General features: G+C 70.5%; 54 protein-coding genes (1 of these 54 cut by a window edge). 28 read left to right on the forward strand and 26 right to left on the reverse strand.

The window, feature by feature from the left end:
* Positions 1-172: 172 nt before the first annotated feature.
* The 5 genes from ACFFCN_RS04350 to clpS all read right to left on the reverse strand — a co-directional run bounded on the left by ACFFCN_RS04350 (position 173) and on the right by clpS (position 2,740).
* Positions 173-1,132 (reverse strand): PLP-dependent cysteine synthase family protein, encoded by a 960-nt coding sequence (locus ACFFCN_RS04350; protein ID WP_375489905.1) that lies wholly within the window; start codon positions 1,130-1,132, stop codon positions 173-175.
* 21 nt (positions 1,133-1,153) lie between these two features.
* On the reverse strand, positions 1,154-1,435 hold the full coding sequence (locus ACFFCN_RS04355) for a MoaD/ThiS family protein (protein ID WP_375489906.1): 282 nt from the start codon (positions 1,433-1,435) through the stop codon (positions 1,154-1,156).
* A gap of 103 nt (positions 1,436-1,538) precedes the next feature.
* On the reverse strand, positions 1,539-1,943 hold the full coding sequence (locus tag ACFFCN_RS04360; protein ID WP_375489907.1) for a Mov34/MPN/PAD-1 family protein: 405 nt from the start codon (positions 1,941-1,943) through the stop codon (positions 1,539-1,541).
* Positions 1,944-1,967: 24 nt separating this feature from the next.
* Positions 1,968-2,447: a DUF2017 family protein gene (locus ACFFCN_RS04365; RefSeq protein ID WP_375489908.1), complete on the reverse strand. Its 480-nt coding sequence runs from the start codon at positions 2,445-2,447 to the stop codon at positions 1,968-1,970.
* Positions 2,444-2,740: an ATP-dependent Clp protease adapter ClpS gene (gene clpS, locus ACFFCN_RS04370; protein WP_375489909.1), complete on the reverse strand. Its 297-nt coding sequence runs from the start codon at positions 2,738-2,740 to the stop codon at positions 2,444-2,446. Before clpS ends, ACFFCN_RS04365 begins: the two co-directional genes overlap by 4 nt.
* Positions 2,741-2,848: 108 nt before the next feature.
* Here clpS and ACFFCN_RS04375 point away from each other — a divergent pair, with 108 nt between their 5' ends.
* The 3 genes from ACFFCN_RS04375 to ACFFCN_RS04385 are packed head-to-tail and all read left to right on the forward strand — an operon-like array spanning position 2,849 to position 5,413.
* A complete protein-coding gene (locus ACFFCN_RS04375) occupies positions 2,849-4,153 on the forward strand; it encodes a nicotinate phosphoribosyltransferase (protein ID WP_375489910.1) in 1,305 nt (434 codons plus the stop codon).
* A 37-nt stretch (positions 4,154-4,190) separates the two neighbouring features.
* Positions 4,191-4,799, forward strand: coding sequence for a hypothetical protein (locus tag ACFFCN_RS04380; RefSeq protein WP_375489911.1), 609 nt, complete (start codon positions 4,191-4,193; stop codon positions 4,797-4,799).
* Positions 4,800-4,801: 2 nt separating this feature from the next.
* Positions 4,802-5,413 (forward strand): hypothetical protein, encoded by a 612-nt coding sequence (locus ACFFCN_RS04385; RefSeq protein WP_375489912.1) that lies wholly within the window; start codon positions 4,802-4,804, stop codon positions 5,411-5,413.
* On the opposite strand, the gene serB is transcribed toward ACFFCN_RS04385, so the two are convergent.
* Complete coding sequence (gene serB / locus ACFFCN_RS04390; RefSeq protein ID WP_375489913.1) at positions 5,389-6,588, reverse strand: phosphoserine phosphatase SerB; 1,200 nt, start codon at positions 6,586-6,588, stop codon at positions 5,389-5,391. The genes ACFFCN_RS04385 and serB overlap by 25 nt on opposite strands.
* Positions 6,589-6,636: 48 nt before the next feature.
* Positions 6,637-8,325: a cytochrome c oxidase subunit I gene (gene ctaD / locus ACFFCN_RS04395; RefSeq protein WP_375489976.1), complete on the reverse strand. Its 1,689-nt coding sequence runs from the start codon at positions 8,323-8,325 to the stop codon at positions 6,637-6,639.
* A 421-nt stretch (positions 8,326-8,746) separates the two neighbouring features.
* On the opposite strand from ctaD, the gene ACFFCN_RS04400 reads away from it, so the two are divergent.
* From ACFFCN_RS04400 to ACFFCN_RS04425, 6 genes are all read left to right on the forward strand, one after another.
* A complete protein-coding gene (locus tag ACFFCN_RS04400) occupies positions 8,747-12,157 on the forward strand; it encodes a fibronectin type III domain-containing protein (protein ID WP_375489914.1) in 3,411 nt (1,136 codons plus the stop codon).
* A gap of 57 nt (positions 12,158-12,214) precedes the next feature.
* On the forward strand, positions 12,215-13,195 hold the full coding sequence (locus ACFFCN_RS04405) for an AAA family ATPase (protein ID WP_375489915.1): 981 nt from the start codon (positions 12,215-12,217) through the stop codon (positions 13,193-13,195).
* Between the two features lie 13 nt (positions 13,196-13,208).
* Positions 13,209-14,342, forward strand: coding sequence for a DUF58 domain-containing protein (locus tag ACFFCN_RS04410; protein ID WP_375489916.1), 1,134 nt, complete (start codon positions 13,209-13,211; stop codon positions 14,340-14,342).
* Positions 14,339-16,708 carry a transglutaminase domain-containing protein gene (locus ACFFCN_RS04415; protein WP_375489917.1) on the forward strand — a complete coding sequence of 790 codons (2,370 nt, stop codon included), beginning with the start codon at positions 14,339-14,341 and terminating at the stop codon, positions 16,706-16,708. Before ACFFCN_RS04410 ends, ACFFCN_RS04415 begins: the two co-directional genes overlap by 4 nt.
* A gap of 4 nt (positions 16,709-16,712) precedes the next feature.
* Entirely contained in the window at positions 16,713-18,224 is a 1,512-nt protein-coding gene (locus ACFFCN_RS04420) for an ArnT family glycosyltransferase (RefSeq protein WP_375489918.1), read from the forward strand.
* 80 nt (positions 18,225-18,304) lie between these two features.
* Positions 18,305-18,679 (forward strand): hypothetical protein, encoded by a 375-nt coding sequence (locus ACFFCN_RS04425; protein WP_375489919.1) that lies wholly within the window; start codon positions 18,305-18,307, stop codon positions 18,677-18,679.
* Positions 18,680-18,794: 115 nt separating this feature from the next.
* Here the strand turns inward: ACFFCN_RS04425 and ACFFCN_RS04430 are convergent, their stop codons facing one another.
* Genes ACFFCN_RS04430 through ACFFCN_RS04440 form a run of 3 tightly spaced genes read right to left on the reverse strand, consistent with a single transcriptional unit; the run spans position 18,795 to position 22,034 of the window.
* Positions 18,795-20,264, reverse strand: a complete 1,470-nt coding sequence (locus tag ACFFCN_RS04430) for an MFS transporter (RefSeq protein ID WP_375489920.1) — start codon at positions 20,262-20,264, stop codon at positions 18,795-18,797.
* A 43-nt stretch (positions 20,265-20,307) separates the two neighbouring features.
* Positions 20,308-21,579: an MFS transporter gene (locus tag ACFFCN_RS04435; RefSeq protein WP_375489921.1), complete on the reverse strand. Its 1,272-nt coding sequence runs from the start codon at positions 21,577-21,579 to the stop codon at positions 20,308-20,310.
* Positions 21,576-22,034: a MarR family winged helix-turn-helix transcriptional regulator gene (locus ACFFCN_RS04440; RefSeq protein ID WP_375489922.1), complete on the reverse strand. Its 459-nt coding sequence runs from the start codon at positions 22,032-22,034 to the stop codon at positions 21,576-21,578. The genes ACFFCN_RS04435 and ACFFCN_RS04440 overlap by 4 nt, the downstream gene beginning before the upstream one ends.
* A gap of 121 nt (positions 22,035-22,155) precedes the next feature.
* Between ACFFCN_RS04440 and ACFFCN_RS04445 the strand changes: the two genes are divergently transcribed.
* Complete coding sequence (locus ACFFCN_RS04445; protein WP_375489923.1) at positions 22,156-24,360, forward strand: thiamine pyrophosphate-dependent enzyme; 2,205 nt, start codon at positions 22,156-22,158, stop codon at positions 24,358-24,360.
* Between the two features lie 80 nt (positions 24,361-24,440).
* Here ACFFCN_RS04445 and lat read toward each other — a convergent pair whose 3' ends face one another.
* The 3 genes from lat to ACFFCN_RS04460 form a co-directional block, all read right to left on the reverse strand.
* Positions 24,441-25,736 (reverse strand): L-lysine 6-transaminase, encoded by a 1,296-nt coding sequence (gene lat, locus ACFFCN_RS04450; protein WP_375489977.1) that lies wholly within the window; start codon positions 25,734-25,736, stop codon positions 24,441-24,443.
* Between the two features lie 37 nt (positions 25,737-25,773).
* Complete coding sequence (locus ACFFCN_RS04455; protein ID WP_375489978.1) at positions 25,774-26,280, reverse strand: Lrp/AsnC family transcriptional regulator; 507 nt, start codon at positions 26,278-26,280, stop codon at positions 25,774-25,776.
* Between the two features lie 75 nt (positions 26,281-26,355).
* On the reverse strand, positions 26,356-27,150 hold the full coding sequence (locus tag ACFFCN_RS04460; RefSeq protein ID WP_375489924.1) for a PP2C family protein-serine/threonine phosphatase: 795 nt from the start codon (positions 27,148-27,150) through the stop codon (positions 26,356-26,358).
* Positions 27,151-27,357: 207 nt separating this feature from the next.
* Between ACFFCN_RS04460 and ACFFCN_RS04465 the strand changes: the two genes are divergently transcribed.
* The 3 genes from ACFFCN_RS04465 to ACFFCN_RS04475 all read left to right on the forward strand — a co-directional run bounded on the left by ACFFCN_RS04465 (position 27,358) and on the right by ACFFCN_RS04475 (position 29,318).
* A complete protein-coding gene (locus tag ACFFCN_RS04465) occupies positions 27,358-27,804 on the forward strand; it encodes a universal stress protein (protein ID WP_375489925.1) in 447 nt (148 codons plus the stop codon).
* A gap of 42 nt (positions 27,805-27,846) precedes the next feature.
* A complete protein-coding gene (locus ACFFCN_RS04470) occupies positions 27,847-28,710 on the forward strand; it encodes a serine/threonine-protein kinase (RefSeq protein ID WP_375489926.1) in 864 nt (287 codons plus the stop codon).
* 83 nt (positions 28,711-28,793) lie between these two features.
* A complete protein-coding gene (locus ACFFCN_RS04475) occupies positions 28,794-29,318 on the forward strand; it encodes a cysteine dioxygenase family protein (protein ID WP_375489927.1) in 525 nt (174 codons plus the stop codon).
* A gap of 7 nt (positions 29,319-29,325) precedes the next feature.
* Here ACFFCN_RS04475 and ACFFCN_RS04480 read toward each other — a convergent pair whose 3' ends face one another.
* The 4 genes from ACFFCN_RS04480 to ACFFCN_RS04495 form a co-directional block, all read right to left on the reverse strand.
* Positions 29,326-29,619 (reverse strand): hypothetical protein, encoded by a 294-nt coding sequence (locus ACFFCN_RS04480; RefSeq protein ID WP_375489928.1) that lies wholly within the window; start codon positions 29,617-29,619, stop codon positions 29,326-29,328.
* Positions 29,620-29,628: 9 nt separating this feature from the next.
* Positions 29,629-31,269 (reverse strand): sodium:solute symporter family protein, encoded by a 1,641-nt coding sequence (locus ACFFCN_RS04485; RefSeq protein ID WP_375489929.1) that lies wholly within the window; start codon positions 31,267-31,269, stop codon positions 29,629-29,631.
* A 105-nt stretch (positions 31,270-31,374) separates the two neighbouring features.
* Positions 31,375-31,632, reverse strand: coding sequence for a hypothetical protein (locus tag ACFFCN_RS04490; protein WP_375489930.1), 258 nt, complete (start codon positions 31,630-31,632; stop codon positions 31,375-31,377).
* A 40-nt stretch (positions 31,633-31,672) separates the two neighbouring features.
* Positions 31,673-32,908, reverse strand: coding sequence for an acyl-CoA dehydrogenase family protein (locus ACFFCN_RS04495; protein WP_375489931.1), 1,236 nt, complete (start codon positions 32,906-32,908; stop codon positions 31,673-31,675).
* Positions 32,909-33,023: 115 nt separating this feature from the next.
* Between ACFFCN_RS04495 and ACFFCN_RS04500 the strand changes: the two genes are divergently transcribed.
* Both ACFFCN_RS04500 and ACFFCN_RS04505 read left to right on the forward strand, forming a co-directional pair.
* Positions 33,024-33,917 carry an NAD(P)H-binding protein gene (locus ACFFCN_RS04500; RefSeq protein ID WP_375489932.1) on the forward strand — a complete coding sequence of 298 codons (894 nt, stop codon included), beginning with the start codon at positions 33,024-33,026 and terminating at the stop codon, positions 33,915-33,917.
* A 12-nt stretch (positions 33,918-33,929) separates the two neighbouring features.
* Positions 33,930-34,649, forward strand: a complete 720-nt coding sequence (locus ACFFCN_RS04505; protein ID WP_375489933.1) for a lysostaphin resistance A-like protein — start codon at positions 33,930-33,932, stop codon at positions 34,647-34,649.
* Here the strand turns inward: ACFFCN_RS04505 and ACFFCN_RS04510 are convergent.
* Both ACFFCN_RS04510 and ACFFCN_RS04515 read right to left on the reverse strand, forming a co-directional pair.
* A complete protein-coding gene (locus ACFFCN_RS04510) occupies positions 34,636-35,877 on the reverse strand; it encodes an MFS transporter (RefSeq protein WP_375489934.1) in 1,242 nt (413 codons plus the stop codon). The two genes, ACFFCN_RS04505 and ACFFCN_RS04510, sit on opposite strands and share 14 nt — an antisense overlap.
* Positions 35,874-37,310 (reverse strand): MDR family MFS transporter, encoded by a 1,437-nt coding sequence (locus tag ACFFCN_RS04515; RefSeq protein ID WP_375489979.1) that lies wholly within the window; start codon positions 37,308-37,310, stop codon positions 35,874-35,876. Before ACFFCN_RS04515 ends, ACFFCN_RS04510 begins: the two co-directional genes overlap by 4 nt.
* 301 nt (positions 37,311-37,611) lie before the next feature.
* Here ACFFCN_RS04515 and ACFFCN_RS04520 point away from each other — a divergent pair, with 301 nt between their 5' ends.
* On the forward strand, positions 37,612-38,670 hold the full coding sequence (locus tag ACFFCN_RS04520; protein WP_375489935.1) for a fatty acid desaturase family protein: 1,059 nt from the start codon (positions 37,612-37,614) through the stop codon (positions 38,668-38,670).
* Between the two features lie 55 nt (positions 38,671-38,725).
* A complete protein-coding gene (locus ACFFCN_RS04525; protein WP_375489936.1) occupies positions 38,726-39,742 on the forward strand; it encodes an aldo/keto reductase family protein in 1,017 nt (338 codons plus the stop codon).
* 27 nt (positions 39,743-39,769) lie between these two features.
* On the opposite strand, the gene ACFFCN_RS04530 is transcribed toward ACFFCN_RS04525, so the two are convergent.
* Positions 39,770-39,952: a hypothetical protein gene (locus tag ACFFCN_RS04530; RefSeq protein ID WP_375489937.1), complete on the reverse strand. Its 183-nt coding sequence runs from the start codon at positions 39,950-39,952 to the stop codon at positions 39,770-39,772.
* Between the two features lie 89 nt (positions 39,953-40,041).
* Here ACFFCN_RS04530 and ACFFCN_RS04535 point away from each other — a divergent pair, with 89 nt between their 5' ends.
* The 3 genes from ACFFCN_RS04535 to ACFFCN_RS04545 are packed head-to-tail and all read left to right on the forward strand — an operon-like array spanning position 40,042 to position 43,066.
* Positions 40,042-41,031: an LLM class flavin-dependent oxidoreductase gene (locus ACFFCN_RS04535; RefSeq protein ID WP_375489938.1), complete on the forward strand. Its 990-nt coding sequence runs from the start codon at positions 40,042-40,044 to the stop codon at positions 41,029-41,031.
* The gene (locus ACFFCN_RS04540; RefSeq protein WP_375489939.1) at positions 41,028-42,602 is read left to right on the forward strand and encodes an APC family permease; all 1,575 of its coding nucleotides are present in this window, start codon (positions 41,028-41,030) and stop codon (positions 42,600-42,602) included. Before ACFFCN_RS04535 ends, ACFFCN_RS04540 begins: the two co-directional genes overlap by 4 nt.
* Positions 42,599-43,066: a nuclear transport factor 2 family protein gene (locus ACFFCN_RS04545; protein WP_375489940.1), complete on the forward strand. Its 468-nt coding sequence runs from the start codon at positions 42,599-42,601 to the stop codon at positions 43,064-43,066. The genes ACFFCN_RS04540 and ACFFCN_RS04545 overlap by 4 nt, the downstream gene beginning before the upstream one ends.
* Positions 43,067-43,305: 239 nt before the next feature.
* On the opposite strand, the gene ACFFCN_RS04550 is transcribed toward ACFFCN_RS04545, so the two are convergent.
* A complete protein-coding gene (locus ACFFCN_RS04550) occupies positions 43,306-44,079 on the reverse strand; it encodes an esterase/lipase family protein (RefSeq protein ID WP_375489941.1) in 774 nt (257 codons plus the stop codon).
* 148 nt (positions 44,080-44,227) lie between these two features.
* On the opposite strand from ACFFCN_RS04550, the gene ACFFCN_RS04555 reads away from it, so the two are divergent.
* The 6 genes from ACFFCN_RS04555 to ACFFCN_RS04580 all read left to right on the forward strand — a co-directional run bounded on the left by ACFFCN_RS04555 (position 44,228) and on the right by ACFFCN_RS04580 (position 50,650).
* Positions 44,228-45,343 carry a ScyD/ScyE family protein gene (locus ACFFCN_RS04555; RefSeq protein WP_375489942.1) on the forward strand — a complete coding sequence of 372 codons (1,116 nt, stop codon included), beginning with the start codon at positions 44,228-44,230 and terminating at the stop codon, positions 45,341-45,343.
* Positions 45,344-45,446: 103 nt separating this feature from the next.
* Positions 45,447-46,508 (forward strand): aldo/keto reductase, encoded by a 1,062-nt coding sequence (locus tag ACFFCN_RS04560; RefSeq protein ID WP_375489943.1) that lies wholly within the window; start codon positions 45,447-45,449, stop codon positions 46,506-46,508.
* Positions 46,509-46,556: 48 nt separating this feature from the next.
* On the forward strand, positions 46,557-47,033 hold the full coding sequence (locus ACFFCN_RS04565; protein WP_375489944.1) for a Fur family transcriptional regulator: 477 nt from the start codon (positions 46,557-46,559) through the stop codon (positions 47,031-47,033).
* Positions 47,034-47,104: 71 nt separating this feature from the next.
* Complete coding sequence (gene katG, locus ACFFCN_RS04570) at positions 47,105-49,303, forward strand: catalase/peroxidase HPI (protein WP_375489980.1); 2,199 nt, start codon at positions 47,105-47,107, stop codon at positions 49,301-49,303.
* Between the two features lie 91 nt (positions 49,304-49,394).
* Entirely contained in the window at positions 49,395-50,018 is a 624-nt protein-coding gene (locus tag ACFFCN_RS04575; protein ID WP_375489945.1) for a ClpP family protease, read from the forward strand.
* Positions 50,015-50,650: a ClpP family protease gene (locus ACFFCN_RS04580; RefSeq protein ID WP_375489946.1), complete on the forward strand. Its 636-nt coding sequence runs from the start codon at positions 50,015-50,017 to the stop codon at positions 50,648-50,650. The genes ACFFCN_RS04575 and ACFFCN_RS04580 overlap by 4 nt, the downstream gene beginning before the upstream one ends.
* Here the strand turns inward: ACFFCN_RS04580 and ACFFCN_RS04585 are convergent.
* Together ACFFCN_RS04585 and ACFFCN_RS04590 are read right to left on the reverse strand one after the other, a co-directional pair.
* Positions 50,618-50,935: a helix-turn-helix domain-containing protein gene (locus ACFFCN_RS04585; protein WP_375489947.1), complete on the reverse strand. Its 318-nt coding sequence runs from the start codon at positions 50,933-50,935 to the stop codon at positions 50,618-50,620. The genes ACFFCN_RS04580 and ACFFCN_RS04585 overlap by 33 nt on opposite strands.
* A 47-nt stretch (positions 50,936-50,982) precedes the next feature.
* Entirely contained in the window at positions 50,983-51,603 is a 621-nt protein-coding gene (locus ACFFCN_RS04590; protein WP_375489948.1) for a PadR family transcriptional regulator, read from the reverse strand.
* Between the two features lie 85 nt (positions 51,604-51,688).
* Between ACFFCN_RS04590 and ACFFCN_RS04595 the strand changes: the two genes are divergently transcribed.
* Both ACFFCN_RS04595 and ACFFCN_RS04600 read left to right on the forward strand, forming a co-directional pair.
* Positions 51,689-52,483, forward strand: a complete 795-nt coding sequence (locus ACFFCN_RS04595) for an alpha/beta fold hydrolase (protein WP_375489949.1) — start codon at positions 51,689-51,691, stop codon at positions 52,481-52,483.
* Positions 52,468-53,250 carry a PIG-L deacetylase family protein gene (locus ACFFCN_RS04600; RefSeq protein ID WP_375489950.1) on the forward strand — a complete coding sequence of 261 codons (783 nt, stop codon included), beginning with the start codon at positions 52,468-52,470 and terminating at the stop codon, positions 53,248-53,250. The genes ACFFCN_RS04595 and ACFFCN_RS04600 overlap by 16 nt, the downstream gene beginning before the upstream one ends.
* Positions 53,251-53,256: 6 nt before the next feature.
* Here the strand turns inward: ACFFCN_RS04600 and ACFFCN_RS04605 are convergent, their stop codons facing one another.
* The 3 genes in view from ACFFCN_RS04605 to ACFFCN_RS04615 are tightly spaced (at most 11 nt apart) and all read right to left on the reverse strand, a layout consistent with a single transcriptional unit that may run on beyond the window.
* Positions 53,257-54,216 (reverse strand): electron transfer flavoprotein subunit alpha/FixB family protein, encoded by a 960-nt coding sequence (locus ACFFCN_RS04605; protein ID WP_375489951.1) that lies wholly within the window; start codon positions 54,214-54,216, stop codon positions 53,257-53,259.
* Between the two features lie 11 nt (positions 54,217-54,227).
* Entirely contained in the window at positions 54,228-54,998 is a 771-nt protein-coding gene (locus ACFFCN_RS04610; protein ID WP_375489952.1) for an electron transfer flavoprotein subunit beta/FixA family protein, read from the reverse strand.
* A protein-coding gene (locus tag ACFFCN_RS04615) for an FAD-dependent oxidoreductase (protein WP_375489953.1) crosses the window boundary here: on the reverse strand, positions 54,995-56,119 show its final stretch. It continues 1,389 nt past the right edge of the window; 1,125 of the gene's 2,514 nt are visible here — the last part of the coding sequence; its start codon lies off the right edge, out of view; its stop codon occupies positions 54,995-54,997. Before ACFFCN_RS04615 ends, ACFFCN_RS04610 begins: the two co-directional genes overlap by 4 nt.

Below are 56,119 nucleotides of genomic sequence, written 5' to 3' on the forward strand. Positions count from 1 at the left end.
CTGCCGCGAGTGTGCCTGACCGGCCTGCCCGCCGTGCGCGTCACCACCCGGCCGGCCCTGTTCACCGCCCTGCGGCCGGGCTTCGCCCGCGCTCTCCGGAGCGAGGCGTTCGTGGCGACGACAAGGCGGCGGGCCCGGGGCCGGGCGGTTTGGGGGATCCCCGCCGGGGCGCTCAGGCCCAGAGCTGGCCCTCGAGCTGTTCAGCTGCCTGCTGCAGCGTGCCGGTGTAGGCGCCGGTCGACAGGTACTTCCAGCCGCCGTCGCACACGACGAACGCGATGTCGGCACGCTCGCCGTCCTCGATGCGTTCGGCGATGGACAGCGCGGCGTGCAGGATCGCGCCGGTGGAGATCCCGGCGAAGATCCCCTCGTTGTCGATCAGGTCGCGGGTGCGGCGCAGCGCGTCGTAGGACGTCACCGAGAACCGCCGGGTCAGCACCGAGTCGTCGTAGAGCTCCGGCACGAAGCCCTCGTCGATGTTGCGCAGCCCGTAGACGAGTTCGCCGTAGCGCGGCTCGGCAGCGACGATCTGCACGTCCGGCACCTTCTCGCGCAGGTAGCGCCCGGTGCCCATGAGCGTGCCGGTGGTGCCCAGGCCTGCGACGAAGTGCGTGATGGTCGGCAGATCGCGCAACAGCTCCGGTCCGGTGCCTTCGTAGTGCGCCTGCGCGTTGGCGGCGTTGCCGTACTGGTAGAGCATCACCCAGTCCGGATACTGCTGCGCCAACTCCTTGGCGGTGACGACGGCCTGGTTCGACCCGCCCGCCGCGGGTGAGGAGATGATGCGCGCCCCGAACATCTCGAGCAGCTGCCGCCGCTCGATCGAGGTGTTCTCCGGCATGACGCAGACGATGCCGTAGCCGTGCAGCTTGGCGACCATCGCCAGTGAGATGCCGGTGTTGCCCGACGTCGGCTCGAGGATCGTCATGCCCGGCTTGAGCCGGCCCTCGCGCTCGGCCGCACGGATCATGGCCAGCGCTGCGCGATCCTTGATCGAACCGGTCGGATTACGGTCCTCGAGCTTCGCCCACAGCCGGACGGGGTGCTCACCGTCCCAGCTCGGGGACAGATGCGGCAGGCCGACGAGCGGGGTGTCACCCAGCGCGTCGAGCAGCGAGTCGTAGCGAGCCATCAGCGAAGTGCGGTGTCGCCCTCAGCGACTGCCGCCGGCGACCGCAGGCAGGATCGTCACCTGGTCGCCGTCCTTGAGCTGCGTGTCCAGCGAGCCGGTGAACCGCACGTCCTCGTCGTTGACGTAGACGTTGACGAAGCGGTGCAGCGCGCCCTCATCGGTGATGAGCCGGCCCTTGAGCCCCTCGTGGCTGCCGTCGAGGTTGTCGATGACGGCGCCGAGCGTGTCACCGCTGGCCTCGACGGACTTCGCGCCGCCGGTGTAGGTGCGCAGGATGGTCGGGATCTTGACCTCGATCGCCATGCTGATGCGTGCTCCTGGATAGGTAGGTTCTTGCGTTACCGAGTGCAACGCACGGATGTCCGTTTATCGTCCCTCATCGGCCTGGGCGGCGTCATGTGCGGCTTCACACGAGCTCGACGGGCTCCTCGGTCACGACGCCGTCGACGATCCGGTAGGACCGGAATTCGGTGTCCTCGTCGGTGCGGGTGGACACCAGCACGTAGTGCGCGTTCGGTTCCTGGGCGAGGCTGATGTCGGTACGCGACGGGTACGCCTCGGTAGCCGTGTGTGAGTGATAGATCACCACGGGCTCTTCGTCGTTCGCCGACATCGCCTTGTACAGCTGCAGCAGGTCGGCGGAGTCGAACTCGTAGAACGTGGGCGAGCGTGCCGCGTTGAGCATCGGGACGAAACGCGTGGGCGTGTCGCTGTCCTCGGCACCGGCCACCACCCCGCACGCTTCGTCGGGGTGGTCGCGACGCGCGTGCGCCCAGATCTGGTCGTGGATGGCCCGGTCGATGCGCAACACGACGATCGAGCCTACCGACGGGGCTCAGCGCATCAGGGCGCGCACGACGAGATCCTGGACACCGGTCAGGTAGTCATAGATCGCGTAGGGGGCGACGGCGTCGTCGTCGGTCTCCTCCGGCCCGCTGACCGGCGGCGGCACGCCGTCCTCGGTGACGCCGAGACGGGTGCCGAGGACGAGCCGCAGGTCGTTGAGCACCTGCAGCCAGCTCCGGGCCACGTCCTCGTCGTCCAGCGGCACCGGCGGATCCTGCAACTGCGCACGGCATGCGGAGATTCGCTCGCGTCGACCGCTGCGCAGCGCCTCCTCGGTCAGCTCGCGGAACTGCCGCGACGCGTCCGGGTCGTCGGGCAGCGCAGCGGGGTACAGCCGCCGGCCGACCTCGGTGTCGGCGTCCTCGTCGGCGACGACCTCGTCGAGTTCGGTGAGCAGCACGCCCAGGAGCTCGACCTCGGCCGGCTCGAAGTGCAATTTGACCTTGCCGGGACGCCCGGACAGCTTCACTTCTGCTGCTCGAGCGTCGCCCAGAGCCCGTACTCGTGCATCGTGGCGACGTCGAGTTCCATCCGTTCCCGGGTGCCCGACGACACCACGGCCCTCCCCCGATGGTGCACGTCGAGCATCAACTTCTCGGCCTTGCCCTTCGAGTAGCCGAACACCGTCATGAACACGTGCGTGACGTAGGACATCAGGTTGACCGGGTCGTTCCACACCACGGTGATCCACGGCAGGTCCGGATCGGCCGACACCTGCGCGTCCGCTGCCTCCTCGCGCTGCGGAGCGAGTGTGTCGGGCATGGCTCCATGGTGGCACGGGCGACGCAGCCGATCGGCTCGAGCGACGGAGTCGGCTGGCGCGGACGACTGCCCCCTACCGCGCTAGGTTCGACCGGTGAGCGCGACGTCATGACCGGCACGACAGCACTGCTGACCGACCGCTACGAGCTGACGATGCTCGGCTCCGCGCTGCACGACGGAACCGCGCACCGCGACTGCGTGTTCGAGCTGTTCGCGCGCCGGCTGCCGGACGGCCGGCGCTACGGCGTGGTCGGCGGCACCGGGCGGCTGATCGAGGCGATCGCCGACTTCGCGTTCGACGCGGACGCGGTGGACGCGCTGCGTGCCGCGGGCGCGATCGACGACAACACCGCGGACTACCTCGCGGGCTACCGCTTCCGCGGCGACCTCGACGGATACGCCGAGGGTGAGCTGTACTTCCCGATGTCGCCCGTCCTGACCGTGCGCGGCACCTTCGCCGAGGCGGTGGTGCTCGAGACCCTCGCGTTGTCGATCTTCAATCACGACAGTGCGATCGCGTCCGCCGCGGCGCGCATGGTCACCGCGGCCGGTGGCCGGCCGCTGATCGAGATGGGCTCACGCCGCACCCACGAGCAGGCCGCGGTCGCCTCGGCGCGCGCTGCCTACCTCGCCGGCTTTGCGTTCACGTCGAACCTTGAGGCCGCGCGGCACTACGGGGTGCCGACCGCCGGCACGGCCGCACACTCGTTCACCCTGCTGCACGACGACGAGCGCGCCGCGTTCGCCGCACAGGTCGCGACGCTCGGGCCGGGCACCACCCTGCTGGTGGACACCTACGACATCGCACGCGGCATCGAGAACGCCGTCGACGTCGCGGGCCCGCAGCTGGGCGCGATCCGCATCGACTCCGGCGATCTCGGCCCGCTCGCGCGGCACGCCCGCGAACAGCTCGACGCCCGCGGCGCCACCTCGACCCGGATCGTGGTCAGCGGCGACCTGGACGAATTCGCGATCGCCGCGCTGGGCGCGGCACCCGTCGACTCCTACGGCGCGGGCACCGCCGTCGTCGTCGGCTCGGGTGCGCCCACCGCCGGCATGGTCTACAAGCTGGTCGAGGTCGACGGCCGGCCGGTGGCCAAGCGCTCGGAGCACAAGGAGAGCGTCGGCGCCCGCAAGACGGCACTGCGCGCGCACAAGCCGAGCGGCACGGCCATCGAGGAGATCGTGTCGGTGCGCCCGGACGTCGTCCCCGAGACCGGTCAGCGGCTGCTGCAGCGCCCGCTGGTGCGCCGCGGTGAGCCCGTGGACGGGCTGCCGACGCTCGCGCAGTCGCGAGACCACCTGCGCGAGGTCACCGTCACGCTGCCCTGGGACGGGCTGAAACTGTCCCGCGGCGAGCCGGCGATCCCGACCCGACTCGAGCGCGACGAAGCGCCGCACGCCACGGCATGAAATGTCGGATCGGGACCGGAAAAGCTATCGTCGCGCCATGACGCAGTGGAACTCGCCGCCCGGCGATCCCTACGGCCGACAGCCCGGATACGGACAACAGCCCGCTTACGGACAGCAGCCCGCTTACGGACAGCAGCCCGCTTACGAACCGGGTCACCCGCAGGGATACGGCCAGCCCGGCTACCCAGGCGGCTACGGGCGACCGGGCCCGTCGGAGAGCTTCGGCATCGCCGGTACGGTCATGGCGTTGCTGGGCGGCATCATCGTGATCGTCGCGTTGACCGGCCTGCAGTGGTTCGCCAACCCGTCCCGGTCCTTCGGCGATGTCGGTGACCAGCTCAGTAACAGCGACCAGGCGAACGGTTTCGCCAGCGCGTACTTCGGCTGGCTGGCCTGGCTGTTCCTGATCGTCGCCGTGGTCGCGGGCGTGCTGTCCAGCGTCCCGACACCTGCGCTGCGCGTGTTCCGCATCATCGGCACGGTGGTCGGGCTCGCAGCGGCCGGGCTCAGCTTCCTGGCGATACAGCTGTTCGACGGCAACTCCTACACGCATTACCTCAAGGACGCGCGGATCGGCTTCTACCTCGCCGTGCTCGGTTTTCTCGTCACCGGCATCGGCGCGGCCATCGGTCCGCGCCGCGTCTGACAGTGACCCAGGCCGAGGACCCGGTCGACGCACCGGCCGAGGACCACACCGCGCCGACCCCGCGGCCCGGGCCGTCCGGCGTCAACCTGATCGGTCTGCTGCTCACCGGCGTTGCCGCTGTACTGCTGCTGCTCGCCGTCACCAGTCTCGACTGGTTGTCCTCCGGCGGCCTGACGACCGAGGGCAAGAGCGATTCGACCTTCCGTGGGCTGCGTTCGCTGCTGCGTCTCGCCGAGGCCTCCGGGCAGGCCTATCCACGTTTCGTCGCGCATCAGTACTTCACGTGGGGGGCGTGGGTGCTGCTGGCCGTCGTCGTGGCGAGTGCTGCGCTGGGCAACGTGCTGGGCGCATCCGGCCGTGACGGCCGCCCGTTCGGGTTGATCGCGCTGGTGGTCGGCGTGGCAGGCGTGGCGCTCACCTTCGTCGCGATCGACCTGATCGGCGGCAAGGGCGGCGTGCAGGTACCGGCGTACAGCGACTACATCGACCACGTCGGGGCGGCGTTCTTCTGCGCCGTGGCCGGCTTCCTCGTCGCGGCATTCGCCGGCGCGGCCGCCGCGCGGCGTCCGCTGGCACGTGCAGCGCCGGCTCAGCCGGACGACGCGGCTTCCTGAACCTCGTCGCCGGAGATGCCCAGCACGAACAGCACGGTGTCCAGGTAAGGCAGGTTGACCGCCGCGTCCGCGGCCTTGCGCAGCGCCGGTTTCGCGTTGAACGCGACCCCGAGACCGGCCGCCTCGAGCATGTCGATGTCGTTGGCGCCGTCGCCGACCGCCACCGTCTGCGCCAGCGGTACGCCGAACTGCTCGGCGAAGCCGCGAAGGGCAGTGGCCTTTCCGGCACGGTCGAGCAGCGGGCCGACCAGCCGGCCGGTGACGACGCCGTCGACGATCTCCAGCTCGTTGGCCGCGGTGAACTCGAGGTCGAGCTCCTCGCGGAAGCGGTCGGTGACGAACGTGAACCCGCCGCTGACGACGCCGACGTGGTAGCCCATGCGACGTAACGTGTGCACGAACGTGCGCGCACCCGGCGTCAGCTCCAATGCGTCGCGCACGGCCACCAGGTCGTCGACGGACAGTCCGGCCAGCAGGCCCACCCGCGCACGTAACGACTGGCCGAAGTCCAACTCGCCGAGCATCGCCCGCCGGGTCAGGTCGGCGACCTCCTCGGCGACACCGGCGCGGGCGGCCAGCACGTCGATGGCTTCGTCGCGGATCAGCGTCGAATCGACGTCGAGTACGACGAGCCGCTTGGCGCGCCGGCGCAGGCCTGCGGGCTCGACCGCGATGTCGACACCGGTCTCGTCCGCGGCGCGCACGAGCGCGGCGCGCAGTTGCCTGGCGTCGGGCGCCCGCACGATGAGCTCGAGACTCGCGGCCGGCTCGGTCGACAGCTGGGACACCGAGTCGATGTTGGCCCCGACGTCGGCGATGTGCTGTGCGATATGGCTCAGCGCGCCGGGCCGCAATGGACGCCCGATGACCATCACGTGATTCTTGCTTGCCCGACCGGGCCGCTCGCCGATCTCGTCCGCTGCGGCATGCCGGTCGCCCAGAACGATTTCGCACTCCATGCCGAGCGCCGAAGCCGCCTGGTCCAGAGAGGCCCGCAGCGCACCAGGTTCTCCGCGCAGGTCCAGCAGCACGGCAAGGACGAGCCGTTCGCGGATCACGACCTGCTCGAGGTCACGGATCTCGACGTCGAAGGCCGCGAGGGCACTGAACAGCGACGCCGTAACGCCCGGCCGGTCCCGTCCGGTGATCGTGGCGAGCACGGAGGTCGGCTGCATCAGTTCCGTCGAACGGACGACACACAACCGCGCATCACGGCCATGCCCTCACGACGGGTCCGGGTCGCTGCTTCCCTGTCGGGCGCCGGCGGAGCTCATCGCATCCGACGCACCTGACGCATGCGGGTTGCGTCCGTAGTGCGCCTCCCGCTCCAGACGCTCGAGCAGGTGCGGGTAGTGCGCCTCGAACGCCGGGCGCTCGGAACGGATTCGCGGGATCGAGGTGAAGTTGTGCCGCGGCGGCGGGCTCGACGTCGCCCACTCCAGCGAGTTGCCGTAACCCCACGGGTCGTCGGCGACCACGATCTCGCCGAAGCGGTACGAGTGGTACATGTTCCACACGAACGGGATCAGCGACGCGCCGAGCACGAACGAGCCGATCGTCGACACCGTGTTGAGCGTCGTGAAGCCGTCGGTCGGCAGGTAGTCCGGGTAACGCCGGGGCATGCCCTCGGCGCCGAGCCAGTGCTGCACCAGGAACGTCAGGTGGAACCCGATGAAGGTCAGCCAGAAGTGGAACTTGCCGACCCGCTCGTTCATGTACCGGCCGGTGAACTTCGGGAACCAGAAGTACACGCCCGAGTACACCGCGAACACGATGGTGCCGAAGAGCACGTAGTGGAAGTGCGCGATGACGAAGTAGGAGTCGGCGACGTGGAAGTCGATGGGCGGGCTGGCCAGCAGGACGCCGGTCAGGCCGCCGAACAGGAAGGTCACCAGGAAGCCGATCGCGAAGATCATCGGCGTGTCGAAGCTGACCGCACCGCCCCACATCGAGCCGATCCAGTTGAAGAACTTGATGCCGGTCGGGACGGCGATCAGGAACGTCATGACGCTGAAGAACGGCAGCAGGACCGCGCCCGTGGTGAACATGTGGTGCGCCCACACCGTCAGCGACAACGCGGCGATGGACAGCGTCGCGAGCACCATGCCCTTGTAGCCGAACAGCGGCTTGCGGCTGAACACCGGAATGACCTCGGTGACGATGCCGAAGAACGGCAGCGCGACGATGTAGACCTCGGGATGGCCGAAGAACCAGAACAGGTGCTGCCAGAGGATCGCGCCGCCGTTGCCGGCGGTGAACACTTGCGCGTCCATATGTCTGTCCGCCCAGAGCACGAGCAGCGCGGCGGTCAGGATGGGGAACGCCAGCAGCACCAGCAGGCTGGTGACCAGGATGTTCCAGGTGAAGATCGGCATCCGGAACATCGTCATGCCGGGCGCCCGCAACGTGATCACCGTGGTGACCATGTTGACGCCACCGAGGATCGTGCCGAGGCCGGAGATCGCCAGGCCGAGGATCCACAGATCGGCGCCGGCGCCGGGCGAGTTGGTGGAGCTGGTCAGCGGCGAGTAGGCGTACCAGCCGAAGTCGGCAGCACCGTTGGGGGTGAAGAAGCCGGACGTCGCGGTAATGGCGCCGAACAGGTACAGCCAGTAGGAGAACGCGTTGAGCCGCGGGAACGCGACGTCCGGCGAACCGATCTGCAGCGGCAGCACCAAGTTGGCGAATGCGAACACGATCGGCGTCGCGAAGAACAGCAACATGATCGTGCCGTGCATGGTGAACAGCTGGTTGTACTGCTCCTGCGAGAGCAACTGCCGGCCGGGACGCGCGAGCTCGATGCGCATGAGCAGCGCCATGACGCCGCCGAGGGCGAAGAAGATCAACGACGTGATGAGGTACATCCGACCGATGATCTTGGGGTCGGTGGTGCGCAGCACCTGGCTGAACATCGAGCCCTTGGACGCGCTGCGCTCGGGGAACGGCCGCGCGACGATTGCGCTGGGGCGCTCGGCCCCCGGTGCGCTGGGTGGTGGCTCGGCGGTAGTTGTCACGCAGACCCCTTCGAACGATCTCGGGCATCGGTGCTCCGGAAGTTGGGGCACTACCCGTCGTGCGGGCCACCGGGAATCGGCGACACCCGAAGAATAGACGCTCGCTCATCCGACTCCGACAGGCGGAGCTCGACCCGGACAACGCGTGTGTGACTCAGGTGAATTTTCCCCTTTTAACCGATAGTCTCTTAACGGCGTGCCTACAGCCGGTCGGCACGCCCGCTGCGTTGCCTCCGCAGCACAGGGTTTCGACAGACCGGCGGTGGGGCGGTATGTGACGGTGCGTGGTCGGCAGGCTCAGCATGCCTTCCGACCCGACGTGCCCGCGGCGTCGACGACGCGGCCGGCACGCCGGCAGTCGGCGGCGCTGCTGACCCTGCTCGTCGTCGTCGCGGCAGCGATCAGCACCGCCGCCTACCTCGTCCAGCCCGATCGGGCGCGTTCGTTCACGCTGCTGCGCGGCTCGATGTTCCTCGGCGACGCGGTCGCGCCGGTCGGCGTCGATCTCGCCAGCGGCAAGCCCACCTTGCGCCTGGTGGGCGCGGAGAAGCAGGTGGGCGCCGCGGCATCCAGTGACGTCGCCGTCGTCCCGGTCAAGGGCGGCACGCTGCTGGTCGACTCGGCCACCGGGCAGTTCAACATGGTCGACAGCACCGGCTTCGTCATCAAGCACGACAACGGCGGCGTGCCGCTGCCTGCGCGCCGCGACGCCACGCGATCCACCGGCGTCGCCGCGGGCGCCGGCGCGTTCGTCGAACGGACCGGACCGGACGGCACCGATGTCTATCTCGTCGACCAGCTGACCGTGCAGGCCGCGACCAACCTGACCCGGGGCGTGGCGCCACGCGCCAGCACGCGAGTGACTGCGCCGGGCACGACCGCACCCGGCGGCGCCGTCGCCGCCGACGGCACGTTCTGGACGCTGCTCGGCACGGGCGATCGGCGCAGCGTGCACGAGTTCGACGTGTCCGCCACCGCCGCCCGCGGTGCAGCGCTGTCCGACTCGCGCCGCGGCGACGTCAGCGGCCCGGCCGCGGTCGGCGCCGCCGGCGCCTCCGGTGCGCCCACGGGCTCCACAGCGGGCAAGAAGTCGACCGGCGCCGCAGCGTTGACAGCTGACGCCGCCGTCGGCGTCGCCTCGGCCAACGGCATTCGCTACTTCGGCGCGCAGGCACCACGCGACGGCCGCGAGGTCCGGTACCCGCACCAGGCCGGGCTCGACACCGTGTTGGCAGCGACGTCGGCCAGCGCGCGACTGGTGTTCCTGCTGCACGGCGCCGCCGGATGGAGCGTCGTCTCGCTGAATCGCGACGGCACCGGGCTTCGCGGGCCCACCCCGCTCGCCGGTGTGCCGCACGACGCCGATCTCGCTACGCCGGCCGTCAGCGCCGGCGCGGCCTACACCGTCGACCGCGCGAGCGGTCGGCTCTACCGGATCGGACAGGCCGGCGACGCCGCGGCAGTGGCCGGCGCCCAGCGGTACCCGCTCGCGCGCGGTGACGGACGCATCGTCGAGTCCGCGGACTTCTCCGACGCCTACGTCACGGCGCACGGCCCGCGCGTCTTCGTCGACTCCCCCAGCCACGCCGACGCCGTCGCGCTGTTCACCGACGGCAGCCGCCGACCGTTGACGGTGCGCAAGAGCGCAGCCGTCGACGTCAGCGCTGCGGGCGGTGCACAAGCCCTGGCGCGGACCTCCGCGACCACCAAGGGCCGGCCGAAGGCGGGGCCGACGCAGCGCAACGCCGGGCAGGCCATCAACAACCGCGTCGACTGCCGCGCCGTCGACCAGAAGCCGCACATCCCGGTGATCACCCAGGCCGGGCCGGGCTCGCGCAGCGTGGCGCTCGCCTGGAACTACCCGCTGCTCGACAGTCAGGACTGCGCGCCGTCGACCTACGTCATCTCGGTCAAGCTGCTCAGCGGCGACGCGCCCGACCCGGGCGGCTCGACCACCGTGCAGGGCCAGCAGAGCACGAACGTCACCGGGCTGTACCCGCAGTCGCGCTACCAACTGACCGTCACTGCGTACCTGCACGGCCAGGGAACGACGTCCGCGCCCGTGCAGGTCACCACCGGCAAGGAGGGCCCGGCCGCGCCCACCGGCCTGCAGGTCTCCGCCGACGCGGGCGGCAACTGGCACATCGGCTTCAACGCGTGCGGTCCGGTGGCGAGCGGTTGCGTGCCGGCCGCGTCGTGGCGCATCGTCTCGAGCTTCTGCGACGCGCGCGGGCTGTCGGCTCCCCCCGCGCCGATCGTGGCTCCGGCGGACCCGACCTCGGCTGCTCAGCCGGCCGTCACCGTGCCGGGCAGCGACGCCCTGCTCGGGCGCGGCCTGCGCTTCCAGATCGAGGGCACCGGCGCTGCCGGTGAGATCGGCACGCCGTCGGCCCAGAGCGCGTGCGTCTACAGCTGGACACCACCGGTTACGTCCGACATCACCGTGTCGGCCAGCACGCCGGCACACACGGACACCAACGGCTCGACCGAGACCACGGCGACCGTCCACTTCGCCCGTGGTCAGACCCACGACCTCGGCGGTGAGGGCGCCACGATGACCTACCAGCTGGTGTCCGGCGGACAGGTCGTGTCGAGCCTCGGCCCGACGAGTTCGGCGTCCGTGACGCTGAACGGCGTGCAACCGGGACGCAGTTACCAGGTTCAGGTCAAGGTCAGCCCCCCGCGCCATCCTGAGGCCGCGGCAACCATCGGGCCGGTCGCAGTGGCACCGGCCATCGCTGACTGGCCGACCCCGACCGTCGACGCGTCGTTCGCCCGCGACTCCGCCACCTCGGGCACCGTGCGGGTGACGGTCGGCCTCAGCGGCAATACCCGCGGCGAGACGTTCGACCTCGTCGGCGGCGCCAGCCGACTCGACTGCGCGTCGGCAAGTTTCCCTCTCACCCGCAACGACTTCGCATCGGGCAGCACGCTGAGTTTCTCCGGCGTCTCGCTGCCGGACTTCTACACCAGCAACGGTTGCACCGTCACCGTGCAGCTCGCCCAGGACACCCGCACTGTCACCAGCCCTGCGCTGTTCGGCGCCGCGGACTCGGCCCAGGTGACGACAGGCCTGTTCGCCATCCCGGCGCCGGAGGCCACCACCACGTCGAGTGACTTCAGCGCTGCGTGGACCGCTGATCAGCCGGACCCGCAGATCACCGTCATCTACAACGGCAGCGACCGGGAGGGTGACATGAACGACTGGAACCTGCTGGCGCGCAACGACACATCCGGCGACTGCAACAGCACCCAGGACGCACCGAAGGCAGTGATCCACGTCAAGCCGAGCTGCGTCACGGCAGGCGGACACTTCAGCGTTCAGGTGTCGTACAACTACTTCGGCTCCACGCAAACGCTGACCCTGCCGGTCTCCGGGACGTCACCCGAACCCGTGAACCCTGCCAACGTGTCCTTCACCGCGGCCTGGGAGGACACCGCGCAGACCATCGATGTCACCTATGCGGGATCCCAGCCCCTTGCCGACCTGCAGCCAGTGCACTTCACCGAGACCGTCACGTCGAACACGCAGGTCGACCCGAACGTGGACTGCGCGGACGCCCAGACGAACCCCGCAGACGCCAGCCCGCATCCGATCCAGATCGCCGTGGACCTCAACGCCTGCCCCCCGACCGACTCCGACGGCAATCCCGCCCAGTACAAGGTCGAGATCACCTTCGAACGCGATGGTGCGAAGACCGCGCCGGTCGACGGCGTCCCACCGTCGTGAGCGACGCCGTGATCCCATTCACCGCAAGTCGACCCGAACACCGCTGAGGAGACTCCCGTGGCCAGCCCTGCCGAGGACTACGCCGCCCGCGGCACCCGCGTCGCCTACGACGTCGACCGCCTGTGCGCCAGCATCGGCAACGTCGTGCAGGGCAAGCCGGACGTCGTGCGCAACGTCGTCCTGTGCCTGCTCGCCGAGGGGCACCTGCTGCTCGAGGACGTGCCGGGTACCGGCAAGACGTCGCTGGCCCGCGCGCTGGCCTCGTCGATCGCGTTGTCATGGCACCGTATCCAGTTCACCCCGGACCTGCTGCCCTCGGACGTCACGGGCGTCTCGATCTACAACCAGTCCAGCCGCGAGTTCGAGTTCAAGAAGGGCCCGATCTTCGCGAACGTCGTGCTGGCCGACGAGATCAACCGCGCCTCGCCCAAGACGCAGTCCGCGCTGCTGGAGGTGATGGAGGAGGCGACGCTGTCGACGGACGGCCAGGTGTACGAGCTTGCCAAGCCGTTCATGGTCGTCGCCACGCAGAACCCGATCGACATGGAAGGCACCTACGTCCTGCCGGAGGCGCAGCTCGACCGCTTCCTGATGAAGCTGTCGGTCGGTTACCCGAGTGCGGAGTCCGAGGCCGAGATCCTGCGCGCGCAGAAGATGGGCCCGACGATCTCGCACCTGCAACCGGTGATGAGCGACGCGGACGTCGCCGCGATGATCGAGGAGGTGCGCAGCGTCGAGGTCGCGCCCGCGCTCGAGCAGTACATCGTCGCTATCGCCGCGCACACCCGCACGATGTCCGAGCTGCGCCTCGGCGTCTCCCCACGCGGCAGCCTGGGACTGCTGCGCGCGTCACGTGCCGCGGCCGCGGCCGAGGGGCGCACCTACGTCACGCCCGAGGACGTCCAGGACATGGCGCCGGTGACCCTGGCGCACCGGCTGATCCTGCAGCCCGATGCTCAACTGCAGGGCCGCACCGCGGACGAGATGATCAATCGCGCACTGCAGTCGGTGCCGGTGCCACGCTCGGTCCCGGCCTGACACCAGGCATGTCATGACGCCGTTCGGACTCGCCGCCCTGCTCGGCGGCGGTGGTTCGCTCACCCTCGGCCTGGTGTTCGACTGGCCGCCGTTCGACATCATCGGCATCGGTCTGCTCGCCGCCGTCGTGCTCGGCTTCGCCTCGGTGGCCCGGCCGTCACGGGTGACGATCGAGCGTGAGATCCAGCCGCCGCGGGTGCCGAAGGGCGAACCGGCGATCGCGCTGCTGACGTTCGTCAACCGCGGCCGCCGGCCGGTGCCGACGACCATCGCGACGCAACACTTCAGCGCGCAGCGCGTGCGCACCGTCATCCCCAGCCTGCGCGGGCGAGAAAGGGGCACGCGCGCCTACCGGCTGCCGACGACACGCCGCGGCGTCTACGACGTCGAGCCCGTGGAGATCGTGCGGCGCGACCCGTTCGAGTTGTTCCGGTTGATCCGCAAACAGGGCGACACGCAGCGCATCCAGGTCTATCCGCGGGTGCTCGACTTCGCCCGGCTGCCGACCGGGCAGTCGCGCTACATCGAGGGGCCGTCGTCGGACATGTCCCCGCAGGGCACGATCACCTTCCACCGGCTGCGCGAGTACGTGCCCGGTGACGACCTGCGCCTGGTGCACTGGCGTTCGTCCGCGCACGCCGGCCAGCTGCTGATCAAGCACAACGTGGACACCTCGCAGCCGTACACCGTGGTCATGTTCGACCTGCGGCCCGCGCGCTACACCGCCGAGTCGTTCGAGCAGGCCGTGGACGTCGTGGCGTCGGTGGTCGTCTCGGCCGGCCGCGACAAGGCTCCCGCCGAACTGCGCTGCACCGACGGCGCGATCATCGGCGGCCCGCAGGCCCACATCGTCACCCCGTTGATCGACTACCTCACCAGCGTCGAGGCCACTTCGGCCGGGTCGCTGCGGGAGCAGCTGCTGGCGCTGCGGCACGCGCACGGCGGCACCGAGCTCGTGGTCGTCACCGGCGTGCTCGACCACGCCGACCTGCCCGCGGTTGCCGCGCTGCGCCGCCGCTTCGACCGGCTGGTGGTCGTCACGATCGACCCCGCGGCAGAGCAGCTCCAGTTCCCGGGCGTGCGCATCGTCGCGGCCGCGGACGCGGATGCCGCGCGCGACGGCTGGAATCTGCAGGCACGCGAATGACCTTCGTGCGCCGCGTCCTGCCGCTGACGATCCTGCCGCTGGCCATGCTGGCAACCGGACTGGCCAGCGTGCCGTGGTTGCGCTCGTTCCCGTCCTCGGTCATCGCCGTCCCGCTGTTCGGCGCCGCCGCGTTGTCCGTGCTCCTTCCTGTGGTGAGCTACGGCATCGGTGTGCGCAGGCTGTGGCTGACGATGCTGATCGACGTCGCGTTGTTCGTCTTCTACGAGCTGACGGTCGTGCTGCGCGACCCCGGCGGCTTCAGCGATCTGTACGACGGCCTGGTGCACGGTCCGGCGCAGCTGCTCAGCTTCGCGCTGCCGCTGGTCAGCCCGCGCTCGCTGCTGGTCGCGCCGATCGCGCTGTGCTGGGCGAGTGGCGGCGTGCTCGGCGAGTGCGTCGCGCGCGGCTGGCGGACGGTGCTGCCCTACTTCGGCTTGCTGGTGGCGCTCGCCCTGTCCTATGCCGCGACCACGCGTGCCATCACCGCCGGCACGGTCAGCAGGCGCTCGGACACGCTGATCGCCGTCTCGTTGCTGCTCGTCCTCCTGCTGCTGCGCGCGGTGGGCGCGTGGATCGCGCAGGAAGCGTCGGCGACAGCAGGGTCCGCGGACAACCTGCTGCCGATCCGCAGCGTCGGCGTCGGGGTCGTGCTCGCCGTACTGGTCGCGGCGTTCGCCGGAGCGCTCGTGCGCGCGCCGGCCTTCTCGGGTCCACCGACCGGCGCCGCGCGGCAGCCGTCGATTAACCACGCGTCGTCGCTGACACCGCTCTCGTTCGTCGCCGGACTGCGTCCGTCCTCGCCGACCTCACGCGGCCGTGAGCTGTTCCGGATGACGACCGACCGCGCAAGCTCGAACTACGTCGCGCTGGCGAGCGTCGATCGTTACGACGGCGACGGCTGGTCCTTCCAGCGCACGTTCCGCCCGTCCGGCGGGGTCCTGCCCGCGGACACCGACACCGAGCTGAACCCGGGCGACGCGGACGTCGACCAGTCGTACCGCATCGACGCCGGACCGATGAGCGGCAGCGCCTGGGTGCCGTCGCTCTACCGCGCGCGCCGGGTCAGCGGTGTCGGCGTCGACGTCGACCCGGCGAGCGGCATGATCGTTCCCGATCAACCACTGCATGCCGGGCAGACCTACGGCGTGGAGTCGGCGAGCTCAGCGCTGCCGTTCGACGAACTCAAGGCATCGGCGACGGTCACCGACTATGCGCCGGCCAACCTGGCGCTCCCGCCGAACCCCACGCTGACGCAGGCGCTCGCGACCCTGGTGTCGTCGTTGGAAACGGAGACGGGCACGCACAGCGTGCCGGGAATCGCGTTCCTGCAGGCCGTTGCACGCGACTTCCGCACCCGCTCCGCGCTTGCCACGAACGTCCCCGCACCGACGCCGTCCCCGTCGCCCTTGCCGTCGCCCTCGCCAACGACGACGCAGGTCGGCGCACCGGCCGCGCAGGCCGCCGGCGGCACCGGTTTCGCCGACGTGCTCGCCTCCATCCGTCAGTTCCGCTCGGCGACACCCGAGCAGTTCGCGACCCTCATGTGCCTGGTGGCGCGCCAGATCAACATTCCTGCGCGGGTCGTCACCGGCTTCCGCGTCCCGCTCCCGCACAACGCCTCCGAGCTGCCCGCGGGCACCTACCGGGTCACCTCCGCGCAGGCGTGGACGTGGGTCGAGGTGCCCGTCGCGGGTCAGGGCTGGGTCGTGCTCGATCCGTCACCCACCACGCACGCCGCCCAACGCGCGCAGTCGTCGGCGGCAGCCGCGCCCAGCCCGACGGCCACGCCCACGCCGTCACGCAGTGCGCTGATCACGCACGGCGCCGACAACAGTGGTCATCGCGTGGCTCCGCCGAGCACGGTGCCGTACCGGACGCCGGTCCCGACGCACACCGTGGTGATCGTGGTCATCGTGGTGCTCGCGCTGCTCGTCCTGGCGCTGATCGCATTCCTGGCCCTGCGCAAGGGCGCACGACGACGTCGCCGCCGCGGCGCTGCCGACCCGCGGCGACGGTTGCTCGGCGCCTGGCAGGAGAGTCTCGACCTGCTCGAAGAAGCCGGCCTGCCCGACCTCACGCACGAGAACAGCCGGGAGATCACCCGCGCGGCGCAGGAACGCTTCGGCGGTGAGTCCGCGGCGCAGGTGCGCCTGCTCGGCAACGCCGCGAACCGCGCGATCTTCAATCCGTCGCACCCGGTCGCGGCCGAGGACGCCGACGCCGCCTGGCAGGCGCAGCAGGCGCTACGGCAAGCGGTGCACGACCGGCTCGACTGGCAGTCCCGGCTGCGCAGTGGCCTGCACTACCGGCGACGCCGGGCAACCGACAAACGTCGTAGACCGATCAGCACGCGCGCGCGACACTGAAGCGGTGTCGAACGCGACCGACGTCCGCACCGAACCCGCGTCGCGGGCCGGGCCGAACGCACGGTTGTCGCGATGGGTGTGGGTCTGCGCGGCGGTGCAGTTCGTCGCACTGATCGCCACGAGCACGCGCTACGGCTTCCACCGCGACGAGATGTACTTCATCCTCTGCGGGCAGCACCCGGCCTTCGGCTATCCGGATCAGCCGCCGCTGATTCCGCTGCTGTGTGCCGCGCTGCACCATCTCGCGCCGGGATCGCTGCTGCTGCTCCGGTTGCCGTCGGCGATCATGAGCGCCGCGACCACCGTCGTGGCAGCCGTCGTCGCTCGCGACTGCCGCGGCCGGGGGCCGGCCCAGGTGGTCGCCGCGATCGGCGCGGCCACCGCCGGCTTCGCGCTCGCGGTCGGCCACATCGTGTCGACGACGACGCCCGACCTGCTCAGCTCGACGCTCGTGTGCTGGCTGGTGATCCGCGCCGTGCTCCTGCGCAGCGGCCCGCCACTGCTGTGGGCCGGCATCGTCACCGGCGTCGGCTTCGAGGCGAAACCCCAGGTCGCGTTCGTGGCCATCGTCCTCGTGCTCGCCCTGCTGGTGGCCGGGCCGCGATGGCCGCTGCGCTCGCCGTGGCTGTGGGCCGGCGCGGCGAGCGCCGCCGTGCTGGCGTTGCCGTACGTCGTGTGGCAGGCCCAGCACGGCTGGCCGCAGCTGACCGTCGCCGGCGCGGTCAGCGGCACCGCCGAGGGCGGCCGGGCCGGGTTCGTACCGTTCCAGTTCGTCCTGGTCAGTCCGGTGTTCGCGCCGGTATGGATCGCGGGGCTGGTCGCGGCCTGGCGTGGCCGCTCGCACATCCTGCGCTTCGTGCCCGTCGCCTACGCGGTGCTCGCCGTGGCCTACCTGCTCAGCAACGGCAAGGCCTACTACCTGGCCAGTGTCTACCCCGCGCTGCTCGGCATCGGCGCGATCCCGGTCGCGGCGTGGCTGGCGCGTGGCCGCGGACGCATGCGGGTCGCCGCGGTCGCCGCAGTCGTGGCGGCGGTGGTCAGCGCGGTCATCGCGCTGCCACTTCTGCCCGCCGACGATCTGCAGGGCAGTGCCACGATGGCGCTCAACCCGGACCAGGGCGAGACGGTCGGCTGGCAACGCTTCGCGCACACCGTGTCGCGCGTCTGGCACGGGCTGCCCGCGGACCAACGTGCACACACGGTGATCTTCACCGGTAACTACGGCGAAGCGGGCGCCGTCGACCTGCTCGGCGCAAGACTCGGCCTGCCACGCGCCTACAGCGGGCACAACGCACTCGCTGCGTGGGGCGAGCCTCCGGCGAGCGCCACCCAGGTGGTCGTGCTGGGCTACACCGGCGCGCGGGACGCAGCCCCCGAGTTCGTCGGCTGTGTCCGGCGCGCCCGCATCGACGACGGGGTCGGTCTGGACAACGACGAGCAGGGTGGCCCCGTGCTCGTCTGCCGACCCAGCGCTGCGTGGCGAGTGTTGTGGCCGCGACTGCGGCACTACGACTGACCCGGGTGATGCGCATCCTGCGTGCCGGAACGCGTCAGGCTGTGCCCGCGCAGTGGCCGAGCCGTGCAAGGATGCTGCGCATGACGGCCGGAACCAAGCGTTCGCTGGCCCTCGCCGGGCTGCTTGCCGGTGCCGGAGCAACGCACTTCGTCTTCCCGGCGTTCTACGACGCGATGATCCCCGAATCGCTGCCCGGGCCGGCGCGCAGGTGGACACAGGGCTCGGGTGCGGTGGAGTTGCTCGTCGCCACGGCGGTCACGCTGCCGCGCACGCGCCGCACGGGTGGCCTGGGCGCCGCGCTGCTGTTCGCCGGGGTGCTGCCGGCCAACGTCAAGATGGCCCTGGACGCCCGGCACGCCCGCTCGACGCCGTACCGCGTCGGCACCTGGCTACGGCTGCCGTTGCAGCTGCCGCTCATCGCGTGGGCGTGGCAGGTACGACGCTCGGCCTGCTGACCGATCCGCGCCTGGCGGATCCCGCACTTGGCACTGCGCTGTCGCGCCGGTGAAGATCGTCTGACCGCTGCGGGCAGGTGCCAAGTGCCCTCGGGGACCCGCTCGGTGCGCTGCGTCAGCCGGCTACGGCGTGCTCTCGTATCTGCGGCTCGGGTTCGTCACCTGCGGCGATGAGATCGGCGGTGCGTCCGGCGCTACGCCGCCCCGCGCGGCCGGTCGTCGCCGCACCGAGCACCAGCACCGCGACGCCGCAGCCGACGAGGATCCACCACCCGGTGCGGCTCGCGGCGACGAACCCGCTGCTCAGCGAGCCGCCGAAAGCGCCGACGCCGCTGGCCAGCACCGACCCGACGACCGCCACGCCGAGCGCAGCACCGACCTGCCGGCTGGTCGAGGCGACCGCCGCGGCGACCCCGGCCTGCGCGCGCGGCATGCCGGACACCGCGGTGTTCGTGATCGGCGCGTTCACGATCCCGAAGCCCATGGCGAACACGGTGTACGTCGCGATCAACGCGAAGGTGGACTCGTGCGCCGAGGTCGGCACCAGCAGCAGGGCACCGATGGTCATCAACGCACCCGCGGCGATGAGCGGCAGCCGCGGCCCACGGCTCGCGACGACCCGGCCGGACAGCGGCGCGAAGACGATCGTCACCACGGCGAACGGCAGCAGGTGCAACCCGGCGGCGAGCGGCTCCAGGCGGCGCACGTCCTGCAGGTACAGCGTCGTCAGGAACAGGAATCCGGAGAACGACCCGAAGGCGCACACCGCGATCACCGTGGCGCCGCTGAACGGCACGCTGCGGAAGAAGCGCAGGTCGATCAGCGGGTCGGTGCGGCGTGGTTCGTACCGCAGCAACGCGACGAGCGCAGCGAGTGCGAGCACGAAGGCCGTGATGGTCTGCGCCGACACCCAACCCGCGCGCGGGGATTCGATGATGCCGAACGTCACGCCGGCCAGGACCACGATGACGAGTGCCTGCCCGATCGGGTCCGGCCGCCTGGCGCGCTGCGCCCGCGACTCGGGCACGAACAGTGCGGCGAGTACGAACGCAGCGACCCCGATCGGCACGTTGATCCAGAAGATCGACCGCCAGCCGACGGCATCGATGAGTGCGCCGCCGACCACCGGGCCGAGTCCGAGGCTCAGCCCGATGACACCGCCCCACACGCCGATCGCGCGGGCGCGCTCCTTCGGGTCGGTGAAGACGTTGGTGATGATCGACATCGCGACCGGGTTGAGCATCGAGCCGCCGACGGCCTGCATCGCGCGGAACGCGATCAGCCAGCCGAGGCTGGGGGCGATGCTGCACAGCAGCGAGCCGATCGAGAACACCGCGAGGCCGATCTGGAACAGCCGGCGGCGGCCGATCCGGTCCGCGGTCGAACCGGACAGCATCAGCAGGCTGGCCAGCACCACCGTGTAGGCATCGATCGTCCACTGCAGGTCGGGCAGCGACGCGTGCAGGTCGGTGCGGATGGTGTTGAGCCCGACGTTGACGATGGTGTTGTCCATGCCGACGATCAGCAGGCTCATGCAGCAGATCGCCAGGATGAGCAGCCGTCGGCGGTGAGTCAGGTCGGGCACTGCACCCACAGTAGTTAGTTAGCCGAACTATCGCTTTGTGATGTCAGTCCTCATTGCCGACGCCCGCGCCGACCCGCAGCTCGTCGACCCGCTCGGCCTCGTCCAGCTCGTTGCGTTCGGGTTGCTGCGTCTGGCCGCGGTCGGCGGCGTCGAGTGCACGGTGCACCGTCGAGAGCGCGACGGCGGCCGCCAGCACGGTGCCGGCGCCGAGCAGGAACGGCACCATGGCGTTGCCGTCCGGGCTCACCAGCTTGCTGGCGACGAACGGCGCGAGGCCGCCGCCGATGAACCGGACGAAGCCGTAGGTCGCGGACGCCACCGGTCGTTCGACCGGCGCGATGCTCATCACCGCGGTGGTCACCAGGGTGTTGTTCACCCCGATGAACGCCCCCGCGACGATGACGGCGGCGATGACGGTGGCCTTGGAGTCCCACCAGATCGCGATGACCGCGAGGTCGGCCGCCATCAGCACGAAGTTGCCGTACAGCGTGCGCGGCGTACCGAACCGGGCCTTGAGCCACGGCGCGCCCCACACGGCGAAGACGGCGACGAGCACACCCCACGCGCAGAAGACGAGGCCGAGCTGTTGCGGGCTGATCGGACGCATCAGGAACGGCGAGTAGCCGAGCAGCGTGAAGAAGCCCCAGTTGTAGAGCAGGCCGACGCCGCCCGTGGTGGCGAGTGCACGGTGCCGCAGCGCCTTGATCGGTTCGGTGATGCTCTCCCGACGCTTGGGCCGCGGTGTGCTCGGCAGCAGGATCAGCGTCGCGACCAGCGCGATCGCCATCAGCGCGGACACCCCGAAGAACGGTCCGCGGCGGCTGATCGAGCCGAGCTCGCCGCCGAGCAGCGGACCGAGCGCGATACCGACGCCGAGCGCGGTCTCGTAGAGGATGATCGCGCCGGCGAACCCACCGGTGGCCGAGCTGACGATGACTGCCAGCGAGGTGGCGATGAACAGGGCGTTGCCGAGTCCCCACCCGGCGCGGAAGCCGACGATGCCGTCGATGGTGTTCGACGACCCGGCCAATGCGGCGAAGATGACGATCAGCACCAGCCCGGCGATGAGCGTGCGTTTGGCGCCGATGCGGCTGGACACCCAGCCGGTGACGAGCATCGCGACAGCCGTGACGACGAGATAGCTGGTGAACAGCAGCTCGACCTGGCTGGGCGACGCGTGCAGCTTCGAGCTCAACGCGGGCAGGATCGGGTCGACGAGCCCGATCCCCATGAAGGAGATCACGCAGGCGAACGCGACCGCCCACACCGCCTTCGGTTGCCGGAACGGGTTGGCGGCATTCTCGCCGTGTGTCATCGGGCGTTCTTCCTTGTCGGGGATGTGTCGGGTTCGTCGACGGTGAGCAGCCGGTCCAAGGCGGGCGTTGCGGCGAGCAGGGCGCGCCGGTCGGCGTCGTCGAGCTGTTCGAGACGCTCGCGCAGCAACTCGGCGCGTGCGGCGTGCCGCTCGACGAGCAGCGCACGGCCGGCGTCGGTGAGGCGGACGAGCGTCGCGCGCCGGTCGGTCGGGTCCGCGGCGCGTTCGGCGTAGCCGGCCTCGGCCAGCCGGTTGACCAGCACCGTGACGCCGGGCTGGGTCATCGCCTCGCGTTCGGCGAGCTCGGACACGCGCAGCGGGCCCTCGGTGGCCAGCCGGTTGAGCGCGCTGGCCGTCGAGGCACTCACCGGCTGGGCGGCGTTGCGCCGTAGCCAGACGACCAGCCGCTCGAGCGCGGTGGCCAGTTCGCCGGCAGTCACCTCGGTCGTTTGCATAGCTCAATTATATAACGTGCTTATCTATATCCGCCACACAGCGGCGCCCGACCCCGGCCGCCCGAATGAGTGGCGGACCGGATGCCGACCGGCGACGACGCGCCGCAGACGGTGCGGCAAGATGCGCACGGTGAGCGCCGGCGAGCAGTCCCCGCACGATGCGCTCGACGATTCGGTGCGCGCGGGGCTGCGCGACATCCGGGCGACCGGCGACGATCCCGACACCGGCGGGGCACGATCGAACTCGCACCTGCACACGATCTTCGACGCGATGGCCGGCAGCCGGCTGCTCGACATCCACGCCCGCCGGCTGCGCGAGAGCGGCCGCGGCTTCTACACGATCGGTTCGGCGGGGCACGAGTCGAACGCCTTCGTCGCGGCCGCGCTGCGTCCGGGTGACCCCGCGCTGCTGCACTACCGCTCGGGCGCGTTCTTCCTCATGCGTGCGATGCAGGCGGGGCGCACGCTCGACGACGCGCTGCGAGCCGTGCTGCTCGGCATGCTCGCGAGCACCGCGGACCCGGCGTCCGGCGGCCGGCACAAGGTGTGGGGCGACGCCGCCCTGGCCGTCATGCCGCAGACGTCGACGATCGCGTCGCACCTGCCGCGCGCGCTCGGCGTGGCGCTGTCACTCGCGCGGGCGAAGCGACTGGGCGTGCCGAACCGCTGGCAGCCCGACGCCGTCACCGTGTGCAGCTTCGGCGACGCGAGCATCAATCACTCGACCGCGGTCGGTGCGCTGAACGCCGCCGGGTACGCAGCGGTGCAGGGGCTGCCGCTGCCGCTGCTGTTCGTCTGCGAGGACAACGGCATCGGCATCTCGGTACCGACGCCGGCGGGCTGGGTCGCGGCGGCGGCACAGCGACCGGGCATCAAGTACTTCGCCGCCGCGGGCGACGACCCGGACGGCGCCGCCGCACAGGCGCAGGCCGCGGCGGACTTCGCCCGCCGCCGGCGTCGCCCGGCTCTGCTGCACCTGACGACGGTGCGCTACCTCAGCCATGCCGGCAGCGACGTCGAGGCGGCGTACCGCGCGAGCACCGAGATCGGCGCCGACCGCGCCAAGGATCCGCTGCTGGCACTCGGGCGCCGCCTCGGCGATCCGCATCTGGCCGACCGGTACGCCGAGATCGATGCATGCATCGCGGCGATCGCCGATGACCTCGCCGACACTCCCACGCTGCGCGACGCGGCCGCGGTGATGGCACCCCTCGCGCCGCGCGCCGCAGCGCCGCTGAGCGCACCCGTCGCCGATGACGACCGACGGCGCGAGGTGTTCGGCGCAAAGCTGCCCGAGGACGCCGGGCCCATGACGCTCGCGCAGTCGATCAACGCCGCACTCACCGATTCACTCGCCGCCCGGCCGGAGATGCTGGTCTTCGGCGAGGACGTCGGCCGCAAGGGCGGTGTCTACGGCGTCACCCGAGGCCTGCAGCAGCGCTTCGGTGCCGCCCGGGTGTTCGACACCCTGCTCGACGAGCAGTCCATCCTGGGCTTCGGCCTCGGCCTCGGCGTGAGCGGCATGCTGCCGGTGCCGGAGATCCAGTACCTCGCCTACCTGCACAACGCCGAGGATCAACTGCGCGGTGAGGCGGCGAGCCTGCGGTTCTTCTCCGACGGCGCGTTCACCAATCCGCTCGTCCTGCGGGTGCAGGGGCTGGCGTACCAGAAGGGGTTCGGCGGCCACTTCCACAACGACAACGCCGTCGCCGTGCTGCGCGACATCCCCGGTCTCGTCGTCGCCGTGCCGTCCCGCCCGGAGGACGCCGCGCCGATGCTGCGCGGCTGCCTGACCGCCGCGCGGGCGACGGGCCAGGTGAGCGTGTTCCTGGAACCCATCGCGCTGTATCACGAGCGCGACCTGCACGAGCCGGGCGACCGCGGCTGGCTCGGCAGCTACTCCCCCGACGCCGTCGCACAGCTCGGGTCGGCGCGGCTGCACGACTGCGGCACCGACGGCACGGACCTGACGATCGTCACCTTCGGCAACGGCGTGCGGATGAGCCTGCGGGTGGCGCGCCGCCTCGCGGCAGAGGGGCGCGCGGTGCAGGTGCTGGACCTGCGCTGGATCGTCCCGCTCAACTTCGACGAGATCTTCCGTGCCGTGTCCGGCACGAACCGGGTGCTGGTGGCCGACGAGACGCGGCACAACGCCGGCGTCGGCGAAGGCGTGCTCGCGATGCTCATCGACGCCGGTTACCCCGGCCGGCGCCTCGCGCGAGTCGCGAGCCGGGACAGCTTCGTCCCGCTCGGTGACGCTGCCAACCTCGTCCTGCTCGGCGAGGACGAGATCGAGCGCGTCGCGCGCGCCCTCCTCGCCCGCTGAGTCACGTCTTCCCACCCGAGATGGTCGCGGATCCGGCGGAAATGACGACCATCTCGGGTGGGAAGACGCAACTGGTCAGGTCAGGTCAGGGCGGCCAGGACGCGGTCGAGCGCGGCGACGCCGCGGTCGATCTCGTCCTCGGTGACGGTCAGCGGCGGGCGCACGCGCAGTGCGCTGGCGCCGCAGCCGAGGACGAGCACATGCTCGTCGGCACGTAAGCGCGTGACGACGTCGTCACGCAGCTGCGCCGACGGCAGCGTGATGGCGCACATGAGCCCACGACCGCGGACCTCGGACACCACGGCGTGCTTCGCGGCGAGTGCCTCGAGCTGGCCCAGCAGGTGCTTGCCCAGCACGCCGGCGCGGGTGATCAGGTCGTCGGATTCGATGACCTCGAGGATGCGTCGCGAGCGCACCATGTCCGTGAGGTTGCCGCCCCAGGTGGAGTTGATGCGCGAGGACACCGCGAAGACGTTGTCCGGCACCTCGTCGACGCGGCCGCCGGCCATCACGCCGCAGACCTGCGCCTTCTTGCCGAAGGCCACGACGTCCGGAGTGACGCCGAGCTGCTGGTAGGCCCACGCCGTGCCGGTCATGCCGACGCCGGTCTGCACCTCGTCCATGACGAACAGCGCATTGAACTCGCGGCACAGCGCCTGCATGGCCTGCAGGAACTCCGGTCGGAAGTGGTTGTCGCCGCCCTCACCCTGGATCGGCTCGGCGACGAAGCAGGCGATGTCGTGCGGGTGCTGTTCGAAGGCGTGCCGCGCTGCAGCCAGGGCCGTCTGCTCCGCTGCTGCGACGTCAGCACTGCCGTTGATCGACGGCGACGGGATCCGTGGCCAGTCGAACTTCGGGAACCGCGCGACCTTGTTCGGGTCGGTGTTCGTCAGGCTCATCGTGTAGCCGCTGCGGCCGTGGAACGCCTTCTCCAGGTGCAGCACCTTCGTGCCGAGCGCGGGGTCGATGCCGTGCGCCTCGTTCCACCGGCTCTTCCAGTCGAACGCGACCTTGAGCGCGTTCTCCACGGCGAGCGCACCGCCGTCGACGAAGAACAGGTGCGGCAGCGCCGGATCGCCGAGCACGCGCGCGAACGTGTCGACGAAGCGCGCCATCGGCACCGTGTAGATGTCGGAGTTGCTCGGCTTGTTGATCGCCGCCTCGGCGAGTTCCGCGCGCGCGGCGTCGCTGGTGAGCGCCGGGTGGTTCATGCCGATCGCCGACGAGGCGAAGAAGGTGAACATGTCCAGGTACTGCGTGCCGTCGCGCGCGTCGACCAGCGTTGTGCCGGTCGACGCGGCGAGATCGAGCACCAGGTCGTAGCCGTCGGCCAGCATGTGCGCCGCGATCGTCGCGTGCACGTCGGCCGGGTCCAGCGAGGCGGGGGTCCGGATGTCCGTCATGGCGGCGATGCTATCGGACGTTCTCCGGTTCGATCACACGGTGACCGGAACTTTTTCCGTTCAAGGCGGGCAGGTCCGGAACAGCAGCGCGCCGCTCGAAGAATGTCTGCAGCACCACGGTCGTGCGGGTGGAGACGTTGGCGCGTTTGCGGATCTGCCGGATGAGCTCTTCCAATGCGCTGGGCGAGGCCACCCGCACGAACAACACGTAGGCGTCGTCGCCGGCGACCGAGTGGCACGCTTCGATCTCGGACAGCCCGGCGAGCTGCTCCGGCGCGTCGTCGGGCTGTGCGGGGTCGAGCGGAGTGATGGCGATCAACGCGGCCAGCGGCAGGCCGAGGGCCTCTGGCCGGACGAGGGCCGCGTACCCGTGAATGACGCCCTCGGCCTCGAGCCGGCGCACCCGGGCCTGCACCGCGGACACGGACAGGCCGGTCAGCTCGGCGAGGGTCTTGAGCGTGCTCCGGCCGTCGGTGAGCAGCGCAGCCGCGATGCGCCGGTCGATCGGGTCGGTCAGCGTGGTCACGCGCACACGCTATCGGCCGGATACGTCGGTCCGGCGTGAATTCACGGTCGCTGGGTGCTGCCGGCCTCAGCCGGCGCCGGTCGCCTGCACAGTCGTCTGCGCAGTGGCCGACACGGGCCCGCCGCGCGGCGCGACACTGTGCACGTCGGCGACGACGACGGTGATGTTGTCGTGGCCGCCGGCGGTCAGCGCGGTGTCCAGCAGCGCGTCGGCCGCGTCCTGCGCCAGGGTGTGGGCGCCGAGCACGGACGCGATCTCGTCGTCGTCGACCTCGCCGGACAACCCGTCGGAACACACGAGGAAGCGGGTCGCCGGCCCGGGGTCGAGCGTCCACACGTCGGGAGTTACGCCGGCCGCCCCGCCGAGGGCGCGGGTGATGACGTTGCGCCGCGGGTACAGCGCCGCGGCGACCTCGCTGAGCTTGCCGGCATCGCGCAGTTCCTGCACCTCGGAGTGGTCGACACTGACCTGGGCGAGCACGCCGTCACCGTAGGAGTACACCCGCGAGTCGCCGACGTTGAAGACCACGCATCGCTCCGAAGTGTCGTCGGTCTGCGCGTCGGCCAGCGCGACACCGCACAGCGTCGTGCCCATGCCGGCGTGGCCGAGGGTGTGTGCGCCGTCCTCGCGAATCAGCCGGTCCGCGTCCACGACGGCGGCGACCACGTCGTCGGGCTGCAACGGCCCGGCGGCGAGCTCGCGCATCCGCTCGACGGCGATCCGACTCGCCACCTCGCCGGCCGCGTGGCCGCCCATGCCGTCGGCAACGACCACCAGCCGGTCCGCGACGAACACGGAGTCCTCGTTGGTCTCGCGCACCCGGCCGCGGTGGGTCACCGCGGCAGACGTCATGGTCAACATGCGGCCCCCTTCGACGCGCTGGTGCGCTCCGCGAGCACGATCGCCGCCCAGAGTAGCCAAGTCGGGGCCGCGCCGGGCGGTATCCGGGCACGTGGCGACGGCCCCGACAGCGCCGTGCTGGTCCGCTGTCGGGGGTTGTTCGGCAAGCCTTCGCCCGTGGGACGGCTGCTGCACACGAAACGCGTGGCAGCGAGCACAATCACCGGCATGGTCGCAGGCTTCGAGATCGGCACCGATGGGCCCGGCCGCATCCTCGTCGGGGTGGACGGCACCGATTCCTCGCTGCGCGCCGGCTCCTACGCCTCCGGGATGGCGCGGCGGCAGGGCTCGCACCTGATCGTGCTGTACGTGTGTCCACCGGCCGGGCTGGCCGCGCAGTCGGCCGTCACCGCGGGCGCCGTCGTGCAGACGCAGCACGAGATCGCCGAGCAGTTACGCCAACTCGTGGAGCATCGGGCCGCCGACGCGCACGTCGACGCCGAGTTCGTGTTGCGCCACGGCAACCCGTACCGCGAGCTGCTCAAGGTGGCCGACGAGTACCGCGTCGACGCCGTGGTGGTCGGCTCCTCCACCCAGTCCGGGCGTCGGTTCGTCGGCTCGCTCGCCGGCCGGCTGGTCCGTGACGCGGTGTGGCCGATCACCGTCGTCCCGTGAACCCGCGACATGTGAAGGAAATGTGAAGTAGACTTGATCGTCATGGAGAGCGGTTCCGTCGTCGGGCCGGGTACGCCCGCGTTCGGCCCCGACTACGCCGACGTCGCGCTGTTGCGCGCCGGCAGCCGCTTCACGCTGTACTCGGCCCACGAGGTCGCTGCCGAGCGCGATGTCATCGTCAAGGTGCCGAACATCGCGAGCCCGGACTGGTTGCACGACGCCCTCGAGGTCGAGGCCACCATCCTCGACGCCATTGGCCGGCATCCCAATGTCATCACGCTGTACCACCGGCTGCGTGCCCACGACGGCCGACCCGCGCTGGTGCTGGAACGCTGCCCCGGGTCCCTGGACGATGTGGCCGAGGACAACCGGATGTCGTTGCGCGAGGCCGCGGCCGCCGGAATCAAGATCGCCGACGCTCTCGAGGCGCTGCACGCGTCCGGCTACGCGCACCGCGACGTGCGACCGGCGAACGTGCTGCTGACCGCCGCCGGTGAGCCGGTGCTCGCGGGTTTCGACGAGGCCGTGCCGCTGGACGGCGATGCCGGGTACGGCCCGTTGCACATCACGACAGCGCACACCGCGCCCGAGCTGCTCGAAGGTGCAGCACCGACGCCGGCGAGCGACGTGTACGGCCTCGCGTCGACCCTCTACGAGCTCATCGCCGGGCGAGCCGCGTTCCGCGAATACACCGGCGAGTCCGCGGCGACGATCATCGTGCGCGTGCTCAGCAATCCGGTGCGCCCGATCACCACGCCCGGCGTACCGCTGGACGTGTCGGACCTGCTCACGTGGGCGCTGACCGGTGACCCGGCGCGGCGGCCGCCGACGCCCGCGTGGATCGCCGAGGAACTCGGCCGGATCGAGCGTCGACAGGGTTGGCCGCGCACCCGGCACGCCACGTAGTTCCCGGTCGGCGACCGGAGAGATGCATCATCTTCTCTATCAAGTAGCTAGACAATGTGCGAATCGTCGTGCAGAGTGGCCACGTGCACCGCGCGACGACCCGGACCGATCTCTTCCTCGATCCTGGACAGCTCATCGAGCTGACGCGCTTCTACTGTGACGAGGTCGCCGCGGGGCAGTACCCGTACATCGACTACAGCGCCTCCAGCGCGGAACAGCGCTGGCACCAGCGCATCTACCGCGACCGCCGCATGGACGTCTGGCTGATCAGCTGGCTGCCCGAACAGGGCACCCAGCTGCACGACCACGGCGGATCGTCCGGCGCGTTCAGCGTGCTGTCCGGGACGCTGACCGAGTCGGTGGTCAGCGGTGGCGCCTGCCGCGAGCTGAGCCGGGCCGGCGGCGAGAGCGTCGGATTCGGCGCGCACTACGTGCACGACGTGCGGAACACCTCGGACGACCCGGCAGTCAGCGTGCACGCGTATTCGCCACCGCTGACCACGATGACGTACTACGACCTCACCGACGGCAAGCTCGAGACGATCGCGTCCCTGGCCACCGAGGATCCGGAGCCGGCGTTGACCGAGGGGCTGCGCCGGACGGGCTGATCGCGCGTCAGCTCGCCCGCGAACTCTGCGGGCCCTCCTCGACCAGCTCGTCGGGCTCCGGTGGCGCGAGCGGGCGCAGCCGCATCCAGCCCAGCATGAACAGGCCGACGACGAGCATGCCGATGCCGGTCCACACGTTCAGATGCATGCCGGACGACTTGGCCGGGTGCATCTGCACGAGGCCGGCGATCAGCACGATCACCCCGTACAGCGTCAACAGCCCGCCGACGATCAACCGGATGTCGAACAGCCGCGCGATCCGGCTGGCCTGCTCGGCGTCGACCTTGGTCGGTTCGCTCATCACAGCCTCCTAGGCGAAGATCACGTTGAGGACGGCGGCGGCGGCCAGCACGATGCCGCCGAGCAACACGGGACGGCGCCACCAGACCTCGTGGGTCTTCGCCCCCTTGGCCCGATGTCGCGAGTACACGATGTCGCCGAGAGTGCTGGGGTCCGGCCTCGGTGTCACCGCCGTCACCGCGAGCGTGACGACCACGTCGAAGCCGAAGGCGACCACGGCCTGCACGAACGTGGGGTAGATCGCCGACCCGCTCTCGAACACCTTCACCTGGAAGAGCACGAAGGTCACGGTGCCGGTGACGACGCCGGCGAGCAGTCCCCAGAAGCCGGCCCAGGCGGACGTCTTCTTCCAGAACATGCCGAGGATGAACGTGGCGAAGATCGGCGCGTTGAAGATGCTGAACAGGTTCTGCAGGTAGACCTGGATGTTGGTGAACTGGTCGGCGATGATCGCCGTGCCGACGGCGAGGACGATGCCGATCAGTGTCACGACCCGTCCGGCGCCGAGGTAGTACCGGTCGCTGCGGTTCTTGGCCAGGTACGGCTGCAGCAGGTCGTACGTGATCACGGTGTTCAGCGAACTGACGTTGGCCGCGACACCGGCCATAAACGACGCGAACAGTCCGGTGATGGCGATGCCGAGCACACCGGAGGGCAACAGATCACCCATGAGCTTCGGGATGGCGTCGTTGTACGTGAGCGAGCCCTTCCCGAAGTTCTTGTAGGTGGCTACCGCCACCAGCCCGGGGATGACCGTGACGGCGGGGATGAGCAGCTTGGGGTACGCGGCGATGATCGGCGTGCGCCGCTGCGCGGATTCGTCCTTGGCCGACAGCGCGCGTTGCACCTCGGCGAAGTTCGTCGTCCAGTACCCGAAGGAGAGGACGAAGCCGAGGCCGAGCACGATGCCGATGAAGTCGCCGCCGATCGGGTTGGCCGGATGTGACCCGATGCCGGTGCCACCCCACGCGTGCAGCGCGTTGTCGTTCCCGGCGAACGCCTTGATCACCTTGTGCCCGAGATCGGCGAATCCGCCGACATGCACGACGGCCGCGACGGTGAGTGGGATGAGCCCGGCGAGGATGACGAAGAACTGCAGCACCTCGCCGTAGATCGCACTGGACAGGCCACCGGCACCGATGTAGATGAGCACGAACGCCGCCGACACCAGGATGCCGACGTAGAGGTTCACCCCGAGCAGGCTCTGCAACACGATGGCGAGCGCGTACAGGTTGACGCCGGCGATCAGGACGGCCGAGAGGGCGAACACGATCGCGTTGAGCACGTGCGTCGAGTCGTTGTAGCGCACCCGCAGGAACTCAGGGACCGAGCGAACCTTCGACCGGTAGTAGAACGGCATCATCACGATGCCGAGGAACACCATGGCCGGCACCGCGCCGATCCAGTAGTAGTGCACGGTGGCGACACCGAACTGTGCGCCGTTGGCCGCCTGCCCGAGGATCTCGGTCGCGCCGAGGTTGGCGCTGACGAAGGCCAGGCCGGTGATCCACGCGGGCAGCGAGCGGCCTGCGAGCAGGAAGTCGGCGCTGGTGCCCACCGAGGCCCGGGCGGCGAACCCGATGCCCAGCACCGCCACGAAGTAGATGACGAGCAGCGTGATGTCCAGCGCGCTCGGATGCAGTCGAAGCACAGACGCACTCCAGTTCCAGGCGTCTCGTCGGCCCCTTGTTGGGCTGCGCGGTTTTCCGCCCGATCACACGTCCTACCGGATAAAGCCGGTAGATCAAAGCACCCGCTAGGAGTTGGCGGCGTCCGCGGCGTTGTAGCCGATCCAGCCGGCGTAGCCCAGCAGCGCGAGCACGCCGAGCTTGCGCGTCGGCGGCAGCACCATCGCCAGCCCGATACCGACCTCGCTGGCGCCGTCGCGCAACACCCACTTGTCGGTGTCCTTCGGGAAAGCGACCTTCGTGACGTCGGTGAACGCCTCGGGTGCTACGAAGTGGGCGGCGCCGACTCCGGCGACGAGGAGACCGAGCTTGCCGGTGAGTGACATGTGGCCAGCCTGCCCCGTTGTCCGATAACTGTCACAGCGGTCACGACAGCGGGCTCCGTGGCAGCAGCGAGTCGGAGATGATCTTCTGCTGGATCTGGCTGGTGCCCTCGAAGATGGTCGTCAGGCGCGCATCGCGCCAGTAACGCTCCACCTGGTGTTCGGTCGTGTAGCCGTTGCCGCCGTACAACTGCATGGCGTCGCCGGTGACCTCGACCGCCATCTCCGTGGCGACGAGCTTGGCCATGGCCGACTCGCGCTCGGCGGGCCGGCCGTGGTCGAGCAGATCGGCGACCTGCTGGTAGAACGCCCGCGCCTGATCGACGCGGGCCGCCATCGTCGCGAGCATGAAGCGCAGCGCCTGGAAGTCGCCGATCGGGTGACCGAACTGCGCACGCTCCTGCAGGTATCCGACGCTGTCCTCGACCGCCGCCCGGGCCAGGCCGACGGCGCGCGCGGCGGTGTGCACGCGGGCGATGTTCAACCAGCGCTGCGTGTCGCGGAAGGCTTCGGTCCCCCCGGTGTCGGCACCGCCGTTCGCGCGGCCGGCGCGGTTCGCGACCGGCACCCGCACGGCGTCGAAGGTCAGGTCCCAGGTGGAGAAGCCGTGGTAGCCGATCTTGTCGATGGTCGACCCGGTGAGCCCGGCCGGGAACGCATCGCGTTCCTTGTCGACGATGAGCGTCGCAAGCCCCGCTGAGCGCTTCTCCCCCGCTGCCGGCTCGGCGGTGCGGCACAGCAGCTGGATGAAGTCGGCGGCCTTCGCATTGCCGATCCAGCGCTTGTGCCCGGTGACGACGTAGTCGTCGCCGTCCCGCTCCGCCCAGGTGCTCACCGCGGCCAGATCCGAGCCGGCATCCGGTTCGGAGAAGCCGGCGGCCCCGATCCAGTCGCCGCGCGCGCTGCGCCGCAACAGCCGTGCTCGGCGCGCGTCGTCTGCGAGGTCGGTGCCCAGGCCCTGGCCCCGCGCGATGATGCTCGCGACGCTCATCCAGCCGCGCGCGAGTTCCTCGGCAACCATCGCGTACTCGAACACGCCACATCCGAGGCCGCCGAACTCGGTGTCGATCATGATGCCGAAGTAGCCCTGCCCGCCGAGCGCGTCGACCAGACTGCGCGGCATCTCGGCGCGGCGCGGGTCCAGCTCGTCCGCGACCGGCTTGACGACCTCCGCGGTGAAGGCCCGCGCACCGTCCTGCAGGGCCGTCCGCGCATCGGTGCGGTACGCCGGCGGCAACTCGGGCGCCGGGGCGGCCACGGGAGCGGTGTCGGTGCTCATGGCGCCAGCATCCCGCACGCGACGGCGGCCACTGCCCCGCGCCGGCGCCGCGGTGTGGCAGGTGCCTCATCCGGGCGTGAGTTCGTCGCTCGTGGGGTCGGGGTATGTCACACGCATGCCGCAGACCGTCCTCGTCACCGGTGCGTCCGGGTTCGTCGGCTCGCACCTGTGCACGGCGCTCGTGGCGGCCGGGCACGACGTGCGGGCCATGACCCGCCACCCCGACGACTACGACGGCGCCGGGAAAGCCGTGTACGGCGACGTCGACGACGAGCAGAGTCTGCGCGCGGCGATGGACGGCGTCACGGCTGCGTACTACTTCGTGCACGCGCTCGGGTCCGACGACTTCGAACAGCGCGATGCCGACTCCGCACGCCGGTTCGCCGCGGCCGCTGCGGACGCCGCCCTTCGGCAGATCGTCTATCTCGGCGGCCTCGGCAGCGATCAGGACGACCTGTCGGCGCATCTGCGCTCGCGCCGGCAGGTCGAGAAGCTGCTCGGCGAGACCGGTGTGCCGGTAACAGTGCTGCGCGCGGCCGTGGTCATCGGCGACGGCGGCATCTCCTGGGAGATCACCCGTCAGCTCGTCGAGCACCTGCCGGTGATGCTCACCCCGAAGTGGACCAAGACCAGGACGCAGCCGATCGCGCTGGCCGACGTGGTGCGCTACCTGGCGGGTGTGCTGGGCAACGAGAAGGCGATCGGGCGCACCTTCGAGGTCGGCGGTCCGGACGTGCTGGAGTACGCCGACATGATGCGCCGCGCAGCCATCGTGCAGGGCAAGAAACTGCGGATGATCGACGTGCCGCTGCTGAGCACCACGTTGTCCTCGCACTGGCTGGCGTTGGTCACCGACGTCGACCTCACCACGGCGCGTAATCTCGTCGATTCGATGTCCAACGAGGTCGTGGTGCGCGACAAGTCGATCCACGACGTCGTCTCGGGCGAGGACATCGGCTACGACGAGTCGGTACGCCGCGCGCTCGCCGACCGTGCTGCCAAGTCCTGAGGGGACGCCGTCATGACCACCGTGCGGGTGCCTGGCTGGGTCGGGCGTCTGCTCGGCCCAGCGCTGATCGACCAGGTGCCGCGCGACCACCACCAGCCCGACTCCCAGTTCCGCCGTCGGCGCATCGTCTCAGCGGTGACTCTCGTCGTCGGCGCGACCCTGCTCGGGCTCTCGCTGGCCACCGACCCCGGCAAGTTCGCGTTCTACCCGCTGACCGGGTCGGTGGCGGTCGTCTGGGTCCTCGGCGGGCTGCTCTCCGGACCGCTGCACCTGGGCCGCGCCCTGCGGCACGGCGAGCTGCGTCGGCCGTTGGCCACGCCGATCGTGCTGGGCCTCGCCGCCGGAGCCGTCTTTGTCGTCGGCGCGCTGGTCGTGCGCGAGATCGACCCGATCCGCTCGATCATCGCCCACGTGCTGGCACACGAGCAGCAGGGCAACTTCGCACTCGTCGCCGTGCTCACCCTGGCGAACGGCCTCGCCGAGGAGGTCTTCTTCCGCGGCGCACTGTTCGCCGCGATCGGGCGCAAGTACCCGGTCGCAATCTCGACGGTGATCTACACGCTGGTGACCGTCGCCACCGGCAACTTCATGCTCGTGTTCGCCGCGTTGCTCATGGGCACGTTGTTCGCGCTCCAGCGGCGGGCCTCCGGCGGCATCCTCGCCTCGATGATCACGCACGTCATCTGGTCGGTGGTCATGCTCCTGGCGCTGCCGCCGATCATCGGGGTGTGACGGCCTCCGGCGGCGCGTCCTCGGTGGCCGGTGCGTCGCTCGCCGGCGCGGTCGTCCGGCCGGTCACCCAGATGAGCAGGCCGACCAGCGGGTAGACGGAGCCGAAGACGCACACGCCCGCCCAGCCGAACGCGTCGTGCAGCAGGCCCGATACCGCGGAGCACACAGCGCCGCTCACGAACACCGTCGTCATGTAGACCGTGTTGAGCCGGGCCCGCGCGTCCGGCCGCAGCGCGTACATCACCTGCTGGCTCATCACCTGGTGGCACTGCACCGCGAGATCGAGCAGCACCGCGGCGACGGCCAGCAGCACCACGCTGTGCGAACCCAGCCCGGCCAGCGCGAGCGACGCCGCAGCCAGCACGAACGCGGCCCCACGCGCCGGGTGACCCCAGCCGCGGTCCGCGAGCCAACCGCCCAGCGGTGCGGCTGCAGCGCCGGCCGCGCCGACGAGTGCGAACACGCCGATCTGCGCCTGGCTGAAGCCGTGCTCGTCGACGAGCTCGTAGGCGATCGCCGTCCAGAACGCGGTGAAGGTGCCGAACATCGTCGCCTGGCACAGCGCGAGGCGGCGCAGGACGGGCTCCTCGCGCGCGAGCCGGGCCACCGTCGCGAGCAGTGAGCGGTAACCGTCCGGGTGGTCCGGGCGACGGGTGGGCAGCGCCCGCCACAGCACTGCGGCCAGCACCACCGTGAGTCCGGCGGAGACGAGGAAGATCGTGCGCCAACCCGCCACGTCGGCAACGAAGCTCGCGACGGTGCGGGCGAGCAGGATGCCGAGCAGCAGGCCGCTCATGACCCGGCCGACGTAGCGGCCCTGCTGGCCCTCCGGCGCGAGATGCGCGGCCAGCGGCACCAGGATCTGGGCCACCACCGACGTCAGGCCGACGAGCACGCAGAAGGCGAGGAAGACGCCGAAGTTCGGGGCCAGGCCGGCCACGACCAGCGACACCGCGGTCGCCGCGAGGATGCGCACGACGAGCACACGGTTCTCGGTGAGGTCGCCGATCGGCAGGACGAACAGCAGGCCGAGCGCGTACCCCACCTGGGTGACGGTGACGACGGTCGCCGCCGCGCCCTGCCCGACGTGCAGCGACGACGCGATGAGCCCGAGCAGCGGTTGCGCGTAGTAGAGGTTGGCCACGGTGATGCCGCACGCCGCGGCGAGCAGCGCGACGAGCGCGCCGTGCCCGCCCTGCGTGGCGTCACTCTCGGCAGCGTTGCTCACGCGGGCACCGTCCCGTCCGGCACCTTCTCCGCACCAGAAGCACCAGAAGCACCGGAAGCACCGGCAGCGCCGGCCGCCGGCTTCAGCGCGTTGCGCGGCATCAACGCCACCACCAGGCCCATCACCGCAGCCAGCACGACCGTCGCGATGAAGACGTGGTGCACAGCGGTGTCCAGGCGAGTGGGGTCGGCGTGCGCGGACTGCACCGCCGACGTCGCGCCGCCGAGCGTCGCGTTGGCCACGGCACCGAACACGGCGATGGCGAGTGCGCTGCCGAGGGAGCGCGCGAACATGTTCGCGCCGGTGACCACGCCGCGTTCCTGCCAGTCGACAGACGATTGCGCCGCGATCATCGTCGGCGCGGCCACCAGACCCATGCCCAGCCCGATGACGAAGCAGGTGGCCGCGGTCTGGACGACGCCCGAGTGCAGGCCGAGCGCGGTGAGCCCGATGCTGCCGGCGAGCGTCAACGCACTGCCGATGAATGCGCAGGAACGCACCCCGATCCGCAGATACAGCTTGCCCGCCTGGGATGCGGAGATCGGCCAGCCGATGGTCAATGTGGCCAGCGCGAAGCCGGCGACGAGCGGCCCGGTACCCACGACGTCCTGCACGTAGGTGGGCACGTAGGAGCTCAGTCCGATCAGCACCCCGCCGACGGCGAACGACGCCGCCGCCGTGGTGACGAGCAGCCGGCGGCGGAACACCCACAACGGCAGGATCGGCTCGGCGACGCGTGTCTCGACCGCGACGAACACCGCGAGCAGCACCAGCCCCACGACCGGCACCGCGACGCCGGGCACCGATGCCCACCGCCAGGCCTGGCCGCCCTCGAGCACGCCGAGGATGAGCAACGTCAGCCCCGACGTCAGCAGCGTCGCACCGCGGTAGTCGACCCGCGGCCGGCTGCGCTCGACCTTCTCGTGGAACCGCCGGCCGATCATCGCCGCGGCGAGCACGCAGAACGGGATGTTGACGAAGAAGATCCACCGCCACGAGACGTACTCGCTGAAGACACCGCCCAGCGTCGGTCCGATCACCGACGCGGCGCCCCAGACGCTGGCGAGGTAACCCTGGACCTTCGCGCGCTCCTGCACCGAGTACAGGTCACCGACGATCGTCAGGCTCATCGGCTGAATGGCGCCGGCGCCGATACCCTGCACCGCCCGGAAGACGATCAGCGCGGGCATGCTCCACGCGAGGCCGCAGGCGATCGACCCGGCGAAGAACGCGGCGATGCCGAACAGCATCACCGGCTTGCGGCCGAACAGGTCGGCGAGCTTGCCGTAGACCGGCACCGTGACGGCCTGCGCCAGCAGGTACACCGAGAACAGCCACGGGAACTGTGCGAAGCCGCCGATGCCGGAAACGATGGACGGCACGGCCGTGGCAATGATCGTCGCGTCGATGGCCACCAGCGAGACGGCGGTCATCAGGGCGAGCAGGATCGGGCCGCGCTCGGAGCGCAGCCCGACGTCGGAGCGGGTCACGGATCCAGTGTGGTCGACGGCGTCATCGTCGGGGGAACGCCCGCTCCCGGCCGGCGCATTCCGAGGAATCAGCTGAGTGCCGTCGGTCACCAGCCGCTTCGGCATGACATCGCGACCGCTTCCCGCCATACTCATGACGTCGAGGCCGTAACCGCACCGCACATAGAGTCGGTGCCGGTCTTGGTGCGTCGCCATTCTCAGGTGCCTCGACTGGCCCGGTCGGTGTATCAGACAGGGATCCCCCGTGACCGCTACCCCGGTCGCTGCGCTGCACGACGCCCGCGGCAGCGCCTTCGCGCCGCTCTCCCGCCAGGTTAAGGCGGCCGGGCTGCTCGAACGGCGGCGGGTGAACTACGCGATGCGCTTCACGGCGACCGTCGGCGGCTTCGCGGCGCTGTGGGCGGTGTTCGTGCTGGTCGGCGACTCGTGGTACCAGACGATCGTCGCGGCGGCGATGGGCATCGCGTTCACCCAGGTCGCGTTCCTCGGCCACGACGCCGGGCACCGGCAGATCGCCCGGACGCGGCGGGTGAACGACGCGCTCGGTCTCGTCGTCGGCGACCTGCTGATCGGGCTCTGTTACGGCTGGTGGGTCGACGAGCACAACCAGCACCACGCGCACCCGAACCATGAGGGTCAGGACCCGGACATCGGTGAGAGCGTCATCACCTTCACCGACGCCCAGTCCCGCGACCGGCGTGGCGCCGTCGAGAGCTTCATCGCCAGACATCAGGCACTGATGTTCTTCCCGCTGCTGACGCTGGAAGGGCTCAACCTGCACGTCGAGGCCATCACCTGGCTCAAGAACAACCGTGGCCGCCGACGCTGGCTGCTGGAGGTAGCGCTGCAGGCGGCGCACGTGGTGCTGCTCTTCGGCGCCCTGCTCCTCGTCCTCTCGCCGGTCAAGGCGCTGGTCTTCCTGGTGATCCAGCAGGCGGTGTGGGGCGTCTACATGGGGTGCTCGTTCGCGCCCAACCACAAGGGCATGCCGGTCATCCCCGAAGGACAGAAGCTGGACTTCCTGCGCGCGCAGGTGCTCACCACCCGCAACGTCCGCGGCGGGATCGTCACCGACTTCCTGCTCGGCGGCCTGAACTACCAGGTGGAGCACCACCTCTTCCCGAACATGCCGCGCGCGAACCTGCGCAAGGCGCAACCGCTCGTCAAGGCGCACTGCGCCGCGCTCGACGTGCTGTTCACCGAGACCAGCCTGATCGGCTCCTACGCCATGGCGTTGCGGCACCTGCATCAGGTCGGGGCGCCGCTGCGCGCGGCCCGGCGCGCCCGCCCCGCCGTCGCCTGACCCGGCTGCAGGAGCGGCCCGGTTCGCCACGCGCGACCACGGGCAGGCTGCGGGCATGGACTTTCGATACCTCGGCGATTCCGGCATGCAAGTCTCCGAGATCACCTACGGCAACTGGCTGACGCACGGCTCGCAGATCGAGAACGACGTCGCGACGAAGTGCGTGCGCGCCGCCCTGGACGCCGGCATCACCACCTTCGACACCGCCGACGTCTATGCGAACGGCAAGGCCGAGGAGGTGCTCGGCGACGCCCTGAAGGGCGAGCGGCGCGAATCGTTCGAGATCTTCACCAAGGTCTACGGGCCGGTCGGCCCGGACCCGAAGGGCAAGAACGACACCGGGCTGTCGCGCAAGCACATCATGGAGGCGATCAACGGTTCGCTGCGCCGGCTGCAGACCGACCACGTCGATCTGTACCAGGCGCACCGCTACGACAACTTCACGCCGCTCGAGGAGACGATGCAGGCGTTCGCCGACGTCGTGCACTCCGGCAAGGCCGCCTACATCGGCGTGAGCGAGTGGACGGTCGACCAGATCCGCGCGGCACACGACCTCGCCGACCAGTTGAACATCCGGCTCGTGTCGAACCAGCCGCAGTACTCGATGCTCTGGCGCAACATCGAGGGTGAGGTCGTGCCCGCGTGCCGCGAGCTCGGCATCAGCCAGGTCGTGTGGTCGCCGATCGCCCAGGGCGTGCTCAGCGGCAAGTACCAGCCGGGCCAGGACGCACCGGCCGGCTCGCGGGCCACGGACACCTCCGGCGGCGCGGACATGATCAAGCGCTGGATGCGCGACGACGTGCTGACCCGGGTGCAGGAGCTGCGCCCGATCGCCGACGACCTCGGGTTGTCGATGGCCGCCCTGGCCGTCGCCTGGGTGCTGCACAACGACAACGTGGCCACCGCGCTGATCGGCGCGTCACGGCCCGAGCAGATCGACGACAACGTCAAGGCCGCGGGCGTGCAACTGCCCGAGGACGCGCTGAAGAAGATCGACGAGGTCCTCGGCGACGTCGTCACCGCCGACCCGGGCAAGGTCGCCGAGTCGACGCCGAAGGAACGCTGGGTCTGACCCTCGGGTCGAGGTCGCAGCGACCGGTCAGTCGGGGGTCTGCATCGAGTCGTGTTTAGTGCCCTCGGGGTCCTCGGTACGCGCGTCGGAGTCCTCGAGAATGGCCTGCGCCTGCGCCTGCGGATCGTCGCTACCGCCCGCCGACCGCTCCTCGGGCAGTAACTCGGCGGCTCGTTCTTCGACGCGGTCGGGGTCCGGTTGCTCGCTCATGTGTTCAGCCTCCCCCACCGGGTCGGAATGCCGGCGGCCGGGCGCGCGGTTGCACCGACAGAGCAACTTGACGAAAGGACGTGTCCCTGATGCCGGCACCGCTGTCCATCCTCGATCTCGCGCCGGTGCGGCGCGGCGAGACCCCGGCGGACAGTTTCGCCAACAGCGTGGCGTTGGCGCGGCTCGCCGAGGACGCGGGCTATCGCCGGGTCTGGTACGCCGAGCACCACAACATGCCGCGTATCGCGTCGTCCGCGACCGCCGTACTGATCGCGCACGTCGCGGCGCACACCGACACCATCCGGCTCGGCGCGGGCGGGGTCATGCTGCCCAACCACTCGCCGTTGGTGATCGCCGAGCAGTTCGGCACGCTCGCGTCGCTAAACCCGGACCGTATCGATCTCGGCCTCGGCCGAGCACCCGGTTCGGACCGCACCACGATGTACGCCCTGCGCCGCGACCACACGTCCGCCGACCGCTTCCCCGACGACGTGCTCGAGCTGCAGGGTTATCTGCGGGGCGAATCGACGGTGCCCGGCGTCGACGCCTACCCCGGCCGCGGCACCGACGTGCCGCTGTACATCCTCGGCTCGTCCCTGTTCGGCGCGCAGCTCGCTGCCGTGCTCGGCCTGCCCTACGCGTTCGCGTCGCACTTCTCCCCGGACGCGCTCGAGGAGGCGGTGGCCACCTACCGCCGTGAGTTCCGTCCGTCGGTGCAGCTCGAGCGCCCGCACGTGATCGCCGGGGTGAACGTCATCGCGGCCGACACCGAGGCCGATGCACGCGAGCAGCTGCAGCACGCCAAACGGTCCAGGTTGCGCGCCCTCGCCCGCCCGGGGCTGTCGCTCACCGATGAGCAGGCCGATGAGGTGCTCGCCTCGCCGCAAGGTGCGCAGATCGAACACATGGTGCGCTACTCCGCGGCCGGCGAGCCGCGGCAGGTGCGCGACTACCTGGACGAGTTCGAGAAGCACGCCGACGCCGACGAGTTGATCGTCGCGCTGCAGTCACCGAACATCGAAGCGCGGCTGCGATCGGCACAGCTGCTGGCCGAGGTCAGCGCGCCCGTCGCGTCGTGACCACCGCGCAGGTCGCGCCACCCGAGCCGGCGGCGCAGGACGACCGGCTCCAGCGCCGCCTCGGCTTCGGCGGCCTGACGGCGATCGGCTTCTCGAACATCTTCGGCTCCGGCTGGCTGTTCGCCGCCCTGTACGCCGCGCAGACGGCGGGTCCGGCAGCACTGATCTCCTGGGTGCTCGCCGGGCTGCTGTGCGCGCTGATCGCGTTGGTCATGGTCGACCTCGGTGCTCGCCGCCCGGCCGGCGGCGGCACGGTGCGCTGGCCGCAGCAGAGCAACGGGCAGCTGGTGGCAAGCGTCATCGGTGTGTCGGTGCTGCTGACCGTCGGCGGTACGGCAGCCGAGATCACCGCCATCCTCGGTTACGCCGACCACTTCCTGCCGTGGCTGCAGCACGGCTCGAAGCTGTCCGCCGCGGGCGTCGCCGTGGCGGTCGGCCTCGCGCTCGTGCTGTCGGCGCTCAACTGGTTCGGCGTCAAGCTGTTCGCCGAGCTGAACAACGCGATCACCGTCGTCAAGATCGTCGTCCCGGTGCTCACCATCATCTTGTTGTTCGCGTCCGCGTTCCACCCGAGCCACGTCGTCGACCACGGCTTCGCGCCGTACGGCTACGGCGCCGTGCTCAGCGCGCTTGCGGCCGGCGGCATCGTCTACTCGGTCAACGGCTTCCAGGCGGCCGCGGACTTCTCCGGTGAGGCGCGCAACGCCAAGCGCGATGTGCCGCGGGCGATCCTCGCGTCGATCGGCATCGCGGTCGCCGGCTACCTGCTGCTGCAGCTGGCGTTCCTGTTCGCGGTGCCCGACTCGATGCTGGCCCACGGCTGGGCGCACGTGTCCTTCGATTCCCCGTTCGGCCAGCTGGCACTGATCCTCAACCTGCACTGGCTGTCGGTGCTGCTCTACTCCGACGCCGTCGTCTCCCCCGGCGGCTCGGCCTACGTCGGCGTCGCGATCGACACCCGGCACACCTACGCGCTGGGCGCGAACGGCGTGCTGCCGCGCTTCTTCCTGGCCGTCGAGCAGCGCTCGGGCATCCCGCGTCGCGCGCTCGCGCTGAACCTGCTCGTCATCCTCGTCTTTCTGCTGCCGTTCTCCGGTTGGCAGCAGATCGTCAGCGTCGTGGGCGACCTGTACCTGCTGACCTACGCAGCCGTGGCGATCTCGGCGGCGGTGCTCGCGCCGCCCGGCGACAACCGGCCGCTGCGCCGGCTGCCGCCGATGCGCGTACTCGCGCCCGTCAGCTTCGTCGCCGCCACCGAGTTCATCTTCTGGTCCGGCTGGCACGACCTGCGCATCGCCTTGTCGCTGACGCTGATCGGCCTGCCGCTCTACGTCGTCACGTGGCGCGGGATCGGACGTGCGCGGCTGGCCGCCGAGCTGCGCAAGGGCGCGTGGATCGTGGCGTACCTGGCCGTGCTGTTGCTGGTGTCCTTCCTCGGCAGCTTCGGCAACGGGCGTGATGTCATCGGCGCGCCGTGGGACACCGTCGTCGTGGCGCTGCTCGGCGCGGCGACGTATGCGGCCGGCCTCGCCGCGGGCCGTCGTCACCTGCGAGAAAGGGAGACCGCATGAGTGAAGCCCGACCGCCGTTGCCGCCGTTCGATCGCGATGCGGCGCTGGCCAAGGTGCAGGCCGCCGAGGACGCGTGGAACACCTGCGACCCGCAACGGGTGAGCCGCGCGTACACCGAGGACTCGGTCTGGCGTAACCGCGACCGGTTCCTGACCGGCCGCACCGAGATCGTCGCGTTCCTCACCGACAAGTGGGAGCACGAGCTCGACTACGTCCTGCGCAAGAGCCTGTGGGCCTTCACCGGCGACCGCATCGCCGTCCGCTTCCAGTACGAGTGCCACGACGCCGCCGGCCAGTGGTGGCGCAGCTACGGCAACGAGCTGTGGGAGTTCGCCGACGACGGCTTGATGAGCCGGCGCGAGGCCAGCATCAACGACGTGCGGATCGAGGAGTCCGAGCGGCGGCTGTTCGGCATCCGCCCGGACGACGAGCGCGCGGCGGCGCTGGAGCTGCCGCTGCGCTGAGCTGCAGGCCGGCGCGCGGAGTCGGGTGGCCGCAGGCTCTGCGGTCGCTCAGTCGTCGCGCTGGCAACACCGTCGAGGCGTGGTGGGGTCACCCGCGAAACGCCAACTATCCGTCGCCGAAGCGACGAAAATGTGCGGTTGACCGGAGGGCGGTTGCCATGCCCTCGCGACGCGCCAACACCGCTGCCCGCGGCGCGCCGTTGCCGCCCGGGCGATGCGCCGCGCGCCGCGCGAGCGCGCTAGGCCACCGCGTCGGACTGCGGGTACATCATCCGCAGCAGCGCCGGCGGCTCGAAAGGCGTGCGGCCCGGCTCGGGCTGCGCCAACCGATCCGCGACCACCCAGAACGTCGCCGGGTCCGCGCCGAAGCCGAGGTGTGCGCAGCGCACCTGCACGTTCTGGTGCAGCGCAGTTTGCGGTTCGACGCACGAGCGCCAGTGCACGATGCCGTCGCGCTTCGAGAACAGGGCCGTGGACGGCACGGAGATCGGCAACGCCGTCTGCGCCGACGGCTCGTTGCCCGTCACGTGCCGGTGCGCCTGACGCCGGAACGACCGACCCACCCTCGTCTGCACCGGGTCGACCAACGCGAACGGGCTGCCGAGGGTGATGACCTGGCGCACCGGTTCGGGACGCGCCCGTGCGAGCTCGCGCGCGAAGACCCCGCCCAGGCTCCAGCCGACGATCGACACCGGCCCGCCGGTGCGCTCGGCCAACAGGTCGACCAGCCGCGGCATGCCGTCGACGATGTCCGACGTCGGCCCGAAGTTGCGCCCGAGCCGCCAGCCCCACACCGTGTGGCCGAGGTTGTGCAGGAAACGACGCAACAACTGGGTGCTCGCGTCGGTCGCCATGAAGCCCGGCAGCACGAGCACTCCGTGCGGTTCGCCGCGCGGGGCCCGGCGCAGCCACGGCGCGGCCAACGGATACGCGCCGAGCTGCAGCACACCGCGCGACGGCTCACTGACGAAATGTCGCAAAGCAGGCGGTTGCGCCGCACTCGTCGCCGTCACGGTCACGACCCTAATTCACCCGCCGTAACGGCGTTACGTCCCGCACAAGACTGTCGACGGAATGCATCCGCAGCTTTACGTCGAGCGAGCGGGCGCGCGTGCATTCTCTGCGCAAACACCAGGCTGGACCGGCGTAGGGGGATCGGACATGGGTCGACAGAGGTTACGAATCGTCACCGGGATGGCGGCCTGCGCCGCCGCCGGAATCGGCGTGCTGGGCGCGCCGTCGGGCGCAGGCGCGCAACCTGCCGCAACAACCCCGCTGCATGTGATCAAGACGCTGTCGACGAGCTACATCGCGCCGTTGCAGTTCGCCGTCGCCGGCCCGTTCGTCGTGGTCGCCGACGCCGGGACCGGCACGTTGAACGTGATCGGCCGCGACAAGCCGGTGTTCAGCGGGCTGGGTACCCAGGGCTCGGCGGCGGCCTTCGACCCGCGGACGCTGAACGTCGGGTATTCGTCGACCAACGACGATCATTCGGCCACCAGCTTCAGCATCGTGTCGCCGCTGCACAAGCCGGTGGTCGCCGATCTCGCCCTGTTCGAGAAGACCCACAATCCGGACGGCAAGGTGCAGTACGGCGTCCCGCACCCGAGCAAGTGCGTCAGCGATGCTCTCGACAAGGCAGGCATCCCGGCCAACTACAACGGCCAGGTCGATTCGCACCCGTACGCCGCCACTGCGCTGGGGCACGGCGCCTGGGCCGTCGCCGACGCGGGTGGCAACGACATCGTGCGGGTCAGTCGGTACGGGCACCCGTCGACGCTCGCTGTCCTGCCGCGGCAGGCGCTGCACGTGACATCGGAGTTCGCAGCGCAGAACGGGCTGCCGAAGTGCACCGTCGGGATCACGTACTACTTCGAGTCCGTGCCGACCGACGTCGAGCGCGGCCCGAGCGGATGGTTGTACGTCAGCACGCTGCCGGGCGGCGAGGGCGTTGCGGGCAGCGTGTACCGCGTCAACCCGCACAACGGTCACGCCACCCGGATCGCCACCGGCTTCGCCGCAGCCACGAACATCGCGGTGACGCCTCGCGGCACGGTCTACGTCGCCTCGCTCGGCGACGGCACGATCCGCAAGGTCGAGCACGGCCGCAACGCGGTGGTCGCCAACCTGCCGGACGTCGTGGCGATCGAGTGGGCGAACAACCACCTGTACGCATCCACGGCCCCGGTCGTGGAGCAGGAGCAGGACGGCCCGAGCGGACCGTCCGGGCCCAGCGGACCGCCGCCGCACGGACGAATCGTCGTCCTCGGCCGCTGATCCGGCTCGCCCGCGGGCCGCGCGAGTTCGCGCGGCCTGCGGGCAGCGGGCCCCGTGACACAGCCGGTGCGTGTCCGCGCGTCGTTGCGGGCAGGCTGCCTGCATGGAATATCGACAGCTCGGCAACTCCGGCCTACGCGTGTCCGTCCTGACGATGGGCACGATGACCTTCGGCGGTTCCGGCAACTTCGCCGACGTCGGCAGTACTGACGTCGACACCGCGAAGCGCCAGTTCGGCCTGTGCCAGGACGCGGGCGTGAACGTGATCGACACGGCCGACGTTTACTCCGGCGGCACCGCCGAGGAGATCGTCGGCGAGGCGATCAAGGGTCACCGCGACGACTGGCTGCTCGCCAGCAAGGTGCGCTTCCCGATGGGCGACGGCCCGAACGACGCCGGGTTGTCGCGCCACCACATCATCAGCGGCGCCGAGGCGAGCCTGCGCCGGTTGCAGACCGACTACCTCGACCTCTACCAATTGCACGAGTGGGACGGCCAGACTCGGCTCGAGGAGACCCTCGGCGCGCTCGACACTTTGGTCCACCAGGGCAAGGTGCGCTACGTCGGCGTCAGCAACTACTCGGGCTGGCAGCTGATGAAGGCGCTCGGGATCGCCGAACGCGATCGGCTGCCGCGCTTCGTCAGCGAACAGATCTACTACTCGCTGCACGGTCGCGAGGCGGAGAACGAGCTGCTGCCCGCCGCGCTCGACCAAGGCCTCGGCGTGCTCGTGTGGAGCCCGCTCGCCGGCGGCCTCATGTCGGGCAAGTACACCCGCGGTGACAACGGTCAGGTGCAGGGACCGAAGGGCTCGCGGCACCTGTCGGACTGGAGCGAGCCGCCGATCGACTACCCGGACCGGCTCTTCGACACCGTCGACGTGCTCAACGACATCGCCAAGGCCCGCGAGGTGAGCGGCGCGCAGGTAGCCCTCGCCTGGCTGCTGACCCGCCCCGCCGTCTCTTCGTTGATCATCGGCGCGCGGACCGAGGAGCAGCTGTCGGACAACCTCGCCGCGGTCGATCTCGAGCTGAGCGTCGACGAGCTCACCCGCCTCGAGGAGGTCAGCCGGCCGCCGCTGCTCTACCCGTACTGGCACCAGTCGATCACCGCTGCCGACCGTCTCGGCGCACCCGACATGGCGCTGTACGAGCCGTATCTCTGACCCGGACGGCGGCGCGCACGGACCCTGCTCGTTTTGAGTCATTCCAGAATGTGCGAGACTGCCCGGGTGCGGACGGTCGAGGAACACGAGAGCCGACTGCGGGCCGCCGGCCTGCGGGTGACCCGCCCTCGCCTCGCGGTGCTGACGGCGGTGCACGAGCACCCGCACGCAGACACCGAAGCGCTGATCGCCGCGGTGCGCGGTGAGGTCGGCGCCGTGTCGCATCAGGCCGTCTACGACGTGCTACGCGCACTGACCGACACCGGCCTGGTGCGCCGGATCCAGCCCGCGAACTCGGTCGCACGCTACGAGGCCCGGGTCGGCGACAACCACCACCACGTCGTCTGCCGCACCTGCGGCGCCATCGCCGACGTCGACTGCGCCACCGGCGAAGCCCCCTGCCTCGAGGCGTCGGCCGACTCGTTCCCCACCGGCTTCGTCATCGACGAGGCGGAGGTCGTTTATTGGGGGCGCTGCCCCGCGTGCGCCGCGCACGACACCGCACCATCAGCCACCGCGTCCTGAACCAACCCCCCGGAAAGGATCGACCGACCGTGTCCGAGCAGCACAACGATCACAATGCCGTCGTCGGCGACATGCAGTCCGCCGGCAGCGAAGGGGAATGCCCCGTCGTCCACCGCCGCAACTATCCCGCCGAGGGCGGCGGCAACCGCGACTGGTGGCCCAAGTCGCTCAACCTGACGATCCTGCGCAAGCACCAGGCTGTCGCGAGTCCGATGGAGGACGACTTCGACTACGCGCAGGCGTTCCAGACCGTCGACCTCGACGAGCTGCGCGCCGACATCGAGCAGGTCATGACGACCTCGCAGCCGTGGTGGCCCGCCGACTTCGGCCACTACGGCCCGCTGTTCATCCGGATGGCGTGGCACAGCGCCGGCACCTATCGCACCGAGGACGGCCGCGGCGGCGCGGGCGCCGGCATGCAGCGCTTCGCGCCGCTGAACAGCTGGCCGGACAACGTCAGCCTGGACAAGGCCCGGCGACTGCTGTGGCCGGTCAAGCAGAAGTGGGGCCGGCGCGTCTCCTGGGCCGACCTGATGATCTTCACCGGCAACTGCGCGCTGGAGTCGATGGGCTTCACGACCTTCGGTTTCGCCGGCGGTCGCGCCGACGTGTTCGAGCCGGACGACGACGTCTACTGGGGCCCGGAGGACACCTGGCTCGGCGACTCGCGCTACACCGGCGATCGCGACCTGGAGAAGCCGCTCGCCGCGGTGCAGATGGGCCTGATCTACGTCAACCCCGAGGGTCCGAACGGCGAGGCCGACCCGATGGGCTCGGCGCGCGACATCCGCGAAACGTTCGGCCGGATGGCGATGAACGACGAGGAGACGGTCGCGCTGATCGCCGGCGGCCACACCTTCGGCAAGACGCACGGCGCGGCGCACCCCGACGACCACGTCGGCCCGGAGCCCGAGGGCGCGGGCCTGGAGGAGCAGGGCTTCGGCTGGCGCAACAGCTACGGCAGCGGGCACGGCCGGGACACCATCACCAGCGGCATCGAGGTCACCTGGACCGCGGAACCGACGAAGTGGACGAACCTCTACTTCGACAACCTGTTCGGCTACGAGTGGGAACTGACGCACAGCCCGGCCGGCGCGAACCAGTGGCAGCCCAAGGACGGCGCCGGCGCGAACACCGTGCCCGACCCGGAGGACGGTTCGCTGTCCCGGCCGCCGACGATGCTCACGAGTGACCTCGCGCTGCGCGTCGACCCGATCTACGAACCGATCTCGCGCCGATTCCACGAGCACCCCGACGAGTTCGCCGACGCCTTCGCGCGTGCCTGGTTCAAACTGACGCACCGCGACATGGGCCCGATTCAGCGCTACCTCGGCCCGCTCGTGCCGCAGGAGGAGCTGATCTGGCAGGACCGGATCCCCGCCGTCACGCACGAGCTGGTGTCCGCCGACGACGTGCGGGACCTCAAGGCGAAGATCCTCGACTCGGGGCTGACCGTGGCGCAGCTCGTGTCCGCGGCCTGGGCGTCGGCGTCGACGTTCCGCGGCAGCGACAAGCGCGGTGGCGCCAACGGCGCGCGGATCCGGCTCGAGCCGCAGAACGGCTGGGCGGTCAACGAGCCGGACGAGCTCGCGCAGGTGTTGCGCACGCTGCAGGGCGTCGTCGACGACTTCAACGCGGCGCAGTCCGGCGGCAAGCAGCTGTCGATCGCGGACGCGATCGTGCTCGGTGGAGCGGCCGGTGTCGAGAAGGCGGCACGCGACGCGGGCGTCGAGGTCGAGGTGCCCTTCAGCCCGGGCCGTGGCGACGCGACGGCGGAGCAGACGGACGTGACGTCGTTCGACTCGTTGGAGCCGGACGTCGACGGGTTCCGCAACTACCTGGGCAAGGGCCAGCGCCTGCCCGCGGAGTTTCTGCTCGTCGACCGCGCGAACCTGCTCGACCTGTCCGCACCGGAGATGACCGTGCTCGTCGGCGGGCTGCGCGTGCTCGGCGCGAACTACCAGAAGTCGAAGCTCGGCGTGTTCACCGACAAGCCCGGCACGTTGACGAACGACTTCTTCGTCAACCTGCTCAGCATGGACACGCAGTGGTCGGCCGACGACGAGGACTCGCAGACGTTCACCGCCCGCGACGCCTCCGGCACGACCAAGTGGACCGGCAGCCGCGTCGACCTGCTGTTCGGCTCGAACTCCGAGCTGCGCGCCGTCGCCGAGGTCTACGCCAGCGACGACGCCAAGGACAAGTTCGTGCACGACTTCGTCCGGGCGTGGAACAAGGTGATGAACGCCGACCGGTACGACCTCGTCTGAACCGTCACGCAAGATCAGCGCTGCTGTACGCAGCGCTGCCCACAGCAGCGTCGCCGCCCGGATCACCGTTCGCGCGGCGACGCTGTGTGGCATGAGCGACGACGACACCTCGAGGCCGGGCCATCGGCTCGACGAACAGATCTACGAGCAACTCTTCGAACGGCGCACACTGCTGCTCGGTGAGCCGCTCGAGCAGTGGAACAGCAACCGGTTGTGCACCGGGCTGGTCCTGCTCGCGGCGCAGGACCCGGTGACCGACATCCGGCTGCTGATCAACTCACCGGGCGGGTCGGTGCCGGGCATGCTCGCGATCCGCGACTGCATGCGCGCCATCCCGAACGACGTCGTGACGGTCAACGTCGGGATGGCCTACAGCGCCGCGCAGTTCCTGCTCAGCTCCGGCACCAAGGGCAAGCGGTACGCAGCCGCGCATTCGAAGGTGCTGCTGCACCAGGGGTCGGCCGGCTTCGGCGGGACGGCGATGGACATCGCGATCCAGGCCGACGATCTACGTCGCACTCGCGACACCGTGCTCGCGCTGATCGCCGAGGACACCGGTCAGGACGTCGCGACCGTCGAGCACGACTCGCAACGCGACCGCTGGTTCAGTGCCCACGAAGCACTCGCGTACGGCTTCGTCGACCACATCGTGCACGACGGCGACGACCTGCTGCCCCGGCCGCAACGCCGCGCCGGTCTGGGGGTGGGCTCGTGAGCTACCCGATCCCGTACGTCACCACCCGGACGAACACCGGCGAGCGCACCGTCGACGTGTACAGCAGGCTGCTCGCCGAGCGGGTCGTCTACCTCGGCACCGGCATCGACGACGGCGTGGCCAACACGGTCATCGCGCAGCTGATCCACCTCGAGGCGGAGAGCCCGGACGCGCCGATCAATCTGTACATCAACTCTGCGGGCGGCTCCGTCCCGGCCACGCTCGCGATCTATGACGCGATGCGCTACATCCGACCGCCGGTCGAGACGACGTGCGTCGGGCAGGCCGCCGCGACGGCTGCGGTGCTGCTCGCCGGCGGCGCACCCGGCAAGCGGCAGATCCTGCCGCACGGCCGGGTAGTGATCCATGCACCGGCCGCAGAAGGTCGCGGCGCGATCCCCGACCTCGTCCTCGAGGCCGCCGAGATCGAGCGGGTGCGCACCATGCTCGAGGAGCTGCTCGCCGAGCACACCGGCCGCTCGGCGGAGCAGGTGCGCGACGACACCGCGCGTGACCTCGTGCTCACCGCGCAGGGCGCGCTGGAGTACGGCGTGGTCGACGCGGTGCTCACCAGCCGCGCGGTCGACGGCGCGAGTGCGTCAGGCAGCGAGACAGACCGGCCCACGTACTGACGCGACGCGCGCCAACCGTGCGCCGGCGCGGCGGGTGAGATCGCCGACGCGCAGGCCCAGCGCACCGGACACCGCCGCCAGCACCTCCGACGACGCGTCCTTGCGGCCCCGCTCGAGTTCGGAGAGATACTGCGGCGCGACGCCGGCGCGGCTTGCGACATCGGCGATCCGCTCGTCGCGGTCGCGGCGTTCGGCACGCAGCTGCGCGCCCAACGCCGTGCGCCACAGCGGCTCCGGGCCGGTGTTCGGGGACGGTTCGCGCCGCAGCGGGATCACGTTGTCCATGCGTCGTGACGCTAGACCGATCGGGTCGACGCGAGTGCGGCGTTCGCTCACCGCGCAATGATCGGGCTCTCCCCTCGCGCCAGCCCGTCGAGCACACCGGCGACGTCCCAGGAGCCCGCATCGTCGGCCGCCGGCCACTGCGCCACCTGCAGCGCGGCCCAGTGCGCCCAGCGGCGTACCGCGTCCTCGAGCTCGAACTGCAGCGGCAACGCGAGCGCGCGCAGATGCAGCCGGCGCGGGAAGGGCGTGTCACCGGAGGCGAACCCGCGGATGGTCTCGACCCGCTGGGCCGCCTCGTCTTCGATGCGCCCGAGCGTCGTGATGAGCTGCTCCGTCGTCCCGGCGTCGGCGAAGAACACCTTCACCATGCCTTCGAACTCGTGCAGCCGTGGCGCCGGCGCGTCGTCGAGCCAGCTGCGTAACGCCTCGCGCCCGGCGTCGGTCACGCGGTAGACGGTGCGCGCACGCTGGCCGACATGCTCGCGGTCGGCCGTTGCCAGGCCCTCCTCGACCAGCCGCTTCGGTTCGTCGTAGAGCTTGCGCTCGGCGCGCGGCCAGAACCAGTTCAGGCTGCGCTGGACCTGTTTGGCGAGCTCGTACGTCGTCCAGTCGCGCACCGTCAGCAGGCCGAGGATCGCGTACGAGGTCGTGGTCCGGTCCTTCGCCATGCCGACACCTTGACATACTGCCCTGGGCAGTGTCTACTCATCCGCACTTACTGCACAGGGCAGTATCAACCGAGGGGAACCGATCATGACTTTCATTGCTGCCTCGCTCGAGTCGGGCTACGACGACACGGGCACCGGCGAACCCGCGCTGCTGTGCATTCCCGGCTGGTGCGGCGACCGGAGCGTCTTCGCCGGCCTCACTGCCGGGCTCGGCGCGAACCGCCGCACGCTCGCCATGGACCTGCCCGAACACGGCACGCGCCCCCGCACCGGCGCCGACTTGCGCACCGACGACGTCGTGCGCGACGCGCAGACCCTGCTCGACGCCGAGCAGATCGAGCGCGTCGTGCCGGTCGCGCTCTCGCACGCCGGTTGGGCCGCGATCGAGCTGCGCCGGCGCCTCGGCGCCGACCGCGTCCCCGGCATCGTGCTGCTCGACTGGATGGTGCTCGGCCCGCCGCCCGGCTTCGTCGATGCGCTCGCCGGCCTGCAGGACCCCACCGCGTGGGCCGACGTCCGGTCCGGGCTGTTCGCGATGTGGACGACCGGCCTCGACATCCCGGCGCTGGATCGTTACGTGGACGGGATGGGCGAGTACGGCGCGGCGTATTGGCATTGCGCCGGGCGCGAAATCTCCACGGCGTTCGCCGCCGAGGGCACCCCGCTCGCAGCGCTCGAGCGGCTCGACGAGCCGTGTCCGACGCTGCACCTCTACGCGCAGCCGGCCGACGACGCCGTGCTCGCCGCCCAGCAGGACTACGCCGCGGCCCACCCGTGGTTCCGTGCGCACCGACTTCCCGCGCGCAGCCACTTCCCGATGTTCGAGGTTCCCGGTGAGATGAACACCGTGATCGAGGACTTCGCATGCGGCCTGAGCTGACCGATCCGGGTGCGTCGCCACGACTGCTCGTCGTGGTGGCGCACCCGGACGACGAGACCTTCGGCTGCGGCTCGCTGCTGCTGCACGCGGCCGCCGTCGGGATGACGACCCGCGTCGTGTGCGCCACGCGCGGCGAAGCCGGCGAGGCGATCGACGGCACGCCGTCCGGCGAGCTCGCCTCCGTCCGCGAGGCCGAGACCCGGGCGGCGGCCGACGCGCTCGGCGTCGCGCAGGTCGACTTCCTGGACTTCGGCGATTCGGGAATGTCCGGCGAGGCCGCCGCCACCACGCTCGTCGGCGCGGATCTTGCGGCGGTCAGCGAGCAGGTGCGCCGTCACCTCGAGGGATTCCGGCCGAGCGTCGTCATCACCCTTGACGCGTCGGACGGCCACCGCGACCACGAGCGCATCCGCGACGCGACGCTCGCTGCGGTCGACGCCGCCGACTGGCACGTGCAGCGGGTGTATCTGCACTGCCTGCCGCAGGTGCTGATGCGCCGCTGGGTCGAGCACATGATCGCCAACGACCCGAGCTGGGAACATCTACGCGGCAACGTGCCGGGCACGCCGGAAGAACTGGTCACGACGATCATCGACACCTCGGCGTACCTGCCGGCGCGCGAGGCGGCGATGCGCCTGCACGCGTCGCAGCGCTCACCGTTCGAGGGGCTGCCCGATGATCTGCGGCGCGACTTCCTCACCTCGGAGCGGCTGCAACGGGTGCGGCCGCCGTGGCCGGGCGGTGATGTCGAGACGGCGTTGAGCTGAGCCGGGTCAGCCCTTGCGCTTGCGCAGCTCCTCGTTGATCGCCGGCACGATCTCGTGCAGATCGCCGATCACCGCGTAGTGCGCCTTGGTGACCATCGGCGCCTCGGCGTCGGTGTTCACCGCGAGGATGGTCTTGGCCGACTGGCAGCCGGCCCAGTGCTGGATCGCGCCGCTGATGCCGCAGGCGATGTAGACGTCCGGCGCGATCCGCGAGCCGGTCTGGCCGACCTGCTCGTGGTGCGGGCGCCAGCCGAGGCTGGTGACCACGCGCGAGACGCCGAGCGCGCCGTGCAGCAGCTCGCTCAGCTCGATGAGATCACCGAAGCCGTCGGCGCTGCCTGCGCCGCGCCCGGCCCCGACGACCACCCGCGCGCTGGTCAGCGCACCGGTATCGCTCTTCGCCTTCGCCTCGACGCGAGCGACCTTCGCGACGAGGTCGCGGTCGGAGAGCTTCGGCGCGTACGTCTGCACCTCGGTCTCGACGGGCGTCGCCGCGGCCACCGGATCGCAGGCGTGCCCGGCCACGGACAGCACGGCGACGCGATCGTCCAGCCGCATCTCCTCCTGCGCCGAACCCCCCACCACCTGGCGGGTGGCGACGAGCGGCTTCGGGGTGTCGACCTGCACGACGTTGGCGGCCATCGCGACGTCCAGGCGCGCTGCCACGTGCGCGAGCACCTCGTTGCCGCGCGGCGTTCCCGACGCGAGTACGACCGTCGCCGCCGACGACTCGACGACGTCCACGACGGCCGCGGACCACGCAGCCGCGGCGTACGACGTGAGGCGTTCGTCCACCGGATGGTGCGCCACGGCCACGCCCTGCTCGCCGAGCTGGGCCCGCACCGCGTCGGTGACCTCGTCGACCACGACGGCCTGCACGGGTTCGCCGGAGCGGGTGCCGAGGTCGCGAGCGAAGGTCAGCGCCTCGGCCGAGGTCTGCACGACACCGTCGGCGTCCGTCTCCACCACAACGATGATCAACTGAACACACCTGCCTCGATCAGCACGTCGACGACGGCCGGCGCGGCCTCGGCGCCGCGGCCCAGGATCTGCACCGTGCTCGGCTTGCGCGGTGGCAGCTTCAGCCGCACCCGGCTGGCGCCACGCGGTTCGGTGTCAAACGTGATCGTCTCCACCGGGGCCTTCTTGGCCTTCATCCGGCCGGGGATCGACGGGTAGCGCGGGCTCACGCCGCCCTCCATCACCGCGACGACCGCGGGCGTGGGCAGCTCGTAGATCTCGGTGCCGTCCGGGCCATCGCCCTTCGCAGTGACCGTGTCACCGTCGACGGACACGAGGGCGACGTTGCTGACCACCGGTCGCTCGAGCGCATACGCCAGCCGGGTCGGCACCTGGAAGTCGCCGGAGTCCGCGGCGTCGTTGCCGAGCAGGATGACGTCGTAGTGCGTGCCCGCCTCCTCGCGCGAGCGCACCACACCGGCGATCGCCCGTGCCACGTCGACCGGGCCGACCTTGTCCAGCTCGGTCTCGACGAGCACGCCGTCGCTCGCACCGACGGCAAGGGCCGCCCGCAGTTGCTCCACGGCCTCAGCGGGACCGACCGTCAGCACGGTCGCCTTGCCGCCGGTCGCCTCCGCGATCTGCGTCGCAAGCTCGACCGCGCACTCCTCGTGCGGGCTGACGGTGAAGCCGACATGTTTGGCGTCGACCGACTGCTCGTCGTCGGTCAGCAGCACCTCGCCGGAGACGTCCGGCACCCGTTTGATGCAGACGAGGACGTTGCTCATGACTTGATCCGGTCGTTGCTCGGGTCGAACAGCGAGGTGGCGTCGACGGAACCGACCGTCACCGGATAGCGCTGCTCCATGTAGGACACCGCCAGCTCGTTGCCGACGGTGGCGGCGTCCGGCGGCAGGTACGCCAGCAACACGTGCTTGCCCAACGACGGAGCGGAACCGGCCGTGGTGACGTACGGGTGGTGGCCGTGTCCGTCGGTCAGCTGCCCGCCGTCGCGGGTGACGATCGGCTCGCCGCCGAGCATGTAGCGCTTCTGTCCCGACGTCGAGGTGTGGTCGTCGACGGTCATCGTGCACAGCACCGTCTCGGGCGCGTTGTCGCGCTGTTTGAGGTAGGCCTCGCGGCCGATGAAGTCGGCCTCCTTGACCTTCGGGCGCGCCATCCCGGCCTCGACGATCGTGCGCTCGCTGTCGAGCTCGGCGCCGTATGCGCGGTAGCCCTTCTCGATACGCCCGGTGGTGCCGTAGACGCCGATGCCGACCGGCACCGCGCCGTGCGGCTCGCCGGCTTCGCGCACCAGCGACCACAGTTTCGCGCCCTGCTCCATCGGCACGTACAGCTCCCAGCCGAGCTCGCCGACGTAGGAGATCCGCGAGGCGAGCACGCCGAGGGACTCGATCTCGAGCTGCTTGCAGGTACCGAACGTGAACGCGTCGTTCGAGACGTCGGCCGTGGTCAGCTCGCCGAGGATGTCGCGTGCCCGCGGCCCCCACAGCCCGATCGTGGTGAACGCCGACGTCATGTCGACGACGTGCGCGTCGCCGCTGACGTGATCGCGGAACCACTTGCGGTCGACGTTGCCGTGCGCACCGCCGGTGACGACGCGGAAATGGTCGTCGGCCAGCCGCATGATCGTGAGGTCGGCGCGGTAACCGCCACGCGAGTCGATGATCGGCGTGTAGACGACGCGTCCGGGCGCGACATTCACCTGCGCCACCGCGATGCGCTGCACCGCCTCGCACGCGTCCCTGCCGAGGACGTCGAAGACGACGAAGGCCGAGAGGTCGACGTAACCGGCGCGCTCGCGCATCGCCAGGTGCTCGGCGTTGATGATCGGCGACCACCACCGCGAGTCCCACTCGTTCTCGCGCGGCATCAGCTTGTCGGCGTC

It is taken from the genome of uncultured Jatrophihabitans sp. (genome assembly GCF_964246335.1).
GTDB lineage: Bacteria > Actinomycetota > Actinomycetes > Mycobacteriales > Jatrophihabitantaceae > Jatrophihabitans.

What these genes read in the sequence shown, in the direction of transcription:
- ACFFCN_RS04350 (WP_375489905.1), bottom strand. Translation starts at nt 1,132, where the DNA reads ATGGCTCGCTACGACTCGCTGCTCGACGCGCTGGGTGACACCCCGCTC.
- ACFFCN_RS04355 (WP_375489906.1), bottom strand. Translation starts at nt 1,435, where the DNA reads ATGGCGATCGAGGTCAAGATCCCGACCATCCTGCGCACCTACACCGGC.
- clpS (WP_375489909.1), bottom strand. Translation starts at nt 2,740, where the DNA reads ATGCCCGACACACTCGCTCCGCAGCGCGAGGAGGCAGCGGACGCGCAG.
- ACFFCN_RS04375 (WP_375489910.1), top strand. Translation starts at nt 2,849, where the DNA reads ATGACCGGCACGACAGCACTGCTGACCGACCGCTACGAGCTGACGATG.
- ACFFCN_RS04380 (WP_375489911.1), top strand. Translation starts at nt 4,191, where the DNA reads ATGACGCAGTGGAACTCGCCGCCCGGCGATCCCTACGGCCGACAGCCC.
- serB (WP_375489913.1), bottom strand. Translation starts at nt 6,588, where the DNA reads ATGCAGCCGACCTCCGTGCTCGCCACGATCACCGGACGGGACCGGCCG.
- ctaD (WP_375489976.1), bottom strand. Translation starts at nt 8,325, where the DNA reads ATGTTCAGCCAGGTGCTGCGCACCACCGACCCCAAGATCATCGGTCGG.
- ACFFCN_RS04410 (WP_375489916.1), top strand. Translation starts at nt 13,209, where the DNA reads ATGACGCCGTTCGGACTCGCCGCCCTGCTCGGCGGCGGTGGTTCGCTC.
- ACFFCN_RS04415 (WP_375489917.1), top strand. Translation starts at nt 14,339, where the DNA reads ATGACCTTCGTGCGCCGCGTCCTGCCGCTGACGATCCTGCCGCTGGCC.
- ACFFCN_RS04425 (WP_375489919.1), top strand. Translation starts at nt 18,305, where the DNA reads ATGACGGCCGGAACCAAGCGTTCGCTGGCCCTCGCCGGGCTGCTTGCC.
- ACFFCN_RS04435 (WP_375489921.1), bottom strand. Translation starts at nt 21,579, where the DNA reads ATGACACACGGCGAGAATGCCGCCAACCCGTTCCGGCAACCGAAGGCG.
- ACFFCN_RS04440 (WP_375489922.1), bottom strand. Translation starts at nt 22,034, where the DNA reads ATGCAAACGACCGAGGTGACTGCCGGCGAACTGGCCACCGCGCTCGAG.
- ACFFCN_RS04445 (WP_375489923.1), top strand. Translation starts at nt 22,156, where the DNA reads ATGCGCACGGTGAGCGCCGGCGAGCAGTCCCCGCACGATGCGCTCGAC.
- ACFFCN_RS04460 (WP_375489924.1), bottom strand. Translation starts at nt 27,150, where the DNA reads ATGTTGACCATGACGTCTGCCGCGGTGACCCACCGCGGCCGGGTGCGC.
- ACFFCN_RS04465 (WP_375489925.1), top strand. Translation starts at nt 27,358, where the DNA reads ATGGTCGCAGGCTTCGAGATCGGCACCGATGGGCCCGGCCGCATCCTC.
- ACFFCN_RS04470 (WP_375489926.1), top strand. Translation starts at nt 27,847, where the DNA reads ATGGAGAGCGGTTCCGTCGTCGGGCCGGGTACGCCCGCGTTCGGCCCC.
- ACFFCN_RS04480 (WP_375489928.1), bottom strand. Translation starts at nt 29,619, where the DNA reads ATGAGCGAACCGACCAAGGTCGACGCCGAGCAGGCCAGCCGGATCGCG.
- ACFFCN_RS04490 (WP_375489930.1), bottom strand. Translation starts at nt 31,632, where the DNA reads ATGTCACTCACCGGCAAGCTCGGTCTCCTCGTCGCCGGAGTCGGCGCC.
- ACFFCN_RS04495 (WP_375489931.1), bottom strand. Translation starts at nt 32,908, where the DNA reads ATGAGCACCGACACCGCTCCCGTGGCCGCCCCGGCGCCCGAGTTGCCG.
- ACFFCN_RS04500 (WP_375489932.1), top strand. Translation starts at nt 33,024, where the DNA reads ATGCCGCAGACCGTCCTCGTCACCGGTGCGTCCGGGTTCGTCGGCTCG.
- ACFFCN_RS04505 (WP_375489933.1), top strand. Translation starts at nt 33,930, where the DNA reads ATGACCACCGTGCGGGTGCCTGGCTGGGTCGGGCGTCTGCTCGGCCCA.
- ACFFCN_RS04515 (WP_375489979.1), bottom strand. Translation starts at nt 37,310, where the DNA reads ATGACCGCCGTCTCGCTGGTGGCCATCGACGCGACGATCATTGCCACG.
- ACFFCN_RS04525 (WP_375489936.1), top strand. Translation starts at nt 38,726, where the DNA reads ATGGACTTTCGATACCTCGGCGATTCCGGCATGCAAGTCTCCGAGATC.
- ACFFCN_RS04530 (WP_375489937.1), bottom strand. Translation starts at nt 39,952, where the DNA reads ATGAGCGAGCAACCGGACCCCGACCGCGTCGAAGAACGAGCCGCCGAG.
- ACFFCN_RS04535 (WP_375489938.1), top strand. Translation starts at nt 40,042, where the DNA reads ATGCCGGCACCGCTGTCCATCCTCGATCTCGCGCCGGTGCGGCGCGGC.
- ACFFCN_RS04545 (WP_375489940.1), top strand. Translation starts at nt 42,599, where the DNA reads ATGAGTGAAGCCCGACCGCCGTTGCCGCCGTTCGATCGCGATGCGGCG.
- ACFFCN_RS04555 (WP_375489942.1), top strand. Translation starts at nt 44,228, where the DNA reads ATGGGTCGACAGAGGTTACGAATCGTCACCGGGATGGCGGCCTGCGCC.
- ACFFCN_RS04560 (WP_375489943.1), top strand. Translation starts at nt 45,447, where the DNA reads ATGGAATATCGACAGCTCGGCAACTCCGGCCTACGCGTGTCCGTCCTG.
- ACFFCN_RS04565 (WP_375489944.1), top strand. Translation starts at nt 46,557, where the DNA reads ATGTGCGAGACTGCCCGGGTGCGGACGGTCGAGGAACACGAGAGCCGA.
- katG (WP_375489980.1), top strand. Translation starts at nt 47,105, where the DNA reads ATGCAGTCCGCCGGCAGCGAAGGGGAATGCCCCGTCGTCCACCGCCGC.
- ACFFCN_RS04575 (WP_375489945.1), top strand. Translation starts at nt 49,395, where the DNA reads ATGAGCGACGACGACACCTCGAGGCCGGGCCATCGGCTCGACGAACAG.
- ACFFCN_RS04585 (WP_375489947.1), bottom strand. Translation starts at nt 50,935, where the DNA reads ATGGACAACGTGATCCCGCTGCGGCGCGAACCGTCCCCGAACACCGGC.
- ACFFCN_RS04590 (WP_375489948.1), bottom strand. Translation starts at nt 51,603, where the DNA reads ATGGCGAAGGACCGGACCACGACCTCGTACGCGATCCTCGGCCTGCTG.
- ACFFCN_RS04595 (WP_375489949.1), top strand. Translation starts at nt 51,689, where the DNA reads ATGACTTTCATTGCTGCCTCGCTCGAGTCGGGCTACGACGACACGGGC.
- ACFFCN_RS04600 (WP_375489950.1), top strand. Translation starts at nt 52,468, where the DNA reads ATGCGGCCTGAGCTGACCGATCCGGGTGCGTCGCCACGACTGCTCGTC.
- ACFFCN_RS04610 (WP_375489952.1), bottom strand. Translation starts at nt 54,998, where the DNA reads ATGAGCAACGTCCTCGTCTGCATCAAACGGGTGCCGGACGTCTCCGGC.